Genomic DNA, 57,671 nt, shown 5'->3' on the forward strand with positions numbered 1-57,671 from the left:
GTAAACTTTGGATCTCCGCCGGCGACGGCACCTACAAGACCAACGACGGCAAGTCGCTTATTGTGAAAGGTGGCATCATCGCGGCGCAGAGCGGGAGCAGCGGCCCGCCCAGGAGCTACGTGCCATCCCGTTTCGCACTCCCCATCGATAAAGAGGGCCAGGCCGGCGTCATCGCGCCGATGAAACAGGGCCCAGGCAAACCTTTGCCCGCGGCACAGAAGCCATCCGCGTCGGGTATGGGCAGCATAGGTGGCTCCGGCATGAGTCAAATGCCGGGTGCCAGCCAAGGAATGGGTAAACCGGGTATCAATAAAGCCATCGGTAACCAAATTGGGGGCAAAATTGGCGCAGTACCCGGAAGAATTGAAATGCCCGCCCAAGGCATGGGTAGTCAGCAGGGTGGCAGAGCAAGCCCTGGTGGTTTCGGCATGCCCGGCCGGAATGGCGACAGTAACAGGCAAGGTGGTGCCAGTAGCGGTGGTATCAGCATGCCCGGTCAGGGTGGCGATAACAACAGGCGAGGCGGCAGTGGTGGCATCAGCATGCCTGGGCAGGGTGGCGATAACAGCAGGCAAGGCAGCAGCGGAAGCAGCGGTGCACCCGGTCGAAACGGGGGTGAAACCATGGAAAGCGGTGGTTCCGGAGGCTCTAGTGGCTTTGGTATCCCCGGCCGGGGTGGCGACAGCAACAGGAGAGGTGGGAGTAATCAATCGGGCGGTTTTTCTATGGGCCCACCCCAAGTTGTTACAGGCGGTACCGATAAAGGCGATAAAAAGCCGGGCGATGGAGTTCTTGGCGCACCTGTTGATAGCGGTGACAAAGATCCCAAGGGTGGAGCTACCAAACCCGGGGCTTCGGGCGGCGGCGATAACAAACCCAAACCTGAAACTACTGGCGGCGGTAAACCTGAACCCAAGGGTGAACCTACCAAACCTACTGGCGGCAATGACACCAAGCCAGAACCTAAAGATAAACCCGATAAGGAACCAGGCGGCAAACCAGACAAAAAAACGACGGGTACGCCCAATGAGAGCGGTTCGGGCAGTTCTGGTGGTGGCACACGACCCAGAGGCCGGGTTGGTGGCAGCATAGTTAACCCCGGGCGTGGTGAAAGCGGTGGCAGTAACAGCGGTGAGGATCGACGGAATATGGGCAACAACCCGGTGACCAATCCTGATGTTTCACGGGCTGGTGGCGGGCGTGCTCCCGGTGGTGGCGTAGGTCAGCTTACACAACCCGTCCCCGGTGGCACACCTGAACGTCCTTAAGTCAAACGAAATCCGGATCCAAATGGATATCGAGAAGCCTCTTGGGATCGCCGAAGGATCCTATGGGCCCTGGGGAGTCCGCTCCACCGGTATTGCCGACGAGATAGAGCCTCGACAATATTTTGGTGCGGCAAAGAAAACATCCGGTGTGGTCTGTATCGACTCTTGGGCAAAATGGCAGACCACACGGGATGACGGTTTCAAAAAGTATGAGGAGCGCATGTCCATGCCATCTGAGGCTAATGCACGGATACTGAACCATGACCGCGACGCGTAGCGAACATCCCAACGAACTCCTGCCGTGGTATGTCAACGGCACGCTCACGGGCCAGGAACAACGCGAGGTGATGAATCATCTGGAAACGTGTGAGCGCTGCCGCCAGGAAATTGCCTGGCTTCAGAAAATCAGGGCGCAGATAAAGGCAGACGAGTCCGGGGCGCCCGGCGAGTTCGGGCTCAATCGCCTCATGCGCGATATTCGCAGAGAACAAGCTGTTCCGGCACGCAAACGTTCATGGTGGCAGCCGGCGCTCGCGGCCGCGGCCGTGATCATCGTGGTTCAGGGCGCGGTGCTGATGAATCTGCTGTCGCAACCGGAACCCATCGTGCCGCTGGGCGGTCCGGCCGCGGAAGGCGTGGTGCTGCAAGTGCGCTTCCATCCGGAGGCGAGCGAGGCGCAGATACGCGCGCTGCTGCAACAGGTGCGCGGCAATATCGTCGGCGGACCCGGCGCCCTCGGTGTCTACCGCCTGCGGCTCGACGACATGGCCGGCGAGGCCGCCGTGGAGCACACGATCAACGAGCTGCGCGTGCAGCAAGAAACCATCACCCATGTGGCGCGGGAATAAGCCATGAATCGCGCCGCCATTCTTGGCGCACTGCTTGCAATAGCATCGCCGGCGCGAGCGGCCAATACCGCGATAGTGCCACTGAAGCCCTTGACCACTCTGCCGACACAGGCGCTCTCCCTCGCCAAGCCCGATCTGGCCATCACGAAACTCGCGGTGGACGGCAATTGCCGGATCGCCGTCACGGTCGTGAATCACGGGCCCGGCAAGCTGCCGGATTCCGTGTGGGCGGTGAAGACTCCCTCGAGCAGCGGCGTCTACATTACCGTCGGCGGCAAGGGCTGGGGCGGCGGCACGATCTGGTCTTTCGACTCCGCGCAAAATCTGAAGAAGGCCGGTGGCAGCGCGGCCTATGTCTCGTCCTACGTGGTTCAGGGCAGCGTCAGCGTTCAGGCCACGGTGGATCACACCGCCCAGGTCGCGGAAACCAACGAAGGCAATAACGGCGCGACCGCAACGCTCACTTGTGGTTCGGTCCCCCTGGTGCAAATCCCTACCGGCGCGATCAAGGCATTCGCTTCACCGGGATCCGCAACAGGCGGCGAAACCCCGCCGGAACCGGAATATTCCGGCGAAGAAAGTTATTACTACGACGACAGCGGCACGTCGCAAGGCCCCATGCCACCCTCGGGCGGCGGCAGTCTGCTCGGCGCGGCGCTGCCGCCGCCACCGCAGAACCTGCCGCCGGTCCCGCCGAAGGAAGCGCCGGACATCGAACCCGGTGAGCTGATCGTGGTGAGCCCCAGCATGGCCGAGGCGCAGGCGCTGGCCGCGCAACTGCAATCGTTGGGGCTTGGCGTGAAACGCCGCACGGCATTATCGAAGCTCGGGCTGGTGATCAGCGTGTTGCGCGTGCCGAAAGATGCCGCTGTCGGCACCGCGCTCGCCGGTCTGCGCGAAACCCTGCCCAAGGCCTGGGCCGATGCCAATCACCGCTATGAACTATTGGGAGATGAAACCAGGCAATACGGCACAAAACTGATCGGCTGGAGTGGCTCCGCCACCTGCGGCAAGGGTCTGCGCATCGGCCTGCTCGATTCGGCGGTGGATGCGAATCATCCCGCGCTGCGCGGGAGCGCCATCATGGCAAAAACTTTTCTCGCGGCGGGCATCCCAACCGCCGCACCGGACCACGGCACCGCCACGGCGGCGCTGCTGCTCGCCAACCCAGCCGCCACGGGCCCGGCCGGAATGTTGCCGGCGGCACAGCTCTACAGCGCGAACATTTTCCGTGACCGCGGCAGGAAACAGGTGGACACCACTGCCGAATGGATCGCGCTTGCGCTCGACTGGCTGGCCAGTCAAAACGTGAGCATCATTAATATGAGCCTGGGCGGGCCGCGCAACCTGCTGGTCGAGGCCGCGGTGCAACGGGTGCAGCAGCGCGGCATCGCCGTGGTGGCGGCCGCGGGTAACAGCGGCGAGAAAAGCCCGCCGGCCTTCCCGGCAGCGCAAGCGGGTGTGATCGCCGTGACGGCAGTGGATGCCAGCCTCGAAATATATCGTCACGCCAGCCGCGGCGACTACATCGCCTTCAGCGCGCCCGGCGTGGACATCTGGACCGCGGCGCCGGGCAAGGATGGCATTTATGTTTCCGGAACTTCTTATGCCGCTCCCTTTGTCACGGCGGCGCTGGCCAGCGCGCGGCTGGCCAACCCCAAGGCCTCATGGCCGGCGCTGCTCAAGCAGTTGCAGCAGAAATCTCGCGACTTGGGCACGCCGGGCAGGGACGCGGTTTTCGGCTGGGGACTGGTACAGTCCGGCGGCTGCATGGCTGCCAAACAACATTGAACCGGGTGTAACAGACGGACGACTTATTCGAATAATGGGAACCTCTAATAATTCAAATGTAGGGTGGGTTGAGCTACAGCGAAACCCGCCGAACAATATGATTTTGACTCGCCACATCCTTGTGGCTCGCCCTTCGGGCGCACTGTGTGCGCCCAATTTCGCTCCGGGCGAAATTGTGTTGGGTCCGCCGCTGACGCGGCTTGACCCAACCTACATGAAAAGCGATTTTTAGAGGTGCCCTAATAACTGGTTGCCAACTACTCATTGGAGGTCAACGTGAAATACACCGGACCGGCATCAAGCGCCCTGCTGATTATTGCGTGGCTCACAAGCGTCACTGCGATTGCTGCCGACACCGGCACCACGCGTAGTGTCACACCATCCACAGCCCCCGCGCGATCGGTCCCGCCACCGGCGGTGGCACCCGCAGCCGGAGCCACCGTCAATACCGGCGCCACACCCAGCGCCATGCCATCCGTAGCGGCGCCAGTCGTGACCAGCCCTGTTCCTGCATTCAAACAGGCACCACTGACAATCCCGACGATATCCGCCAAGGCTGACTATGCCATCGCATTCGGCTCGCAGCAGGAATTCGAGAACACGGCGCTCGCCTGGCGTTTTCGCATCGAGAACAAGGGCCCGGGGGATCCCGCCATCCAGAAGGGCAGCGGCCCGTACGGCATCGGCAGCAAGGTCGCCACGCTCGTCATCAGCGTTGGCTCACCCTGCCCCAACGGCACGAATAACTGGATGCAGGTCGCTTCGGCGTCCCTGCCTCCGTTGAAGCCGGGGGTTTCGACCATGTTTCCCGCCCAACCCTACCGCATGCCCGATGGCTACGCAGGCAAGGGCTGTCGCTTCAAGGCGGAGATCAAGGGCCCTACCAACGACGCCAATCTCGCGAACAATGCCATGCAGATGATCACCAAATCCGCGCTCCTGCCGGACCTTGTCATTGGCGACGCCCCATACCAGGGCGGGCCGGGCGGCGGGCTCGACGTCGTGAATGCCGGCAAGGCACCAGCGGAGCCGAGCAAGTTCCGCTTCGAGTGCACGAGCACAAAGCCGGATGTCTCCTGCGGCACGCCGCTTGAGAAATACAAATCGAATGTTGTCCTCGATGTACCGGTGCCAGCCCTGAACCCTAAGCAGAGCTTCTCGGTAAAGAAATCCACACCCGGAGGAATAGGAGGCCCGCCCGCCGGCGTCACCTGGAAGGCCTACGCCGATCACACCAACACCGTGACCGAGAGCAGCGAGGGGAACAATATCAGGATCGGTGGAAAAAAATAATCGCGCCGGATCAAGGCTGGGCCACGGAGTAAACCGGTTGCACCACAACCACCAAAGAGCATTGAACCAATCATGGGAGACAAACGACTGATCTGTACACATGCTGGTTCGCCACCAACTGCTTAACACAGGAGAATGACATGAAACTTTCCAGAATATTGTCATGCGGGTTGCTGATTGCCGCTTTGTTCGCCGGCGTCTCGGCGAACGCGGCTGAGAGCCGCAGCGCGACACCACTCAACCCCAACGCCGCACCCGGCGTGATACAACCTGGCGTGATTAAACCCGGCGCGGTTCAGGCAGTGCCGGGCGGGATGCCGGCCGCCCCGCTCAAGAACGAGATACGGCTCGGAACCGGAATGAGTAAACGCATCGTACAAATCGTGGCGCAGGTCAAATTCGACAAGCTCAACCAGCAATACACCGAGTTCTCGGGCAACGCCAAAAAGTTCGAGAGCGGTGCCGGGGTAATATCGGAAATCGCAAAAGAATGCGCCAAAAAAGCCTACAGCGTGCAGGACCAGAAGGCCGCCGGCTGCACCGGCAACGACACCCTGAATCAGTGCATGGACAAGCTGTACAAGCACTGCGTCAAGAACTTTTCTTCCAGCGGCTACAGCCTGCCTGGTGGTGGATACAACCCCGTCACCGGCCAAAAATACGGCGGCGGCGAGATTCCTGCTTTCTCGACCGCGCAATTCCTGCAATCGGCGCAGACAACCGCGGCACAGGCACGGGTATTGAGCCAGCAGCTCGGTCAGTACGCAAGCCAGGTTGAGCAGAACGCCAAGGCGCTCGTTCCCTAGGAGTCGCGGCATGCCTCGATTTGTTCCTGCTCCTTGCCGTCATCGAGAAAGATGCTCAGGCAATGTACCGAATACGTTCCGGCTACGACACAATGCCTGAGAACCGGTCGGTACTATGAATAGTTGAGCCAACTTCAATCACAAGGAGGAATACCCATGAACACGTCCCGTCGCACAATGATGAAACTGTTTTCCGGCATGGCCGCCGGTCTTGCCGTCAGCCGCAGCGTATACGCTCTTAATCCTCAACCCGAGGTTCCGTCCAAGCAAGCGCAAGACGGGCAGACAAAACCGAAGGCGCTGAACCCGCAACCGGAAGTGCCGTCCAAGTCCGGAAACTCGAGACAACAGCCACGCGCATTGAATCCGCAACCGGAAGTGCCTTCGAAATCCAAGAAGAAACAGCGGCGCGCCAGGAAAAAACCGAAGGCGCAACAATAACCAACTCGTACAGGAGGCTGGAGCGATGATTTCGAAGATATACCTGATGGCAGCGATAACCACCGCCCTCGCCTCCATGCCGGGGGCGGTGCTGGCGGCGGTTACGCATGATTTCAATCCGCCGGGGGTGAAAACAGTTTCATTCAGTTCCGGTAATTTCGGAAAGGCCGATGCCGGGAAACCAGTCAGCGTCAAGTGCACGATTGGATTCGTCGGCACCAAGAAGATCAATCACGACGGCAAAGGCGCGGACGCCTACCTGCACGCGAACAGCTGGCAGCTTCCGTTCGAGATGCGCGTCGGCGGCAAGGTCGTCCTGAGCGAAAAAATACCGGCCATCACGCCCACCGCGACCTGGAACAAGGAATACCAATGGACACCCTCCGCCACGCAGGCCGGCAAGCCGGTGTGGGCCGAATGCGTGATCGATCCGCAGAACAAGGTGTACGCCAGCGCTCAGAAGGCCTACGTCACGGTCGCCGGCGCGCCGGCGGGGCCGCTGACGCGCACTTCGACCATCGCACAGACTCACAAGGCCGGCTCAGTCCAGATGGCCAGGCCGGATTTGCTGGTGGAAAATGCCGGCGTCTCCCTGGTAAACAGCTGCCAAACGAAACAGAGCGCCCGGGTGCGGGTAAGGGTGAAGAATGCCGGCGGCAGCCCCTTTCCTGCCTCGCCCGGCAATTACGTATTGTTTGTCGACGCCGGACCAGGCCTGATGGATGCCGGCGTTGAATTGCCGGCACTCTCGTCGAACCAGTCCGTTGAAAAGGAACTCGTACTGAACGCCCTCGGCGAGCCTTCCCAGCTGGCAGGGAAGACCATTCCGCTCGAGATTCAGCTCAACAAGCTGAAATGGGTGGCCGAGGCCAATCATCTCAACAACACGCGCAAGCTGTCCGTCAGTTTCCCGGCCAACTACTGCAAGACGGCCACAAGGGCATTGCCGGGACACTTGAAGCTGCCGGGCCCGCCGCGCTGAACATCTGAAAGGTCCCATGCCATGAACCGCGGACGATCCATAACATATGCACTCTCATTGGCATGCCTCCTGGGCGGGTCGTCAATAAGCGTGTTGGCAGACACGGTCCGAAAGCTTCCGTCCCCGCCCCGGACGAGTACACCCATGGCCGCCCCGCAAGGACAGCCGAATCAGACGGCAACGATTCCCGCCTGGCGTTCAACAGCCGCAACACTGCGCTTCATTGGAATTCCCTCGCGCCAAAGCCGAAGCCCGGCGCCGGTTGCGGGTAGCATGCCCCTGCATCAGGCAACTGGCGGGACGGCGCAATCCATCCTAACCTGGCGCGTGAACAGCGGGACGCTGCGATTCATCGGAAACCCGCCGAATCAAATCGCCCCAGCCGTCCCGGGGCGGCTGTCCTCGCCGCCACAACGAATGAGGCGCTGATTAAAGGAGTGCCAACATGAAACGACTGCTACTGACTGCTCTCTTTCTCTGTCCGGCAACACTGTTCGCCGCCGCCCCGCTGGAAATCCTGGTGCCTTACCAGTTCAGCCAGTTGAGCCCGGAGGTCCAACAGGCCCGGATCAACTGCGGCGTCTACTCTACCGATAATCCTCCGACGGGCGGGTACGGTGCCATGGCTTCTGGCCTGGCAATGCTGTCGCTAATCGGAAAATCGTCGGCCAGCGGAAAGGCCACAGTGAAGATTGCAGTTCCGACGAATCAAACACCAAGATCCTATTTTTGCTCGATGGAATTTTTCAACGGTAAAACCTGGTCCATAGCCTCCACCAACTCCGGCGCGAACCAATGGGCCAAGGCCGGGCCCGGCAGTGTGTTGAGCGCCAAAGGCAAGGTGCCGCCGCGGCCAAGCCTGCCCATCCCCGGCCAGCCCACGGCCATCCCGGGGCTCAACCTTTAGCGCGCCATCGTTCAATGAAACCGCATGGGAGGAACATATGAAACCCTGGGGTCAATCAATTATTTTTTTCTGCTCTTATCCGCCATGGTAACAGCCCAGGCGCAGCAACGCGGCCTCCCCCTGTCCGCGTACTTTGACCTGACGACGGGTAACCCGCAGGATATTTCTTCCAAGGCTACGGAGGACGCTGAACAAAGCGTCGGGTGCAATATCATCGTCAACGCGACGCCTTATGCCAGCGCGAACAAGATACCACTCCCGAATTTCGTGGTCAGGATTGAAAACGAATTACAGGGGGTGAAAAAAACGCTGGCCAGCTACACCCCGATAATCCACCCAGGCCACTATCAAGGACCCAACATCCGGTGGCACAAGGTTGGGCTGAAGGGTACGGAGCAGCATGTCGTCCGCTGCGTTCTTGAGGAGATCCATCCATGACCTTCCGTTCGGTCGGCACCCTGTTTCATGGCCTGTGCCGCGCCATGGCGACAGCGTCTTGCGCGCTGCTATTCCTGTTCATCAGTCCTCCCGCGCACTCCGTTAACATTCAGTCGCTGTTCAACGATCTGTGCCAGTACCAGGTGCTTGACAGCGACACCTGCGCCGCCAAGACCCTGGTCGAGTGCCTGACTAAAACCGGCGGCAACATGAACGCAATGCTCAAATGCGCCGGGGACTACGATCCGAAGGCGAAAAAATTCATCGACATCTATTTTGCCGCCACCAAACCCGACATCGTGAAATTCATCGAGCTCGCCGGCCCCATCGTGGCGTGCCAGGCTGCGGTGCTGCCGCCCGGGCCGCCGAAAAATATTTTCTGCGGCAAACTCATGCAGCCCATCGCCAAGCTTGGTTTCAGCACGGCGGCACAACTGTATCAGGCCGTAGTGGACAAGAACTGGGCCAAGGTCGTCTATCTGGCGGGCCCGGGGCTCGGTTGCAAGGCGCTCGATCTCGTCGGCAGCATTCCCGGCAAGGATGTGCTGTGTGGGATCGTCGCCAAGGTGATCGAGGAAGGCGTCAAGCTGGCGAAGGACGCGGTCAACACCGGCAAAGATGTGCTGGAGGGCGGGCTCGAGGCCGGCGCCGATGCGGTCAACGCCGTCGGCAACGCCCTTGGACTCGGCGGCGGGTCGGGCGCAAAAAAGATTTCCCAGGAAGATTACTACCGCTACGAGATCAAATACTGGATGCACCACCGGGTCCTGCGACGGGTGATGGTCAACCAGCAGAACCTGGGTCTCGACACAAACCAGATGAAAAAGTGCCTAGCCTATTATCCGCCCATTGCCTACGGGAAAGCCTGCACGAACCTCAGCAATCGATTGCATAACGAAGCCGCGGCCGTCGCCAGCGTGGTGGCCACGGCGCCGGCCGCTCATTTCGGTGAGCGGCTCAAGCAGCTGGTGGCCGATCTCGCGGCCGAGGAATACTGGGGCGGGATTGACGCTTACCAGAATTTCATCACCGGCCTGCCGCCGCAAAACTGGAGCCCGGACAATTTTTCGAAGGGAACCAAGACAGCTTTCTCTGTCCTTTTCGGCAATTGCAAGAAGGAAATGATGGACAAGTTCCCGGTGCCCCTTTACACCGGCGAGACCGGCGCGTTCGCGCCACGCAGCTTCTGGGACTGGGCCTGTTACCAGTCCACCGGCAAGATGTTCGCGGCGGCGCTGGTCAAGGAGAAGCAGCGGATCAACAAGTATGTCGTTCCCAAAATGAAATCCGCCGGCTGCCAACCGACCCAGCCGGCGGGAGCGTCACTGTACTTCAAGTGTGCGAACTTCGCGTCGTATGACGCGTGCCAGGGAAGCTTCAATGGTTACCGTTACAAACATTGCGGCGTGGACAAGGCAGTGGCGGAACAGGGGCTGGCGAAGAAAGTTGCGAAGATCCTGGGCAGCAAACGCTGCACCTACGCCGGGAACACCGGCCTGGGTCTCTCGCCCACCGTGCGTTGCACGCGACCCTACAAGCAGGAGGCCTGCCTGTCGATCGTCGCCCAGCACAAAAGCGCAAGCGGTGGCGCCACCGGCTCGCACGTGAAATGCGACCTGAAAGAGGACGATGCCTTCCTCAACGGACTCAAGAAGGCCAAGGCGATCGTGAAAATCCTGAACGGCGTCACCACGATGCCCGTCACCAACATCGAAACCGGCGAAAAGAAAGATGTCCCGATCGCGTTCACACCCGGCTGCGGGACAACCTGGGACCCACTTGCCATCGTATGCAAACAGCCGAAGGCGTTGAAAATTCTCAAGGAGAAACTGCCGGATTGCGCCAAGGACCCCAACAAGGACGGGGCCGACGCGCCCTGCTACGACGGTCCGGTTTCGATCAAGTCTGCGATGCAGGATAAGGCCGTTGCTGGCACCAAACCGGTATTTCCTGCCGGCGGTCTGCCGCCATCCACCGGAAGACTCAATCCGGGAATTCAGCGTGGCACGCTTCCGCAGGCGGCCGCGCCCGCCAGAGGTGGATTCGTGCCAGCAGCACCGACACCATCGCCCATGACGCGCGCGACACAGACGGATTCGGCTCAGCGGATTGCTACGGCACGCGTGCCTCAAGGCCTCCCGGACATTACCAGCGCTGTTTCACTGACTGTAGGATCCACGCCGGCAAAATGGGGCGCGGCGGTTACAGTTGATGCCAGGCAAACGCATAGCGTTAACATGAACAACAGCGGGCTGTGCGAATTTGAGTTCCGACATACGGCACGCAATATCGGTACTGGTGGAAGCGCAACGTTCAGCCACATTTGGCAGAACAGCGCCGTACCCGGGAGCTGGGGCCGCACGTGGGTGCCGTTGGCCGCGGGAACGGCCAACACCCAGACTGATCTGGTCGCCCTCAAGTCGGGGCAAAATATCCTGTCTCTTGCGCTCGACAATCTCAATCAAGTGAAAGAATCGAGCGAAAGCAACAACCGTTTCCGTATTATCGTGAATCTCACCGGGAATTGCGGCGGCATCGGCACCCGACGTTTGCCTTCCTCAACCACGCCACCGGCATCGACCGAACAAGCCCCACGCGGCCGTCTTGGTCTGCCGGTGCGCTGAGTATGAATGCCTGCATCCATGATACCCGTAATGTGAACCAACAAAGGAGAAGAATATGTCTGACATGAACAGCAAAACGCGATTAATGCGCATGAACAACATGACTGCCGCATCAATGCTGCTGATTCTTGCAGCCGGTAAAGGCGCACTTCCAGCCGCCATGGCCGCGGATACCGGCACGACACGCAGCAGCTCATCAGCGACGGCGCCTGCCCGCCAGTCCGCGAGACTTCCGGCGCCACCCGTCACGGGCACTGCGCCAACTCAAAGCCCGACCGCTCCGTCTGTTGTCCCGGCTGCCCCGGCCACGCGGGTTCCGGCAATACCAAAAGCCCAGGCCGGCGGGCCCGCCCCCATCCTTATCCTTAAAACCGGGCCGATGATTCTGCCCAAACCCGATTACGCCATCGGGCTCGACTGGCAACAGGAATATGAGAATACGGCGATGGCATGGCGCTTCCGCATCGAAAACCGGGGCATGGCCACGCCCAACTCGCAGTCGAGTGGCAATCCGTTTTACCCGCAGACAAGCGCGTCGCTCGCGATCAGCGTCGCACTGCCCTGCCCCGGCACGGGCAACTGGAAAAAACTTGCCTCCATCCCGTTGCCATCCTTGAAAGCGGGAGAATCCGTCATTTCGACGCCCTACCGCATGCCTGACAGCACGGCAGGCAAGGGCTGTCGTTTCCGTGCCGCAATCGAAGGCCCCGCGAACGACGCCAATTCCACGAACAATGTCATGCACATGTTCAGCAAAACGGTCTCGCTGCCCGATCTTGCCGTGGGGTCGGCGCCCTACATGGGCGGGCCGGGCGGCGGACTCCAGGTAAAAAACATCGGAAAGGCCCCGGCGGGTCCGAGCCAGTTTCACTTTTCGTGCTTTTCTTCGATCTCGGATGTTTCCTGCGGCAAGCTTCATGCAAAATACTTGCCGAAGCTCGACCTTGATGTACCGGTACCCGCCCTGAATCCGGGTCAAGGCTTCACGGTCATGGAGTCGACACCGGGAGGGGCAAAGGGGCCACCGGCGGGCGTTTCCTGGAACGGACAGGCCGATTATAAAAAAGAGGTCGTCGAAAGCAGCGAGAACAATAACATCAAGTTTGGCCGGAAATAATACTGTCCTGATGCGACAACAGGGTGCATGCGCATAGCGCATGCACCAGACACGTGCGTCTCCAGATCAGTGAAGGCAAGGAAAGCTTCGACTGAATACCGGTTGCCTGATCGAATATTTATTCTGTGGTATACGGAATCCTTTTGCGGTCTTATAGTATCGCCTCATGGGACATAAACTGATAGACGCATTCAACCGGGAAATCGAATATGTGCGCCTGTCGGTGACGGATCGTTGCGACCTGCGCTGCACCTATTGCCTGCCGCCGGACCATCACGATTTCATCGAGCCCGAAGATTGGCTCACGTTCGATGAAATCGAACGCGTGATACGCGCCTTCACCGAGCTCGGTGTTTATCGTGTGCGTCTCACCGGCGGCGAACCGCTGACACGGCATCACCTGCCTGACCTGGCGGCGCGCCTGAGCGCGCTCCCGCATCTCGAAGATTTGTCACTGAGCACCAATGGCGTGCAGCTGCGCAAACAGGCCGGCGCGCTACGCAAGGCCGGCGTGAAGCGCATCAACGTCAGCCTCGACTCCCTGCAAGCCGCGCGCTTCGCCGCCATCACCGGCGGCGGCAAGCTGAACAAAGTGCTGGACGGACTTGCTGCCGCCAACGAAGCTGGGCTGCATCCGGTCAAGATCAACATGGTGGTGATGAATGGCGTCAACGACGATGAAATCGAAGACATGGTGCGGTACTGCATCGATCGCGATTTCACGCTGCGTTTGATCGAGACCATGCCCATGGGCGATACCGGGCGCTCGGCGAGCAGCCATTATCTCGATCTGGAGGTGGTGCGGAGTCGTCTGGAGGAACGATTCGATCTGGTTCCGGCCGTGATGCCGGGCGGTCGCTCCCGGCATCCTGCCTCCCGCGACACTGGTACATCCATGTACGGCGGTGGGCCCGCGCGCTATGTGCAAGTCGCCGGGACCAGTCTTCGCATCGGCTTCATCACGCCGATCTCGCGTCACTTCTGTGAAAGCTGTAACCGCGTGCGCCTGTCTGCCGACGGCGCGCTTTATTTATGCCTCGGTCAAGACGATAAGGTCGAGCTAAGACCGTTACTGCGGGAAGGAATCAGCGATGACGGGCTGAAGGAAGCGATTCGCGCCGCCATCGCGCGCAAACCGGAAAAACACGAGTTCCGTGAACAACCTCAGAAAATAGTCCGGTTCATGTCCCGGACTGGGGGCTGATGCGATTAGATAAAATAGACAGGATTAACAGGATTTCTCAGGATTAACAGGATTAAGGATTTAAGAAATTAAAGAATCCTGTTAATCGTGCTTTTTAATCCTGTGAATCCTGTCTAATTTTTTTGGAAGTACTTATTTAGTGGAGCTGCCGGATGAGCTTGTCTTCGAGCTCGATACGGGCCGCGAGTTTCTCTCCGAGCTGGGAAAGATCGTCGCTGAATGACGCGGCGATCTCGCAGTGGTCCCCACAATCGTACTTGTCGTTGAAATCCAGCGCGGATCCGGTGGATTCGGCGATACGCGGATAGAGATTTTCGGCCAAATCAGAAATCTGCTGGCGGCGCTCAGTCCCGTTGACAATGCGCTCGTAAAGACTGAAATGACCAGCGGCGATGTAATCGACCAGTACCTGGCAGAATTTCTGAAGCATCTCCTGCGTGTTTTTTGCGCGAGCATTCTTGCCGTTACCATTACCGTAAGGCTCCAGGCCCGCCAGCTGGCAGTACAAGGAAAGCATTTCGGTACGTTCCGTAACGAGCTTCTGCACGATCTCCTGGCTCCCGGTACGACGCTCCTTGTCCTTGTTGCCCGGTGGTGTCGTCTCTCTCTTGTGCTCCGTTGTCATGATCATCCCGCCTTCCGTTTGTTCTGACTGGGTAGAGGAACTATACGCCCTGAAAATGCTTTTGTTAACAGCACTAATACCAACAATAACCGATGATTACGTGAATATGAAAACAAATTTCAACCGGGCATTCCCGGCAGACGCCCCTTGACATCACGCAGCATCTTCTGCAGTCCGCCCTTGCCCATGCGCTTCATCACCTTCTGCATCTGATCGAATTGCTTCAGCAGGCGGTTGACGTCCTGCACCTGCGTTCCTGAACCGGCAGCGATGCGCCGCTTGCGCGATCCGCGGATGGCGTCCGGGTGATTGCGCTCCTGAGGCGTCATGGAATTAATGATAGCCACCAGACGGCTGACCTGCCGGTCGCCGAGTTGTGATTTGGCTGCTTCACTGACTTCTCCGGCGCCCGGCAGCTTTTCCATGAGACTGGCCAAACCACCCATTTTTTCCATCTGCATCAACTGATCGCGGAAATCCTCAAGATCGAAGCCCTTGCCCTTGGAAAGTTTTTGGGCAAATTCCTGGGCCTTCTCCTTGTCGGCGGCCAGGCTCGCCTGCTCCACCAGACCCAACACGTCGCCCATGCCGAGGATGCGCGCGGCCACTCGGTCCGGATAAAACGCCTCCAGTGCGGCGGGTTTTTCGCCCACGCCCATGAACTTGATCGGCTTGCCGGTGACCTGACGAATCGAAAGTGCCGCGCCGCCACGGGCATCGCCATCGGTCTTGGTCAGGATCACGCCCGTGAGCGGCAGTACCTCGTTGAACGCCTTGGCGGTGTTGACGGCATCCTGTCCGGTCATGCTGTCCACCACAAACAATGTCTCGACCGGTTCTAGCGCCGCGTGAATGGCACGGATCTCCTGCATCATCGGCCCATCCACGTGCAGGCGGCCGGCGCTATCGACAATCAGCACGTCCATCACGCGTTTGCGCGCCTCATCCACTGCCTGACGTGCGATATCCACCGGTTTCTGGTCTGGACGGCTCGGGAAAAATTCCGCGCCCACGGCAGCGGCCAGTTTCTGCAATTGTTCGATCGCCGCCGGGCGATAAACGTCGGCGCTCACTACCATGACGGATTTGGCTTCACGCTCACGCAGGAAGCGCGCGAGCTTGGCAACGGTTGTGGTTTTGCCGGAGCCTTGGAGCCCTGCCACCAGGATCACCACGGGTGGGCGTGCCGCCAAATTGAGCTTTTCGTTCGCCGCGCCCATGAGCGCAACCAGCTCGTCGTACACGACCTTGATCAGCGCCTGCCCTGGCGTCAGGCTCGCGAGCACTTCATGGCCGGTTGCCTTGACGCGTACGTGTTCAATGAAATCCTTCACCACCGCCAAGGCCACGTCGGCCTCGAGCAGTGCCATGCGCACTTCACGCAGGGCCTCACGCGTGTTTTCCTCGGTAAGCCGGCCCTGTCCGCGCAGGCGCTTGAGGGTGACTTGCAGTCGTTGGCTTAAGTTGTCAAACATAAGAATTAAATATCACCGCAAAGGCGCAAAGAGCGCAAAGTAAAAACATATATAAAGGGTTTCGAATTTTAATGGAATTTCGCTTTTCTTTGCGTCCTTTGCGTCTTTGCGGTGAGAAATATTTATAGCTCAAATACTTCGCCGAGCATGAGACGCTTGGGGGTATTGTGCGGGATATGCCGCGAGATTTCCTGCATGATCTCGTCCTCGTGTCCCGGCATCAGGTGCGTAATATAAACCTTGGCGGTGGATTTCAGTTTTTTGAGTTCGCCCGCGAGCATCGAAGGGCACAGGTGTTTTGAAATTCGGCTCAACTCCTCATCTTTATCCATAAAACTGGCCTCGATGATTACATGCCGAAGATCTTCCGTTGCATTGAGTACTTTCCAGAATTCATCCGTAATGGTGGTGTCACCGCTGAATGCGAGACTTCCTTTCGCGCCACGTGCAAGATATCCCACAGCGGGAACGACGTGATTGACCGTGATGCTGCGCAACGTCCGCCCATTCAATACGATCTCAACGCCTGATGGCATTGCATGATATGTCATGAATGGTGACTCCGGGCTCGGTATACGGCTGAAGTCGGGCCAGAGCTGGTCGTTAAAAAGATGCCGGCGCAATGTCTCCAGTGTCGCCTCCTGGGCATGCACCTTGACCGGCCGTTCACGGTCCGCTCCCACGGTGTCCAGCAGGAACGGCAGCATGGTCACATGATCGAGATGTGAGTGAGTCAGAAACACGTGATCGATGGCGCGCAGCTCATCCAGCGTGAGGTCCCCGACACCGGTGCCGGCATCGATCAGGATGTCCTGATCCACCAGCAGGGACGTCGTGCGTGCCTGCGCGCCGATGCCGCCGCTGGCGCCTAAAATCCGGATTTTCATCGGTACGGAATTTTAGTGTTCACCGCGGAGGGCACCGAGCACGCAGAGAGAAACAAAACTAAATCTCCCAAAACTCTGCGATCTCTGCGTACTCTGCGGTAAAAACTCATAAAGATATTGGAATTACGACGGTCCATCGGTTGAAATCATTTTAAGTATGCCGCCCTTCAAAGGCAGGACAACCTGTGCCATCATGCGCGCACATTATGACCAATCCCGTTATGAATTTCTTCGCCTTGGCGCTGTATTTCATCGTCGGCGGACTGCTGGGCCAGCGCTTGATGCGCGGACAAGTCGTCACGGGAGGCGTCAAAATCGGTATTTTCAGTCTCGGCCTCGGCGCAGTGGTGCTGCACGCGGCACTGCTCTACACCAGCTTGTGGACACCGTCCGGACTCAATCTGGCCCTGACACCCGCGTTCTCGCTCGTTGCCTGGGTCGTGGCCACCATGTATCTCTCCAGCTCGCTCATTCGTCCGGTGGACAATCTCGGCGTCTTGATCATGCCGATCACCGGTCTCACGCTGTTGGCTGAATGGCTCTGGCCCGGCCAGATGTCCCTGGCCCTTACATCCAGCGTGTCCGCAGCACATATTATCGTGTCGGTCCTGGCCTATAGCCTGATGTGCCTGGCGGCGGTGCAGAGCTTGATGTTGCTCATGCAGGAACGCCACTTGCGGGCCCGGCATCCGGGCGGATTCATCCGTGCCCTGCCGCCGGTGCAGACCATGGAAAGCGTGATGTTCCAGATGATTGGCTTCGGCTTCATTCTGCTCACACTCACGCTGATCAGCGGTGTATTCTTCTCCGAGGCAATTTTCGGCCAGCCACTCAAATTCACGCATCACATGGTGCTGGCGGTACTCGCGTGGATCGTTTACGCCATCCTGCTCATCGGCCGCTGGCGCCTGGGCTGGCGCGGACGCCCGGCGATCCACTGGACGCTCGGCGGGTTTGCGCTGCTCCTGCTTGCCTACTTCGGCAGCAAATTCGTGCTGGAAGTGCTGCTGCACCGCGGCTGAACACTGGCGAGGTCTGCAAGAAGCCGCTAAAATCGCGGCGTTCCGCAAATCCTGAAAGACGCTAATCAGCGCCGCTTCCACCGGGCCTTTCATGCAGCAGACTGTGACGACCGCGCCGTACTGCAACCCCTTCTGGGTCAAGATTTTCCCGTTCCTGCGCTGGTGGCCGATGGTCACACGCGCGACCGTCAAGACCGATTTCATCGCCGGCCTGACCGGCGCCGTCGTGGTCCTGCCGCAGGGCGTCGCCTTCGCCATGATCGCCGGGCTGCCGCCGGTCTACGGCCTGTACACCGCCATGGTCCCGGCCATCATTGCCGGCCTGTTCGGCTCCTCGCGCCATCTCATTTCCGGCCCCACCACCGCGATCTCGATCGTGGTGTTCGCGGCGGTTTCAAAATTCGCCGAGCCCGGCAGCGCCAAGTTTATCCAGCTGGCGCTGACGCTCACCTTTCTCGCCGGGGTGTATCAGCTGGTGCTCGGCCTGGCGCGCATGGGCGCGCTGGTCAACTTCATCTCGCACTCGGTGGTGGTCGGCTTCACCGCCGGCGCGGCGGTGCTGATCGCCACCAGCCAGCTCAAGCACTATTTCGGCATGCACATCCCCTCGGGGGAGTCGTTTCTGCACACCTGGCGCGACCTGATCGCGCAGCTGCCCGAAACCAACCTGTACGTGACCGGCATCGCGACCCTGACCCTGGCCACCCTGATCGTGCTCATGTGGTTCAAGCCGCGCTGGCCGGTGATGCTGATCGGCATGGTGCTCGGCAGCCTGGCCGCGGCCTTCGCCGGCGGCGAGAGCGAGGGCATCAAGCTGGTCGGCAAGCTGCCGTCGGAACTGCCGCCGCTCAGCATGCCGGACCTGCATCTGGCCGCGCTCAAGCAGCTCGGCAGCGCCGCGCTCGCCGTGGCCATGCTCGGTCTGGTGGAGGCGGTGTCGATCGCGCGTTCGGTGGCCTCGAAATCCGGCCAGCGCATCAATGGCAACCAGGAGTTCATCGGGCAGGGCCTGGCCAACGCCGTCGGCAGCTTTTTCTCGAGCTACGCCTCTTCCGGCTCCTTCACCCGCAGCGGCCTGAATTACACCGCCGGCGCGGTCACCCCGCTGTCGGCGGTCTTCGCCGCGATATCGCTGGCGCTGATCGTGCTGCTGGTCGCGCCCCTGGCCGCGCACCTGCCGATCGCCGCCATGGCGGCCGTGCTGGTGGTGGTGGCTTACCGGCTGATCGACTTCCATCACATCAAGACCATCATCTCGACCAGCAAGCGCGAGACCGCGGTGCTGGCGACCACGTTCTTCGCCACCCTGTTCGTCGAACTCGAGTTCGCGATCTACGTCGGCGTAATGCTGTCGCTGATCATCTACCTGATGCGCACCGCGCAACCGAGGGTCGCCGTCACGGTACCGGACCCGAATACCCAGCACCGCAATTTCGTCAGCGACGCGAAGCTCCCGGAGTGCCCGCAGCTCAAGGTCGTCCGTATCGACGGCTCGATCTATTTTGGCGCCGTCGACCATATCGGCGAGCGGATGCACAGCTTCGCCGAGGCCAACCCCGCGCAGAAGCACCTGCTGGTGGTCGGCACCGGCGTCAACTTCATCGACCTGGCCGGCGCCGAACTGCTGGCGGCAGAGTCGCGCCGGCGGCGCGGACAGGGTGGCGATTTGTACCTTGCCAAGATCAAGCCCGAAGCCTGTGAAACACTGCGGCGCGGCGGCTTCCGCGACCTGATCGGCGCTGACAACATCTTCCCCGGCAAAGCCAGCGCCATTGCCAATATCTTTCAGCGCCTCGACCACGCGATCTGTGCGCGCTGCGACAAGCGCATTTTTGGCGAATGCGCGCAGGTTCGCCCGATAGCGCCCGGCACCGAGGCACCCGCGGCCCCGGAATTCGGCACCCTGCCGCGTGTCGAACGCCTGCTCGTGGCGAGCGATGATTCCGAGTACAGCGCCGGCGCTATCCACGAGGCCCTGCGCATCGCCAGGAAGAGCGGCGCCCGGGTGCGAGTGATCCACCTGATCCCACGCGCCGATAGCGAGCTGACCACGGGTATCGGGGAGATTCCGGAACCGCTCCTGGCGCGGGCGCGCACGCATCTCGACGATGTCGAACGCGAGGCGACAGCCGCCGGCGTCGCTTGCGACACTGAAGTCATTTACACGAGCCTGCGTCTGTATCAGGAGATCGTCAATCAGGCCGACCAGATGAAGGCCGATCTCATCGTCATGGGTCGGCGCGGGCGACGCGGGCTGGCGCGCGTACGTCTCGGCCAGGCGACCGCCAAGGTGATCGGCCATGCACACTGCGCTGTGCTGGTCATGCCGCGCAACACCGAGATCACCGGACAGCGCCTGGTGCTCGCCACGGACGGTTCAGTCTATGCCGATGCCGCCACTTCCATGGCCGGCAGTCTCGCCAAGATATTCGCGGCACCGGTGTCGACATTGTCGGTGACGCTACCGAGCCAGTCGGACCGGCGCCACGAAGAAGCCCGTGTCGCGGCCAATCGCGCCGCCGCGTTCCTCAGGAGCCACGAGCTCGATGCGGAAGCGGTGGTGTACCACGGCCGTCCCGACGAGGTCATCGTCGAAACCGCGATTGCGAAAAAGGCTGACCTGATCGTGATCGGCAGCCATGGTCGCACCGGTCTCGATCGCGTCATGCTTGGCAGCGTCTCCGAACGCGTGATCGACGCCGCCTCGACCGCGGTGCTGGTCGCCAAGCTTTCCTGACGGCTGTTGCGTTCCGAGACGAGCCGGCCCGGTGCGCCGCCTGTACCGCACTTCTGGGAACAGCATGGACGCGCCGCACCAGCGAAGGAGCCGAACCGGATCCTGGAACCGCAAAGCCCACGGCACAGGCCGGCACTCCCGCCAAACAAGCCCCCATTAGAACAAGTCCGCACATCGATCCCGGCTTATCAAACCGGGCGCAACCGCTTAATATATGGCGTACCGGCACTGGTCGTTTAGGTGACGATGCTGGTCAGGCATTGGCGCATGGGCTGGCGCAGGTGCCCGGACATTCATTGGACCCACGTCGGATTTTTTCTGCTTTTGCTGGCATACTTCGGTGGCAAAGTTAGCGCTGGAAACACTGCTCAAACGTGACTGATGCAGCACGGGCAACCGGATGACAATAATCAAGGAATAACTTGCCGCACGAAATAAGGGGCTGACATGACTGATCCGACTTCGCACAGCGGCGGCAAGATGATAACGCGCGTCGCGGTCTACGGGTTCATATCGCTGGCGTTATATTTTGTGTTGTACTTTTTCGAGGACCCCATCCTCGCCTACACCTCGCAGGGCGGCTGGTACTTCATCGCCCCTGTCGTGATCGCCTTCGTGTTTTCCTATTTCCACGGATCCTTTACCTCCCACTTCTGGGACACCCTTGGCATCAAGGCCAAGAAATAAGGAAGCGGCGTGGATCTGGCAACGGCAACCAATTTCATTCCGCTCAACGCGCTCGACGTAACCTATCTTCTAGTCGTCGGTTTCATCGGCGGCCTGGTCAGCGGTTTCATCGGATCCGGCGGCGCCTTCGTGCTCACGCCGGCCATGATGAGCATGGGCGTGCCCGGCATCGTCGCGGTGGCCTCCAACATGTGCCACAAGTTCCCCAAGGCCCTGGTCGGCGCCATCAAGCGCGCCAAGTACGGTCAGGTGGACGTGAAGCTCGGGCTCGTGGTCGGCACCTCGGCCGAGGCCGGGGTGCTCTATGGAGCGCACATCCAGCAAATGATTCATGACAGCTTCGGCGATGCCGGTTCGAACCTGTATGTCAGCCTCGCCTTCGTCGTCTCTCTTGGCGTCATAGGCAGCTACGTGCTGTGGGACGCATTGAAAATGCGCCGCGACACCGGCGACGAACCGGAAAAGGTCGCGCGTCTCGCCCGCTGGGTCCAGTCGATCCATATCCCTGGCACGATGGTTTACTTCAAGAGCCTCAATGCCCGCGTCTCGGTCCTGTTTACCATCCCGCTTGGATTCGCCACCGGCATGCTCGCGGCGACCATCGCCGTAGGCGGCTTTATAGGTGTCCCGGCCATGCACTACGTGCTCGGGGCGCCCGCGCTCATGGCCTCCGCCACCGAACTGGTAACCGCCTTCGTCATGGGCGTAGGCGGCACGATGAAGTTTTCCTGGAGCGGGCTGGTGGATATACGCCTCGCCATGATCATTCTTGCCGGGTCCCTGTTCGGCATCCAGCTCGGCGCGATCGGCACCACCTATGTCAAGCCGCACATGATCAAGATGGTCATGGGCGTGATCATGATACTGGTGCTGGTCTCGCGCGCGATCGCCATCCCCGTCTATCTTTCCGAGCTGGAGCTCATCGAGCCGCTGGCGCCCCATCTGCCCGGCGCCCTGAGCAACATCAGTTTCGTGGTGCTGATTGGCGCGCTGGCGGCCGGCGCGGCGATCGTATTCGCGGCGCTGTGGAGCGGCATCAGCGCCTCACGCCGTGAGGCGGCACTGGCCACCGCAGCGGACGTGGCATTCGCGCCGGACACGGTGGCAGCTCCGGCCAGCCCGCAACTGTCACCGGTCGGCCGCTTCGAGCGATTCCTGCTTGCCTCCGACGGCTCGGAGTACAGCGACGGCGCCGTGCGCGAAGCCCTGCGCATGGCGAGCAAGTGCGGCGCCCGCGTGCGCGCGGTCAACGTGGTCGCCGGCGGCGACGCCGAACTTTACGCCATGGGTGAACAGCTGATCACCAAGGAGCTGAATTCCGCCCGCGCTTGCCTCGACGATGTGCACCTGCTGGCATCGTCCGCCGGCGTGGCCTATGAGAGCGAGGCCACCCAGGGCAACCAGGTTTACCAGGAAATCGTCAGTCAGGCGGAAAAAATGCAGGCCGATCTTATTATCATGGGCCGGCGTGGGCGCCACGGATTGGCGCGGCTGATGGTCGGTCCAACGACCGTGCGTGTCATCGGCCACGCGCGATGCAATGTGCTTGTTGTCCCGCGTCTTGCGAAAATCTCCGGACAGCACTTCGTCGTGGCTTCCGACGGTTCACGCTTCGGCGACACCGCCGCGCACACGGCGGCGCGGCTCGCAAAACTGTACGACTCACAGGTCACCGTGGTCTCGGTCACCCGGCCGGAACACAGCGAAGAGCGGCGTCACGAAGCACGCCAGATCGTGAACCGGCTCATTTCCTTCCTGAAGCAGGAAGGAGTCAAGGTGGAAGGCGTCGTCCCGCACGGCCGGCCCGACGAAATGATCGTCAAGACCGCGAACGAAAAAAACGCGGATTTGATCATTATCGGCAGTCGTGGACGCACGGGCCTGGAGCGGGTTCTGCTGGGCAACACATCGGAGCGCGTCATCGACCAAACCCAGTGCGCCGTGCTTGTCGTCAAGTAGGCACAGGGCCAAGTGAGCCGGTACCACCGCCTGCCAGCATGTCGACGGACCGCGTGCCGGTGAAAGAATTGCATGATCCATAAATTGCGACTCCCGTTCAGTTTGCAACGATTCCTGCCGTTCCTGGCCTGGATCGGCGAGATCCGCAACAGCCAAGTGCTGCGTGCCGACCTGATTGCCGGAATCACCGTAGCGCTGGTTCTTGTCCCGCAATCCATGGCGTACGCGCAGCTCGCCGGGCTGCCGGCCTATTACGGGCTCTATGCGGCGTTCTTGCCGCCCATGGTCGCCGCGCTGTTCGGTTCCTCGCGCCAGCTCGCCACCGGCCCGGTCGCCGTGGTGTCGCTGCTCACGGCCGCGGCGCTGCAACCGATCGCGGCAAGCGGCAGCCCGGGCTACGTGGCTTATGCCATCACCCTGTCGCTGTTCGTCGGCCTGTTTCAGCTCGGCCTGGGACTGCTGCGGCTCGGCGTGGTGGTGAATTTCCTTTCGCACCCCGTGATCATCGGCTTCACCAATGCCGCCGCGATCATTATCGCCACTTCGCAGCTCGACAAGATATTCGGCGTGCGCGTTGAAAGCGCCGAACATCATTACGAAACCGTGTGGAATACGATAGTAGCCGCCGGCCATCAGATGCACTGGCCGACATTCTTCATCGCTTCGGGCGCGTTCGCCATCATGATTGTTTTGCGGCGGATCGACCCGCGCATTCCCAACGTGCTCATCGCCGTCGCCGTCAGCACGACACTCTCCTGGATCATCCGCTTTGAGCACATCGAGACGGCCGATATCGCCCAGTTCGAAAACAAGTCGGTGCAGCTGGTGGTGCGCGACGAAATCGCGCTCACGCGCGAGATTCCGGAGCTCGACAAGGAGATACTCGACGCGGAGACGCAGTATCGTCAAACGCTCTCCCGGTTCGGCACCGACAACTCACGCACCCTGCTCGCCCAGCACGCCTACGACACGCTGAAGCTCAAGCGCGAGCGACGCATCAAGAGCGTCAAAACCGATATCGAAGAAATCAAGAAAATCCGTTTCGATCACGTGCCGGGTCCAGGGGACGCACTGGGCCGGTTCTACCTGCATGGACACGCGCCGCCGGGCGCCGTGGTCGACGGACGGCTGTGGCGCATCCGCAGCGTTGACGGGGAAAAGCTGGTCATGAACGGCGGCGGCAACGTGGTCGGTAGCATTCCCAGCGGCCTGCCGTCGCTGGCGCTGCCGAAGCTCGACTTCGGCGCCATGTTGCAGCTGCTCTCAGCGGCGATCACCATTTCGCTCATCGGCTTCATGGAGGCAATTTCGATCGCCAAGGCCATGGCCACCAAGACGCGCCAGAAACTGGACGCCAACCAGGAACTGATCGGTCAGGGGCTGGCCAATATGGCCGGCAGCCTTGCGCTGAGTTATCCCACTTCCGGTTCATTCTCGCGCTCCGCAGTCAACATCAACGCCGGCGCCGTAACCGGGTTTTCCTCGGTGGTTACCAGCATCATTGTCATCATCACCCTGCTGTGGCTGACACCGCTGCTGTACCATCTGCCACAGGCGACCCTGGCGGCGGTCATCATGATGGCGGTGGTTGGCCTGATTAACGTCAAGGCTATTCAACATGCCTGGAAGGCGCAACGTCAGGATGGCGTCGTTGCCGTAGTCACGTTCATGCTGACACTGGCGTTCGCACCGCACCTGGACAAAGGCATACTGATTGGCGCCGGCCTCGCCCTGATGCTCTATCTTTACCGCACCATGCAGCCGCGCGTGGCGGTGCTGGCGCGCCACCCGGATGGGACCCTGCGCGACGCGGAGATGTTCGGCCTCGACACCTGCAAGAACATCACCATGATCCGCTTCGACGGTTCGCTCTATTTCGCCAACACCGGCTATTTCGAGGACAAGATCCAGGAGCGCGTTGCCACCAAGCCCGAACTCAAATACGTGATCGTGCTGGCTGACGGCATCAATCAGGTAGATGCCACCGGCGAGGAAATGCTTTCGCATATGAGCGAGCGGCTGCAAGCCGGAGGCATCGAGATCTTGTTCGCTGGCGCGAAAAAACAGGTGCTGGACGTATTCCAGCGCACCGGTCTGTATCAACATCTCGGCGCCGAGCGCTTCTTCCGCACGGAAGAGCAGGCGCTGGATCATGTCTGGAAAAAACTCGGCAACAATCACGAAGTGGATTGTCCGCTCAATATCGTGTGTCCGGTCGCGCCAGCGAAGTAGTTGCAAATTTCCTTGCCCGACGCTGAATTGGGGAGGGCACGGCAATGATGCTAGAATCAGCATTCCGCATGTTGATGAGGCTGACAAGCTTTGGGTGACATTTCCACCGGCATTCTGATCGGTGCGCTAGTTTTCCTGGTGTTCCTCTCCGCCTTCTTCTCGGCTGCCGAGATCGCGATGGTGAGCCTCAACCGCCACCGGCTGCGGCATCTTGCCACCTCTGGCCACCGTGGCGCGCAGATCGCCCAGCGCCTGCTGTCCCGTCCCGATCGCTTGATCGGCGTGATTCTCCTTGGCAGCAATACAGTCAATGCACTGTTCTCGGCGCTCACCACCGTCACCGTCATTCATCTGTGGGGCGAGGAAGAAAGCTCGATCGCTATCGCGACCGTTATCATCACGCTGGTCATCCTGATATTCACTGACCTCGCGCCGAAAACACTCGCCGCTCTGCATCCGGAACGCATCGCCTTCCCCAGCGCCTTCGTGTTGCGGCCGATGCTGTGGCTCATCTACCCGGTGGTGTGGGTTATCAACGGCATGGCCAACGGTCTGTTGCGGCTCATCGGCGTGCGCGTGCAGGCCCGTTCCGCCGACCAAGTGAGCCCGGAGGAATTGCGCGCCATCATCATGGAAGCCGGCGTGCTGATACCGGAATCGCATCAGGACATGCTGCTGGCAATCCTCGACCTGGAAAAGATCACTGTCGACGATGTGATGGTGCCGCGTGGAAAAATCGAAGGCGTCAATCTCGACGTCGAATGGGACGATATCGTGTCCCAGCTTACCGGCAGCCGCTACACCCGGCTACCGGTTTACCGCGGCAGCCTCGACAACGTCAGCGGCATGATCCACGTGCGTCGTGTGCTGAACCTGATGCGCGAGGGCAAGCTCGACAAAGAGTCGCTGGAACAGGCCGTCGTTGAGCCCTATTTCATTCCATCGGGCACGACGCTGACGACGCAGCTGCTGAACTTCCGGCAGGTTAAACGCCGCGTCGGTCTCGTGGTGGACGAATACGGCGACATCCAGGGGCTGGTCACGCTGGATGAAATCCTCGAGGAGATCGTCGGTGATTTCACCGCCCACGCCATGGGCAGGATCGAGGACGTCCACCCCCAGAGCGACGGCAGCTACCTTATTCGCGGCACGGTGAGCCTGCGCGACCTGAACCGCCAGCTCGACTGGAAACTGCCCACCGACGACTCCCGCACCCTCAATGGGCTGATCGTGGAATACCTGGAAGATATCCCCGAGCCCGGGACCAGCCTGATGATCCACGGCTTCCAGGTGGAAATCCTGCGCACCCGCGGCACTGCCATCGAGATCGCACGCGTGCGACCGGCTGCAAATCTCACGGCCGAAACCCCCTCCGCACCTGAATGATCGAGGACGGCAACGGCTTGAATTTTCCACCCCCAGGCTCTAGCATCCCGCGCAACAAGACGCGGCAGGAAACCCCCGCGTTGTTTCGCGAAGGTTTAAATAAATCAACAAGATAACGCAAGTGGGGAACCGCCCCCTGCGCATTGCCGGTTAACCACAATCTTGTCGCCTCTAACACTCGCCTATCTGGCCCTCATCAGCGCCCTGGCCTCCGGGATCATCGCGTTGGGAGCGGACCGTTACCCCGCCCTGTTGCGCTATGGCTCATCCATTCTGCTCGGCCTGTGCGGTCTGCTGGCGGTCATCACCGGTTTGTGGGCCATGATCGACGAAGCACCCACGAAAGATTTGCTCGCGCTCGGCCTGCCGTGGCTGAAGTGGCACCTGCGACTGGATGCGCTCTCCGGATTTTTCTTTGGCGTCGTCGGGATACTCGTGTTTGCCGTCAGTCTGTTTGCCCCCGGCTACCTGCGCGAATATACCCACCGGAAAAACCAAAACGCACTTTCGGTGCTCGGCCTGTTCACGGGTCTGTTCATCCTGGGCATGCTCCTGGTGCTGCTCGCGGACGACGCTTTTGTCTTCATGATCTCGTGGGAGTTGATGTCGGTCTCGAGTTATTTTCTGGTCGTGTATCAGCATCAGCACGCCGCCAACCGGCGCGCGGCATTTCTGTACCTGCTCATGGCGCACATCGGCGGTCTGGCGATACTTCTGGGTTTCGGCGTGCTCGCCGGTTTTGGCGGCGGGTTTACTTTCGGTGCCATGCGCGCGGCGGAACTTTCCGCCACCTGGGCCTCGATCGCGTTCGCGCTGGCTTTCTTCGGCTTTGGCATGAAGGCCGGCATGGTGCCGCTGCATGCGTGGCTGCCGGAGGCGCATCCGGTGGCGCCCTCGCATATCTCGGCACTGATGAGCGGCGTCATGCTGAAGGTAGCCATCTACGGACTGATCCGTTTCACCTACGATCTGATCGGCGATATTCAGTGGCAGTGGGGCTTGGTCATGCTGGTCATCGGTTCGGCATCCACCCTGCTTGGCGTGCTGTACGCGATGCTGCGCAACAATCTCAAGCGCCTGCTGGCTTACAGCTCGATTGAGAATATCGGCATCATCCTCTCCGGTCTCGGCCTGTCCATGATTTTCATCGGCACCGGCCACAAGATTCTGGGCGTGATTGGATTGATCGCGGCGCTTTATCACGTCCTCAGCCACGCGCTGTTCAAGGGCCTGTTGTTTCTGGGCGCCGGCGCCATCGCGCATGCCACGCATGAATACGATCTCAATAACATGGGCGGCCTGATCCGGCGCATGCCGCAGACGTCGGTCTTTTTCCTGATTGGGTGCATGTCCATTGCCGGCATACCATTGCTCAATGGCTTCGTCTCGGAATGGCTGACGTTCCAGACCGCCTTGCAGGCACCGGTGCTCGAGAGCGGCGTGCTACGCAGCATCATCCCGGTGGCGGCGGCGGTGCTGGCGCTGTCGGCCGCGCTCGCGGCCGCCTGTTTCGTCAAGGTCTACGGCGTCGCCTTCCTGGGGCAGGCGCGCAGCCGCCACGCGGCGCGGGCGCGCGAGGTTGATTTCGGCATGCGCGCCGCCATGGGGTTGCTCGCTTTCTTGTGCGTGGTTTTCGGAATTTTTCCCTCGACGGTGATCAGTATTATCGATGCGGTTCCCAACCTGCTTCTGGGGGCCGGGCCTCCCAGCGCCACGGCGCAGGGCTGGTTGTGGCTCACGCCGATTTCGCCCAAGGTGGCTTCCTACTCCGCGCCGCTGGTGTTCGTGGCCATCATTATATTTGCGTTGATCAGTTATCTGGTGCTGCGCCGGCGCGCGGTGGACATCCGGCGCGGTCCCGCCTGGGACTGCGGTTTCGGCTCGCTCAACTCGCGCATGCAGTATACCGGCACCGCCTTTTCCATGCCGATCCAGCGCATCTTCGCGCCGGTCTGGGACTTGAAAGAGGAAATCGAGGAAACGAAAAATTCCGCGCAACCATTGCGCACCGAGGGCATGCGCCATCAGATGCAGGCGCTGGACCGGTCCTGGTCGCGCGTCTATGAGCCGATTGGCCGCCTCGTGCTGCTGGCGGCGCGCCGCATCGGCCGCATCCAGACCGGCAGCATTCACACCTATCTCGCGTATTCCTTCTTTACGCTGATCCTGCTGTTGTGGGTGGTGACATGATTAGCTGGCTGCTGGCACTTGCCCAAACGCTTTTGTTCATCGCCATGGCGCCGTTCCTGCTTGGCTGGATCAAGCGCGTCAAATGCCACATGCAGAACCGCGCGGCGCCGTCGCTGTGGCAGCCCTACCGCGACCTCGCCAAACTGTTCCGCAAGCACGTGGTGATGGCGGAGCAGGCCTCGTGGATCTTCCGCGCCACGCCCTACATCGTGTTCGGCGCCACCGTGCTCTGCGCCGCCGTGGTGCCGCTGGTGGCGGTGAACCTGCCAACGGCTGCCATTGCCGACGTCATTGTGCTGGTGGCTTTCTTTTCGCTGGCGCGCTTTTTCACGGCGCTGGCCGGCATGGACGTCGGCACCGCCTTTGGTGGCATGGGCTCCTCGCGTGACATGATGATTGGCGCGCTCGCCGAACCTGTCTTGCTGATGGCGGTGTTCACGATGGCGATGACGGCCTCCACCACCAACCTGTCGGAGGCCACGACGTACACGTTGAACAGCGGATTGGTCCTGCGGCCTTCGTATATCTTCGCGATGCTGGGGCTGATGATGGTGGCGGTGGCGGAAACCGGGCGCGTGCCGGTGGACAACCCGGCCACGCACCTGGAGCTGACCATGGTGCATGAGGCCATGATCCTGGAATACAGCGGCCGCCATCTGGCGCTGATCGAATGGGCCGGCCAGATCAAGCTGATGATTTACATGGTGCTCATTGCCAATATCTTTTTCCCCTGGGGCATCGCCACTGAGTTGGAGGCGAACGACCTTGCCGTGGGCCTGGTCGCCATCGCCGGGAAGCTCGTATTGCTCGGCGTCGTGCTCGTTACCTGGGAAACCGTGATGGCCAAGATGCGTTTGTTCCGCGTACCACAGTTTCTGGGCTTCGCGTTCCTGCTGAGCCTGCTCGGCATGCTGACGCACGTTGTGTTAGAGACGGGAGGCTGATATGGATTTTACGCAACTCAGTCTCTACGATCAGGCGATTCTGCTGTTCGCGGCGCTCATTCTTTTCACGTCATTTATCATGCTGGCGCAGCCGCGCATCGTGCCGTTGATTCATGCATTTGCCTGGCAGGGCGTGTTGCTCGCCGTTACGACGACGCTCGTGGCCTACGCCACGGATCACCCGCATCTCTACATTTCGGCCGGCATGACCTTCGCGCTCAAGGCCCTGTTGATTCCCTGGATGCTGCACCGGCTCGCGGTCCGGCTCAAGATTCATCGCGATATCGAGGCCGTGACGTATCCGTCCCTGACGCTGCTGGCCGGCGCCAGCCTCGTCGTCTTCAGCTATTACGTCGCGATCCCCATCGTGCAGCTCTCGGCGCTGGTGGCGCGCAATGCCATCGCCATCAGCATCGCCATCATTCTGCTCGGCATGCTGATGATGATCACGCGCAAGAAGGCGATCTCCCAGGTGGTCGGCTTCATGTCTATCGAAAACGGATTGTTCTTTGCCGCGGTGGTGTCGACCTACGGTATGCCGATGGTGGTCGAACTGGGCGTCGCCTTCGACGTGCTGGTAGCCGCGATTCTCTTTGGCGTGTTCTTCTTCCAGATGCGCGAGTCCATCGATTCGCTCGACGTGGACCGGCTTAACCGGCTGCGGGAGGGGGACGAATGACGGCGGTGTGGCTGATCCTGCTGATTCCTCTTGTCGGCATCGTCTTGATGGCGCTCATTGGCCATACCCGCGTGGCCGGCTGGTTCAACGTCACCATGTCCGCCGTGAGTTTTGTGGTTTCGGTGTGGCTGGCGCTGATCGTGTACGCGGATGGGCCGCTGCTGTCCCCGAGCCGCATGCTTTATATCGACGCTTTCAATGTTTACCTTGTCACGCTCACGGCCTTCGTGGGACTGACCACGGCGATCTTCTCGCGTCCCTACATGCAGCACGAAGTTGAAACGCGACAGATCAGCAAGGGCCGCATGCGGTTGTATCACTCCATGTACCAGGGCTTCATGTTCGCCATGCTGGCGGCGCTCACGACTAATAATGTCGGCATCCTGTGGGTGGCGATGGAGGGGGCAACGCTGGCCACCGTGTTACTCGTCTCACTTTACCGCACCCCGGAAGCAGTGGAGGCCGCCTGGAAGTATTTCATACTCTGCGGTGTCGGCATTGCCCAGGCGCTGTTCGGCACGGTGCTGCTGTTTTTCGCGGCAGAGCGTGTCGTGACCGTGCGCGATGACGCACTGCTATGGAATGTGTTGTACAGCTCCGCCGCGCAGCTGGAGCCGACGGTGCTGACACTGTCGTTTGTGTTCCTGCTCGTGGGCTACGGTACCAAGGTGGGCCTGGTGCCGCTCCACAACTGGCTGCCGGACGCGCACTCCGAGGGCCCCACGCCGATGTCGGCAATTCTTTCCGGATTGCTGCTCAATGTCGCGCTGTACGCGCTGGTGCGCGTGAAAATGATCGTTGACGGTTCGCTGCAAAACCATCTGGCGGGATACTTGATGATGGCCTTCGGCCTGCTGTCGTTCACGGTCGCGTGCCTGTTCCTGCATCGCCAGCGCGACATCAAGCGCATGTTCAGCTATTCGTCCATCGAGCACATGGGATTGATGACTTTCGCTTTTGGTATCGGCGGACCGATCGCCACGTTCGGAGCGTTGCTGCACATGACGGTGCACTCGCTTACCAAGTCCGCCATTTTCGTCACGGTTGGTCACGCGGCCCAGATTGCCGGCACCCAGTCCATTGAAAAAATCCGCGGGCTGATCCGCACTCAGCCTACCGTCGGCTGGGGGTTGTTGATCGGCACCATGGCCATCGCCGGGTTTCCGCCGTTTGGAGTGTTTACCAGCGAATTCCTCGTGCTCGTCGCCACCATGAAATCCTGGCCGTGGCTGACCGTGCCGCTGCTCGTGGGGCTGGCGGTGGCATTCGCCGGTTTGTTCCGGCACATCCATCCGATGGTGTACGGCGATCAGCCGGAAGGCCAGGTGCCGGTGAAGGCCAACATGTTGCCGGTGATGATCCAGCTCGGGCTGGTGCTCTGGCTGGGCATCGCCATTCCCGTGTTTCTGTCGAAATGGTTTGAGCAGGCCACGGTGCTGATTTCCGGGAGTTCACCGCTATGACTGCCGACTGGCTGACTGCTTTTCTCGGCAGGCTCACGACGCGGGAGATTCAGGCGCAGGAGGAGCCGGCGGCCGGTTTGGCACCGGCTCACCTGTTGACCGTCCAAGCCGATGACTGGGGACAATTTGCCCATGAGGCTAAAAACTGGGATTGCCGCTGGGTGGCGGCCTGGGGCGAGGACAGCGGGGATGACCTCATCGCCAATGCCTGTTTTGAAAAAGACGGCACCTATCTGGTGGCGCGCACGCACGTCAAGCGCGCGACTCCCATTTTGCCCTCGCACACGCCTTATTTTCTGGCGGCCGATCGCCCCGAGCGCCACATGCAGGACATGTTTGGGATTGCCTTCATGGATCATCCGGATCCGCGCCGTTGGACGCGGCACCGGGCGTGGAAGGAGTCCGAGTATCCGCTACGCAAGAATTTTCCCGCGGCAGGAAATCCGCTTGCCCAGACACCCCCGAACGACAACTACCGCTTCCTTTTCGCGCACGGCAGCGGTGTGTACGAGATTCCCGTTGGCCCGGTGCACGCGGGCATCATCGAGCCGGGACATTTCCGTTTTCAGGCCGTGGGCGAGACCGTGCTCAACCTGGAAGAGCGGCTGGGCTATGTGCACAAAGGTATCGAGAAAATCGCGGAAGGACGCGACGCCAAGGGATTGGCGCGTCTCGCGGGACGCGTTTCCGGTGACTCCACCGTGGCGCACGCCTGGGCCGCCTGCATGGCGATGGAAAAGGCGGCAGGCATCGAAGTGCCGCCGCGGGCGCTGGCGCTGCGCGCCATCATGGCCGAGCGTGAGCGCGTGGCCAATCATCTGGGCGACATCGGTGCGATTTGCAACGACGTTTCATTTGCCTTTGCCTTTTACCAGTTCGGACGCTTGCGCGAAGTCTGGCAGCGCGTATCGCGCGAGACCTTCGGTCATCGCTTCATGATGGACCGTATTGTTCCGGGAGGCGTGCTTTCGGATCTTGACGATCAGGCGTCGGGATCGATGCAAAAGCAGATGGTATCTCTGAAAAAAGAACTCGATGGCCTGTATAACATCATTGACGACTTGCCCTCGCTCGAAGACCGGCTCGATACCACCGGACACCTCAGCCCGGAAACCGCCAAGGCCTTCGGGGCGCTGGGCTACGTGGGACGCGCCAGCGGCATACCGTACGACGTGCGCAAGGATGCGCCGTATGCGCCCTACGACCGTTTGAGCGTCGAGGTGCCGGTATTTCAAGACGGTGACGTCGCCGCGCGTGTCAAGGTGCGGGCAGAGGAAATCCTGGCGTCATTCAAGCTGATTGAAACACTGATCGAATATTTGCCCCCCGGGTCTGTACGCGCTGACTGGAAACCTGCGCCGGCGGGCGCCGAAGGCCTGGGATTCACTGAGGGTTTCCGTGGTGAAATTCTTGCTTACGTGCGCTTCGGCGAAAACGGACAGATCGCGCGCTACTTCCCGCGCGATACGAGCTGGCTGACCTGGCCGACGCTCGAGAAGCTGATACGCGACAACATCGTCCCGGATTTTCCGGTATGCAACAAATCCGTGAACGGCTCTTATTCTGGACACGATTTATAGATCATGCTGCGTATACTTGGAAAAATTCAACGTATCGGCATCGTCACCGAGCCTCTGCCGAAAATTGACGAGCCCGCGCTCGAAGAGGTGGGTGCGCAGATCAAGGCAAAGATCGGCGAGATGTTCAGCGGCAGCCTGGCGATCCGTCAGGTGGACGCCGGATCGTGCAATGGCTGTGAGCTGGAGATCCACGCGTTGAACAATCCTTATTATGGTATCGAGCGTTTCGGTGTGCATTTCGTCGCCAGCCCGCGCCATGCCGACATGCTGCTCGTGACCGGGCCGGTGTCGCGCCACATGGAGGCGGCGCTGCGCCGTACTTATGATGCCACGCCGGAGCCCAAGCTCGTGATTGCCGTCGGCGAATGCGGCGCCAATGGCGGTGAATTTGGCGTGAGCTATGCTTCGTGCGGCGCGGTGTCGAACGTCATTCCGGTGGATGCGGTCATCCGTGGCTGCCCGCCGACACCACTGGATCTGATGCGCGGGATACTACAAGCCGTCGGGGAACTGCCTGCCCTCAAATGATTCTGCGATCCATAGGTTCTGCTGCGGGACGGGCCGCCCTTGCCGTTCCGGGGTGATGCCCGTATAAAGCTTTCAATGGATACCCACAATAAACCCATCGCGCAGCGCATCGAATGGCTGATGGAGCATGCGCACCGGCACGCGGAGGCCTTTACCAGTTCCGAGGCCTTTCTTGCCCGGCAACGCTATCTGGCGCAGCACACGTCGGCGGTGGCGGCGCTCAAGTGCATGGATGGGCGGATAAATCTTTCTGTTGCCACCCATACGCCGCTTGGCATCATCCAGCCTTTTCGCAATCTCGGTGGAATGTTCGATCTCGGTTGGCCCCACCTGGGCGAGGTACTCGCCAGTTATGTGCATGACAAGGTCGCCACCGGGCGCCGCGTGCTGCTGCTCATCACTTATCACTATTCGAAAAGCGACAAACAGCGGGGCTGCGCCGGTTTCAACTTCGACACCGAAGCCGCGCGTGCACATACTTATGCCATCAAGCGTCAGGTCGAGCATGTCTTCGGCGCCAATCACGACACGGTCTATCCGATCGTGTGCGGCTTCGAAACCGACGAGGACGCGCTGGTGCTGCACGGCACCAACGGCGAGCCGATGGATGTGTCACGTCTTGCCGCACGCGACCAGGAGGGTTTGCGCCCGGCGCTGGAAAAAATATTCCCGGATATGCCGAGCCAGGTGCGGTTCGATCTGGAGCCACTGGTGCTCGGCAACCAGGCGCGTATCGCCGAGGTGCGCAAGCTATCGCGCACGCTGGATGTGGAACACCGCGAGTGGATGATCTGCGTCGGGCGCGGCTTCGATTTTTTGCACATGCCCAACCTCGCGCTGATCATTGGCCCTTACAGCCCGAATCTTGCCGAGCCGATCAGCATTGCCGGCGGCATTATCGAGAACAACATGCGCGCGAGGCGGATACCCGACGACGGTTTCCTGCTGCTGGCCTCGGTGCCCTATGCCGAAATCGGCGTGGACCGCGCGCGTGCCGAACTGAAATCGCGTTTTCTTTCGAAGTTCGCCGCCGATGTCATCCGCAGCGGACATCCGTCGCTCGCGGCCAAGATGCAGGTGCGCACCGCCGTGCTTGATTGGCGTTCTCGTACTCTGGAGACTATCAACGCAGAATAGCCCTTATCCATCCGTGGAACACATCGTCTTTCTCGACCGTGACAGCATTCAGGCCAATATTCGCCGGCCCGGATTTCCGCACGAATGGCGTGATTACCCGGCAACCATTGCCACGCAGGTCACCGATCATTTGAGTAATGCGACCATTGCCATCAGCAACAAAGTTCCGCTGATGGCAGAGAACCTCTCACCGCTCCGGAATCTCAAGATGATCGCGGTATGCGCCACGGGAACCAACAACATCGATCTCGATTATTGTCGTGAGCATAAGATCACTGTCTCGAATATCCGTAACTATGCTGTGAATGCCGTTCCCGAGCATGTCTTCACCTTGATCCTGGCTCTGCGACGCAATCTTCCAGGTTATCGCGAAGATGTAAACAACGGGCTGTGGCAGAAGGCCGAACAATTCTGTTTGTTCACCCGCCCCATCCTGGATTTGCACGGCAGCACGCTGGGCGTGATTGGCCACGGGGCGCTGGGCCAGGCCACGGCCAAACTGGGTGAGGCCTTCGGCATGCGCGTACTTTTTGCCGAACATAAGGGTGCGGCACAAATCAGGTCTGGTTACACATCCTTCGAGACCGTCCTCGCTGACAGCGATGTCATCAGCCTGCACTGCCCGCTTACACCCGCGACGCACCATCTGATCGGCGCACCGGAATTCAGGGAAATGCGCCGTCACGCCTTGCTCATCAACACCGCCCGCGGCGGCTTGGTGGATGAAGCGGCGCTGGTACAGACGCTCAAGGATGGCGTGATCGGCGGAGCGGGATTCGATGTGCTGACTACAGAACCTCCGCGCGCAGGTAATCCACTGCTCGATCTTCGCCTGCCCAATTTCATCCTGACGCCGCACGTCGCCTGGGCCAGCCGCAACGCCATGCAGATCATGGCGGACCAGCTGGTCGACAATATCGAAGCCTTCGTCCGCAGTGCGCCGCAAAATCGGGTCGTCTAGGCAACGTTACAGGACTACAATTGCACAGGCATGACGCCCGCCAAACCCCAGCGTACTGTGTTTTTCGTCTCCGACCGCACCGGCATCACGGCCGAGCTGCTGGGTAAGACGTTGCTGACACAGTTTCCCGGTATTGAATTCCGCCGACGTACCTTGCCGTTTGTGGATACGGTGGAAAAAGCAAAAACTGCACTCGCGGAGATCAATGACACCGCCCAAAAGGAAATTCAGCGGCCAATCGTCTTCAGCACCTTGATCAATGAAGAGGTTCGCGCGTCAATGACATCCGACAGCGCCCTGTTCATCGATCTCTTCGCGAATTTCATTCAGCGCCTGGAAGCGGAATTGGGCCTGGAGTCTTCCCATGCCCTCGGACTCAGCCACGGCATGGGTGATGAGCTGGTCTACCAGAAACGCATGGACGCATTGAATTACACGCTGTCACATGACGACGGCATGCATACCAACAACTATGACCGGGCCGAGGTGATCCTGGTCGGTGTATCACGCACCGGCAAAACGCCCACCTGTCTTTATCTGGCGATGCAGCACGGTATCTGTGCCGCCAATTATCCGCTGACACCCGATGATTTTACCGATCATGCTCTGCCGAAACCGCTGCTGCCGCACCGCGCCAAGTTGTATGGTTTGACGATACTGGCTGAGCGGTTGGCTAAAATCCGTCACGAACGCAAGCCCGAAAGCCGTTATGCCTCCCTGGAAAATTGCCAGAGCGAAATCCGCGCCGCCGAGGCTCTGCTGCGCCAGGCGCATATCCCCATTCTCGATACCACCACCATGTCCGTGGAGGAAATCGCTATCTCGATTCTTTACGGAACGGGTCTGATCAAGCGCCTTAAAAATTAACTGACGCCGCGTTCTCTGGCTTTCGCCTGCTTCACTGCCACATCATCTCGCACATAGACCGGCAGTGCCTGTTCCGCGGGAAGCGCCTTTCCTGCTTGGCACGCCACAGCCCCAAGATGGCCAATATGCCGAGCGAGCGGATAAGCCCCTGTTTGCCATGTCATGACGTGCTTGCCCATACGCGCCAATAACGCCGCATGATACTGGTCCCAGCCATTGCCGGCGCCAACCCAATCATTTCCTTCAGGTAACCGAGCATCGGACGGTGCGACCACACTTTCAATGCCGATCAGTTCGACAATATTGTGATTATTTCTTACAAAAGCACCGAGATAGATCTGATTCATGTGCGCATCGAATGCCGCCAACACTTTGAGAGCATTCTCCCCCTGCGCCAATGCGGCAAGCGATGAAACTGGAACCACTGGGGTATCCGCTCCGAAAGCCAGGCCCTGCGCCACCCCCGCGCCGATGCGCAGCCCCGTGAACGACCCCGGGCCGCGACCGAAGGCAATCGCGTCGAACTGCGTCAGGGAAAACCCGGATTCCACCAGCAGGCCGTCCACCATGGCAAGAATGCGACCGGAATGCTGGTTGCCGGATTCAAATCGTTCCCTCACGGCACCATCCGTCCAGATCGCGACGGAACAGGCTTCGGTGGAGGTCTCCAGGGCGAGAATTTTCAAGGCAGGAAAAAACGGAAGCCTAGCTGTACATCGGTTTGTTGTCGTACAGATTCAACCAACCCTTGAGAATACGGTAGATCACCCAAAGTGCGACCACACCAATGATTATCCAGCCAATGATAAAAATATAGGTAAGCACTCCCAGCACAAACCACGGCAGACTGAACCAGAATGTGCGGATTTGCCAGCGGAAATGCGACTCAAGCCATGTTCCGCGCACATCGTCACCCTTGATGTAATTGATCATCACAGCAATGACAAAAGTAATAACAAACAGGAAGCTGACCGCCTGCAGGGCATATACCACCATGGTGATATTTTTCAGTCTCTGGAGATCGCTGGCATCGGACATGATGGGTTGATTCATTCCATTCCTCTGGGATTGTCATGGTGCTGTGTTAAGTGATTATCCGGCGGCAGGCAGGCGCGGCATCCCGGCCGGAAAACCGAATAATAACGAAAATACACGAATAGCCATACCGGCAGGAGCCCAATCCAAATCCACTCCCAGACGCCAGCTACCCGTTCACCTTTCCACCAGGCCACGGTAACCATGATCGACTGGATCAGGCTTAAAAAGAATACCATCCCCAGAATGAAGACGGCTGCTAATTTAATCCAGATGGCCTGCACAGGATGCTTCAGTCAAGCTGATCACCAAGCCGTTGTGCCAGCTCCCGGGCCAGCTCCGCACCGGTTTTCGTATGCGTGCGAGTGACGTGCTTGCGAACAACCCAAATCGGATCGGGAAAGTGAGCGTCGTCAGCAAAACGCGGGATAACATGCCAGTGTAAATGCGGAACCTGGTTACCCAGCGAGGCCAGATTGATTTTGTCCGGATGCATCGTTTCTCGCAGAATCTCCTCGGTAACGAATACCACCGCCATCAGATGCGAGCGCTCCGGTTCCGTGAGATCGGTCATTTCCTTCACGTGCGCCCCCCAGATTACCCGGCAGAAGCCGGGATAATCGGGGTCTTCCACGAAGATCACGCGGCATCTGTCGTCCTGCCAGAGGACTTTCTCATTTTCGGGATGACAGAGCAAACAAGGCTTCATAAAAAGAAAGAATTGACAGGATTTACGGGATTAAAACCGGAACGGAAGCAATTGAAAAGGCATTTTGTTTTTTGAATCCTGTAAATCCTGTCCATTCCAATTCTTATCCTTTCACTGTCTTTACCTTCGAAGCCGCGAGCTTGGCGCGGGAACGAGCCTCATCGGTCGTGGCGCCGTTTGCCAGCGCCACACCCATGCGCCGGCGCGTGAACGCCTCGGGCTTGCCGAACAACCGCAGATCGGACTGCGGCACACGCAGTGCCTCATCCAAGCCCTCAAAAGCAATGCCCTTGGCCTCCATGCTCCCGTAAATCACTGCACTCGCGCCGGGTGCACGCATGGCTACCGACACTGGCAGCCTGAGAATGGCGCGGGCGTGCAATTCGAACTCATTTTGGGCCTGACTGATCATGGTCACCATGCCGGTATCGTGCGGGCGCGGGCTGACTTCGCTGAACCAGACGTGATCGCCCTTGACGAACAGCTCCACGCCAAAAATTCCGCGGCCACCCAGATTGTCAGTGACTTTCCTGGCAATCTCGCGTGAGCGTTTCAGCGACTTTTCACTCATGGCTTGCGGTTGCCAGGATTCGACATAGTCTCCCTTGACTTGCACATGTCCGATCGGTTCACAAAAAAAGGTTTCCAATTTTCCCGAATCGCCGATAGCCCGCACTGTCAACAGCGTGATTTCATAATCGAACTTGATGATCTCTTCGACAATCACCCGAGTCTGATTAACGCGCGCGCCACTCATGGCGTATTCCCAGGCTTTGGCGACATCATCCGGCCCATTCACCACCGACTGCCCCTTCCCGGAGGAAGACATCACCGGCTTGATCACACAGGGATAACCAATGCCTCCATCAATGGCCTCTTTGAGCTCGGTCATGCTGGTGGCAAAGGCATAACGCGAAGTCGGCAGTTCCAGCGTCTCGGCCGCCAGCCGCCGGATTCCTTCACGGTTCATGGTGAGCTGTGTGGCGCGCGCCACGGGAATCACCTCAGCCAGCTTGTCGCGCTCAATTTCCGCCAGCATGTCCGTGGCGATGGCCTCAATCTCGGGGACGATGATGTGCGGGCGTTCCTTTTCCACCAATGCGCGTAGCGCGGCACCATCCGCCATGTTAATCACATGCGCACGGTGCGCGACCTGATGTCCCGGTGCATCGGGATAACGATCCACGGCGATGACTTCAACGCCAAATCGCTGCAAGGCAATAATAACTTCCTTGCCCAACTCTCCCGCGCCCAGCAACATGACCCGCGTCGCGCCGGGGCTCAGTGGTGTACCGATTTTCATTATTTTTAACCTCTACGCGAAATGATTGTGACCTGTTTCCCGTGGCTGATAGGGCTTACCGGCTTCATCGACGATACGCAGACCCGGCTCCGCTTCGATGACACCGATACGGTGAAATCCACAGGCAGGCGCAAGCTTTTCCAAGGCGGCTCTGTTTTTCTCCGGTGAGGTAAAACAGAGTTCGTAGTCATCACCGCTTGCCAGCACCATGTCCCAACCCGTCTCCCTGAGATGAGGTCGGCTGGTCGGGGAAACAGGTATTTTGTCGAGTCTGATTTGCGCGCCAACCTGGCTCATTTTCAGGATATGACCCAAATCCGCCAAGAGACCATCGGAAATATCGATGGCGCTGTGGGCAATACCCCGCAAGGCCATGCCCTCGCGCACACGTGGCGTAGGACGGTCCAGCCGCTCAGCAACAACCCCCAGTTCATGTTCTGATAAGCGAATACCGCCCAGACGGGAACGCAACGCCAGCGCCGCGTCACCCAATGTGCCCGTAATATAGATCCCGTCACCCGCCTTGGCACCCGACCGACGCAGCGCCTTGCCTGCGGGCACAAAGCCATGCGCCTCAATGGCGATGGCCAGCGGTCCGCGCGAGGTATCTCCGCCCACCAGTTGCACGTTATGTTCTTTAGCCAGCTGAAACATGCCCCGGCAAAACGGCTCAAGCCAGCGGGCATCTGCCTTGGGCAGCGTCAGGTTCAACAGGAACCAGGCCGGCTCCGTGCCCATGGCCGCGAGATCGCTCAAGTTGACCGCGAGGGCCTTGTGACCGAGGGTAAACGGGTCGACGTCCGGGAGAAAATGCACGCCGGAAACCAGCAGATCGGATGTCACCGCTAACAGTTGACCAGCGGGCGGTTGCAAGAGCGCGGCGTCATCGCCGATACCGGCGACCACATCAGGACGCGAGACGTCCTGGCGCGTAAAAAAATTGTGGATGAGCTCGAATTCCGTCATATGGAATTTTTTACCGACTCCTCCTCTCCCTCGACGGGAGAGGGCAAGGGGTGAGGGTGATGCGTCTCTGATAAGCACGCGGCATTATTATATCGCTCGGGATTTATATGATACCCCTCACCCTATCCCTCTCCCGCAAGGGGAGAGGGAAACCCTGCATTCGACTTCCCGTCAGGCCGTGGAACGCTCAGCCTTGATTTCGCGCGAACGCAGACCCGCGGCGATCTTGTCGAGAATGGCGTTGACGTATTTGTGGCCATGCTCGGCGCCAAAGGTTTTGGCCAGCTCTACGGCCTCGTTCAGGATGACCTTGTAGGGAATCTCGGGATGGAACTCGAACTCGTAGGTGCCGATGCGCAGGCACGCCAGCTCCACAGGATCAACGTCGTTGAGTTTACGGTCAAGATGCGGGGCGATGTGATCGTCCAGCTCGTGCAGATGCAGTGGAATCTCGCGCACCAGGTGATGGAAATAGTCGAGGTCGACGTCAGCCATCTCGTGATCGAGAATGAAGTGATCCTCGATATCGTGCGGCGGCTGCTCGGTAAGCTGCCATTGATAAAGGGCCTGCACGGCGGCGCGGCGAGCCTTGTGACGACTGCCCTTGACCATAGACCCTCCGTCAGACGCGCAATTTCTTGAGCAGATTTACCATTTCAATTGCGGTGAGCGCAGCATCCACGCCCTTGTTACCGCTCTTGGTGCCCGCGCGCTCAATGGCCTGCTCGATGGTGTCAACCGTCAACACGCCAAAGGCAACCGGCAGATCGAATTGCATGCTGACTTGCGAGACACCTTTGGCGCATTCGCCGGCAACGTATTCAAAATGCGGTGTCGCGCCGCGAATAACCGCGCCAAGCGCGATCAGCGCATCGTATTTACCGCTGGCAGCCATGGTTTTCAGAGTCAACGGCATCTCGAAAGCACCCGGCACGCGAACGACTTCTATGTTAACAGCTTCGGCACCATGACGCACCAGCGTGTCGATCGCGCCTTCGAGCAGGCGCTCACCAATGAAACTGTTGAAACGACCTAGAGCAATTCCAAAGCGTGCAGTGCGTGCAATCAAATCGCCATCAATGGTTTTAACATCATTCATCCGGATACCTTTTTGTTTTGTTTACGCTGAGTACCTGAGAGTTGCGCTGGGTCGTTTTCAATGTACTCCACGATCTCCAATCCGAAACCGGACAGGCCGGGTGCTTTCATGGCATGTCCCAACACGCGCATTTTGCTCACGCCGAGATCCGCCAAAATCTGGCTCCCCAAACCATAGGTGCGCATTTCCTGGTGACCGCGCTTGCCTGTGGTCGATTCTAATACTTTGCCCTGCTCCTGAAAATGCCGAACGCGCTGTACCAGATCAGCGGGCTTCTCATGCTGTTGCAGTATAACCATCACGCCCGCGCCTTCGGCAGCCACGTGTGCGAGCGCCTCGTGCAAGGTCCAGGAGCCGGCACGATGCGCCGTGGTGACGAGGTCGAGCAGGCTTTCTTGCATGTGCACGCGCACGAGCGCCGGGCGATCGCGGCGAATCTCGCCCTTGACCAGGGCAAGATGCACCGAGTCACTGATATCGTCATGGTAAGCCAGCACGCGGAAGTCACCGAATTCCGTCGGCATCGTGCACTCACCGACACGCTGGATGGTCGATTCGTGTTCCGTACGGTAGCGGATAATATCGGCGATAGTGCCAATTTTGAGACCATGCTGCTGGGCGAATTTTTCCAGTTCTGGAAGGCGCGCCATGGTGCCGTCTTCGTTCATGATCTCGCAGATGACGCTGGCTGCTTCTAGCCCGGCAAGACGCGCAAGATCAACACCCGCTTCGGTGTGTCCAGCGCGCGCCAGCACCCCGCCGCGCTGCGCCATCAGCGGGAATACATGGCCGGGTTGCACCAGATCGCTGGGCCTCGCGCCCTGCCTGACGGCAGCCTGGATAGTACGTGCGCGATCGGCGGCAGAGATACCGGTGGTCACGCCTTCCGCTGCCTCAATGGTGACAGTGAAATTGGTCGAACGCTGATGATGCGTGTCGTTCACCATGAGCGGCAGCTGCAACTGGCGACAACGATCCTGCGTCAGCGTGAGACAAATCAGGCCGCGGCCATAACGCGCCATGAAATTGATGTCCTCGGCACGCGCATGCACCCCGGCCATGACCAGATCACCTTCGTTCTCACGGTCCTCGTCGTCCATCAGAACGACCATACGGCCGCACTTAATGTCGCTGATGATCTCGTTAATCGGGCTGATTGGCATAAAACTACGGGAAAAGACTGAATTGGGCGTGCATTATCACCTATTTTCAAATCGGATGCCCTGATTCCAGAGTGAGGTGTGGTGCGCGCGCGGCGCGCCTCGGCTCGCCCCCTTCTCCCCTTGCGGGAGAAGGGATGGGGATGAGGGGTAAAACCCCCTCACCCTTTGCCCTCTCCCGCGAGGGGAGAGGGGAAGTCGGTGAACGTATTCATTTTGATTGGGCCGCCGTCTGTCGGGCTTTATCCAGCTTCTGTCCCGGCTTTTCTGGCCCAACGCAGTTCCGTGGCCATACTCCTAATATAGATGCGGGTACTGCCAGGGGGGTGGCGTCCGTGAACCCTTTATTTATGCCGGGTACACACAACTATGTCCGCCAAGACCAATAAGGCCGACAAACTGCAAAGCACGGTCATTATCGCCGGCCGCTTCACCGAACGTCGAGCACAGCTCACTACCCAACCCGTTGAAGAATCGGCAGCGGAGCCGCTTGAACCCGGCAGCATGGTCGGTCGTTACCTGACGCTGAGCCGGATCGGCGTGGGCGGCATGGGCATTGTGTATCGCGCTCACGATACCGAGCTCAACCGCACGGTCGCGCTCAAGGTGCTCCCTCCCAAGCTCAAAAAATACCCCGAATATCTGAAACGGTTTCACACCGAAGCCCAGGCCCAGGCGCGGCTGAACAGCCCCCATGTCGTCACGCTATACGAGCTGATGGACCATCCCGTAGGCCAGGTGTTGGTGCTTGAATATGTCGAGGGTGAAACGCTTGAGAGCCGTCTGCGCCATTACGGGCCCCTGTCCGTACCCGAAGCCATGCGCGTGTTCGAGCAGGCCATGCGCGGCGTGGAACACATCCATCGCATGGGCGTGGTGCATCGGGACCTCAAACCCAGCAATATTTTCATCACGCGCGACGGCGAGATCAAGCTGATGGATTTTGGCATCGCCCGGCTGATGGACAATCATGATCCGTCGCAAAATGGCGCCATGGTCGGCACGCTCCTGTACATATCACCCGAACAAATCAATGGGCGTGAGACGGATTGCCGTTCCGACGTTTACACGCTTGGCATCAGCCTGTTCGAGGCCGTTACCGGAAGGTTGCCGTTCGAGCGTCGCACCGATTACGGCCTCATGCACGCGCATGTTCAGGAAAATCCGCCCAGTCCCAAGGAATTCCAGCGCCGACTGCCACGCGAATTGGTATCCGTCATTCTCAAGGCCATCGCCAAAGACCCGAACCGGCGCTTCCAATCCGTGACGGAATTCCGCACGGCGCTGCAGGAGCTGGGACTGGTTGAGCGCCGGCAATCGGCCGACGCCGGCATTATTTCGGGGACACATCACAAACACCGTTCTACAGAGAATTCATCGCATCGCATCTGGGGTGGAGTCTGGATGGACTTTTCCATGGTGTCGGCCGTGTTTCTGCTGGCACTTATACTTGGTTTCTTTCCCGTACATCTTGGTCCGTCACGTAACCCATCGGACGAGGCGATGCATACACAAGCGGTCAAGTGGAAAAAAGCTTCGCCCGCGAATAAACCGACGGAGTCACGCGAAACAAAAGCCTACACACCCCAAAGGGTTATCGAGCGCAAGGACAAATACGAAACGCTGCGGCAAGCCTGGGGTGGCTAAGCCACAGCACAGCCAGGGACGGCCATGAAACAGGTGCTGTACTTCATTCCACTCAAGCGGATATTACCGGCCGTCCTCGCTGGTTTAGGCCTGCTGCTTTCCGGCTGCGCGTCGTTTCGTGAAACGACCTGCGCACAGTTCGAGGAGAATCGCCAGGAAGCAGACTACACCACTCAATACCATTTTCTGGAATCGGATTCAGAAACCGCCGCACGAAATTTCAAATCTTTGCCCAAAGACGCGCGCGCCGTCGTGCGACTGTACAAAATGCGGGTTGAAATACCCAAAATCGCTCCCTGCAACCATCTTATCGTCTACAAGGAATTTTATCTGCAGCGGAAAACAGGCGGGAACCTGGCGCTGGAGGAAGTGCGGGAATTTTACACCGCCGACGGTGCCTTGATTGCCACCAAGGTGGAGACCATTGGCAACCAACTGCGCACCAGCGGGTACTACATTGGCGATACGTCACTGCCTATTCCGGAGAAGGCCCCGCCGGGAAAATATCGTATCGTCAGCAAGTTGGTGTTGAAAGCGAAAAATACCTCACGCACCACACTGCTTGCCAAAACCAGCGTTAATTTCCAGGTAGTCTCCCGGAAATAATCATCTATTTGATGTAGCCGTGCCTGGCAAGAAAATCGTGTGTGATGCCTGAACTGTCTTGGGCGGCGCCTTCGCCGAGCATGAGTCGCTCGAGATACCGCGCCAGCAAATCCACCTCCAGATTTACTTTGGAACCCGGTCGCAGATTATCCAGCGTGGTTTCAGTCAATGTATGTGGCACGATGTTCACATCGAATTTTGCGCCGTTGACGGCGTTGACCGTGAGGCTCACACCATCCACACAAATCGAGCCCTTTTCCGCGATATAACGGGCCAATACATCCGGCGCCTGGAATCTGAACTGCACCGATCTCCCCTCTGGCTCGCGGCTGAGAACCGTTCCCACTCCGTCCACGTGACCACTGACCAGATGTCCCCCCAGCGGAGTACCAAGCGTCAGGGCTTTTTCCAGATTCACGGCATCGCTGGGTCGAAATGCAACCAGCGTCGTACGTGAAAGCGTCTCTCCCGAAACATCAGCGGAGAATCCCGATGTGGAATGCTCTACGACTGTCAGGCATATACCGCTGACGGCGATGCTGTCACCGGTATTAACGTTCGACATGTCAAGCCGGCCGGTATCAATGCGCACCTGCGAGTCGACACCCTTCTGCTCGATGGAGGCGATTTTTCCAACGGCTTGAATTATTCCGGTGAACATTTCAGCTCTTTTTTTCACTCACCCGGGCAATGAATCGCCAATCCTGTCCCACGGCCCTGGAATCCGTGATTTCCAGGTTGATACGATCGGACATGCGCAGTAACGGTGGAAACAGGAACATGCCGCGCTCATGGCTACCCATTACATGGGGCGCGTAATACAGCACCAGCTCATCCACCAGGCCCTGGCGCAGCAACACACCACACAGGGTGGCGCCTGCCTCGACCAGGACTTCATTCACTTCCAGCCAGGCCAGGTGCTTGAGCAACGCCGCCAGATCCACGGATTTATGAGGTGTTGAGAAATGCGCGACCTGGGCGCCGGCGGCCTTCAGTGCATTGGACGATGCCACATCGTCACTGGCCGTCACTATCAGTGTCTCGCCATCGCCACGCAACATGCGTGCCTTGGGCGGCATGCGCAAGCGGCTGTCGAGCACGATTCTCAGTGGTTGTCGCCCTGTCTTGAAATCACGCACGGTCAGCTGCGGATCGTCCGCCAGCACGGTTTGCACGCCGGTCAGAATCGCCGAGCTGCGCGCACGCCATTTTTGCACGTCAGCGCGCGCCGCTTCGCTGGTAATCCATTTGCTGTCGCCGTTTGCCATGCCAGTTCGGCCATCGAGGCTGGCGGCGAGTTTCACCCGTACATAGGGACGACCGCGCGTCATGCGGCTGATGAAGCCCGGATTAAGCGCCTCGGCCTCACGCTCCATCAGGCCGACCGCGACCTGGATTCCATGGGCCTCGAGTTCCTTGAACCCCTTACCCGACACCAATGGATTGGGATCGCGCATGGCTGCCACCACGCGCTTTACACCCGCCTTGATGAGCGCCGGCGTACAGGGCGGAGTGCGTCCTTCGTGGCAACACGGTTCCAGCGTCAGGTACACGCCGGCACTGTGGGTGTTCATCTTACCGGCTTTCTGCAAGGCATCGATTTCGGCGTGCGGTTGTCCGGCGCGTTCATGCCAGCCTTCACCGACGATCCTGCCGTCCTTGACGATGACACAACCCACGCGTGGATTGGGATCGGTGGTGTACAGGCCGCGGCGCGCCAGTTGCAGCGCACGCGCCATGAATTGCGCATCGGCGGCGGAGGTAGTCATGACTTTTTCCCGGACGGCTTGCGACCGTTACCAGCCGGTGGTTTAACTGATGGTTCCGGTTCGGGGATCAGAGACAGCTGTTTGCGTCGCAGCTCGGCGCTGGGCTCATTCTGCAGACGTTGCACCTCGTCGCGAAAAGCGTTCAGATCATCGAAGCTGCGGTAGACGGACGCGAATCGCACGTACGCGACCGGGTCGAGCTCCTTCAGCTCATCCATGACCCACTCGCCGATTTGGCGCGAAGGCACTTCGCCCTCGCCGCTCGCCATCAGTTTGTGGCGGATGCGTCCAATGATCTTTTCAACGGCATCGGTATCCACCGGGCGCTTTTCCAACGCGCGCGCAAGGCCGTTGTTCAGTTTCTTTTCATTGAAGGGTTCACGCCGCCCATCGGATTTGATCACTTGCGGGAGACGCAGTTCGGCGCGTTCAAACGTGGTGAAACGTTCACCGCAGACTTCGCACTCACGCCGCCGGCGCACGGAATCGCCATCATCGGACAGGCGCGAATCCACGACGCGGGTTTCATCGGCGGAACAGAACGGGCAGCGCATATTTCAAAATAGTAGCAAGTGGCGAGTAGCAAGTAACAAGGTAAAAATTTCCCACGTGTTTTTGATACTTGCTACTTGAAACTTGCGATGTACAGGGACGTACAAGTGTCGCGCAAGGCAGGATGCCGAGAGCGGCCTAGTTGCTACTTGATTCATAAACCGGAAATCTGCGGCAAATCTCCTGCGCCTTGGCCCGTACCGCGGCGCGCACCGAGACATCGCCCAGGCGGTCGAGGATATCGCAAATCCAGCCGGCCAAATCGCGCGACTCTTTCTCGCCAAAACCGCGCGTAGTGATCGCCGGGGTGCCGATGCGCATACCGCTGGTAATGAACGGGGATTGCGGGTCGTTCGGAACGGTGTTCTTGTTCACCGTGATGTGCGCCTCACCCAGGGCCGCCTCGACATCTTTCCCGGTCAGACCCTTGTCGATGAAACTCACCAGGAACAAGTGATTGTCGGTGCCGTTGGAAACAACCTGGTAGCCGCGATCGATCATGACTTTTGCCATGGCGCGCGAATTATTCAGCACCTGTTGCTGATAGGTCTTGAACCCCGGTTCCAGCGCTTCCTTGAAGGCCACGGCCTTGGCGGCGATGACGTGCATGAGCGGGCCGCCCTGCGTGCCGGGAAAAATCATTGAGTTCAGCTTTTTCTCGATCTCGGGATTGGCCTTGGCCAGAATGATGCCGCCGCGCGGTCCGCGCAGGGTCTTGTGCGTTGTTGACGTGGTGACATCGGCGATCGACACCGGGTTGGGATAAATGCCCGCCGCCACCAGTCCCGCCACATGCGCCATGTCCACGAACAGATAGGCGCCGACCTTGTCGGCGATTTCGCGGAATCGCTGCCAGTCCACCACGCGCGAGTAGGCGGAGAAACCGGCTACGATCATTTTTGGCTTATGTTCCTGCGCCAGACGCTCGACCTGCGCATAATCGATCTCGCCGGTTTTTTCATTCAGGCCATACTGCGCCGCGTTATAAATTTTTCCGGAGAAATTCACCTTCGCCCCATGCGTGAGATGCCCGCCGTGCGCGAGACTCATGCCAAGAATGTGATCGCCCGGATTCAAAAGCGCCATGTACACCGCGGCGTTGGCCTGCGAACCCGAGTGCGGCTGCACGTTAGCGTAGGCCGCGCCGAACAACTGCTTGGCGCGCTCGATGGCGAGGCGCTCGGCCACGTCCACGTATTCACATCCGCCGTAGTAGCGCTTGCCGGGATAACCCTCAGCGTATTTATTGGTAAGCTGCGAACCTTGGGCCTGCAACACGCGAGGGCTGGCGTAATTCTCGGAGGCGATCAGCTCGATGTGGTCTTCCTGACGGCGGTTCTCGTTTTGGATGGCGGTCCACAGCTCATCGTCAAAACCCTTGATGGTCATGTCTTTGGTGAACATTGAGGCCCTGAACTCCTGTATGTGGTGTCCCGCATCGTCCCCAACCCCCAGCGGTGGGGTTCAGGCGGGCTGAAAAGCGGCTAAGGATATACGATTCAGGCCACCGATGCATGATGGCCTCGCAAGCTTTCTCCCCGCTAATCAGCCGTCATTCCGGCAATGCCGGACAAAATCGCCGGGAGCGATTTTGGACAGCTGAAGGCTGGCCCGAAGGGCGGAATACAGGGATGTATTCCGCAATCCAGTTTATTAATGCATTTATTGCCTTAAATTATCTGGACCCCGGCTTCCGCCGGGGTGACGACAAGCTTTTCAGCGGACTCTCGTTCCTACCGCTGCACATTTCGTACGCACTCATTTACTCTGCGGACGCAGACGCACCACCGCGCTGGTGTCGAACGGCATCTGGGTATGCGCGTTCGGAAACGAAGCGTAATTGGTCCAGACGTCGCCGTTCTCAGTGAAGCTCACGGTGCGCGTGTACGCGCCCCGGCGCGGCAGGCGGTAGATCGTGAATTGCTTCGTCTTCGGGTCGAGCCGGTAAAGACTGTCGGAACCCGAGCCGGTGATCCAGAAATCGCCGGTGTAGCGGTTGCGGCGGATGCCGTAGGGAAAATCCCCGGGGATCGGCAGCGCGATCCGGTCCGTGACCTTGCGCTTGCGCGTGTCGTAGATGGTGATCTTCCCGGTCGCTAACTCCGGTATCCACAGCACGTCGTCCTTGTCGATGGCGAGGCGCTTGGGCCCGACGGATTTCTGCTCCATGTCCTGTTCCCAAGCCGTTCCGGTTTTGGGGTCGAGCATGCCGAGGCGGTTGCCGTGGGTTTCGGTGTACCAGAGATTGCCCTGGCTGTCGGCGACCGCGGCGTACAAGTGCACGCCCTTCTCCGGCAAGCTGGTCGTGCGCGGCGTCGTGAAGTTCTTCACTTCACCGGTCTTCGGTTTGAGGCGAGTCAGGAATTCGCGCGAGAAGTTGGTCATCCAGATGCCGCCATCCGCGTCCTCGTGGATGTAACGCTCGGCATCCATCACGAAATACTGGATGTTCGCGCCCTTCTGGAAATCGGAATAAACCTTGAATTCTTTCTTATTGGGATCGAAGCGGATCACCTGCTCCGACTTGGTGAAGGTCATCCAGACCATGCCGTCGCGTGTGGTGTCGATCTGGTGCGCCCCGCCCGGCTTGCCCGGCTCGACCGTCACGGGAATATCGAAACTCTCCACCGCGCCGCTCTCGATATCGGTGCCGTAGAGCTTGTTGCCGAAGTAGTCCGCGGTCCAGGCGCGGCCTGCGCTCACCGTCATGTCGTGATAGAAACCGGTCTTGGCCCCGGCCGGGTATTCGCGGATGTCTGCTTTCGCCGTCTCGAAGTAGCGCCCGTGCTTGGGCATTTTGGCGTTGGCCGTCAGCCACTGCGCCAGTTCCTCGGTATCGAGCCGGATGAGATTGAGTTCAAGGCTGTCGTCGGTCTTCTTCATGCGCGCGATGACCTCGCGCCATTCCTCCAGCGACTTGCGGTAGGCCACCGGTGGGCCCATCTGATGGCACGGCGTGCACCCGAGTATCACCTGCCGCCGGGTTTCGCCTTCGGGCAGCATGGCGATCCAGTCAGCCGAACGCACCGGCTCGGCCTGCGACCGCTCATCTTCAGGGTAAATGAATTTCTCGGAACAACCGGAGACCAGAAACAGAAACAACAGGAAAAATCCCAGCCGCACCCGCGTAAATCCGTGGATCATCGCCATCTCCTCGCTTGTAGTGGAAAGCACCTGCGCTGGGCCGCAGGTAGGGGAATTATTCCATTGTGCCATCAGGCGCACAACTCTAGGATAGGACAGAAATAACGAGAGGAAGATTATTTAAGGACGTCCGTCCTCAATCGTGTCTTTCTTGGACGGCATCAGGTCTTCGCGCGAAACACCCAGCCACATGACGATGGGGCTCGCCACCAGTACCGAGGAATATATCCCGAACAGGATGCCGATGGTCAGCGCCAAAGCAAAATAGTGGAGCGCCTCGCCGCCGAAAAACAACATCGCGAGCACGGCCATCTGGGTGCTGCCGTGTGTGATGATGGTGCGGGAGATAGTGCGTGTAATGGCGTTGTCAATGATCTGGATCGTATTACTCTTGCGCAACTTGCGAAAATTTTCCCGCACGCGATCAAACACCACCACCGACTCGTTCACCGAATAGCCCAGGATCGCGAGCACGGCCGCCAGCACCGGCAGCGAGAAATCCCACTGGAACAACGCAAAGCAACCCAGAATGATCACGATGTCATGCAGGTTGGCGATGATCGCCGCTATGCCGAATTTCCATTCGAACCGGAACCAGAGGTAGAGCACGATACCGATGGACACGAACAACAGCGCCAGCGCGCCGTTTTCCACCAGTTCGCTTCCGATCTGGGGGCCGACAAATTCCACGCGTCGCAGCTCGACAGCGGGGTCCGTCTGACGCAGGGACGTTATGACGGTCTCGGAAAGATTGGCGCTGGACGTATCTTTTTTCAACGGCAGGCGAATCAGGACATCGCGCGCGGTGCCAAAATTCTGCACGGCGGCGTCCGGAAAGCCGAGTTTGGTGAGCGCATCCCGTATCTGGGGGACATTGGCCGGCTGAGTGTAGCTAACCTCCATCACCGTGCCACCGGTGAAATCGACGCCAAAATTCAGTCCCTTGCTAATCAGGAAGAACACCGCGAGGACAAACGTGACGGCCGAAATCACGTTGAACACCAGCGCGTAGCGCATGAAGGGGATGTCTTTTTTGATCTTGAAGAATTCCATGGTGCGTCTCTATCCCTGCGCCAGACTGGTTTCTTTCCAGGCGGTGTTGCCGATGGATATTTTTTCGAGCTTGCGCCGGCCGCCGTACAGCAGATTGGCCATGGCGCGCGACACCATCACCGCGCTGAACATCGAGGTCATGATGCCGAGACACAGCACGACCGCGAATCCACGCACCGCTCCCGAGCCGAACAGGAACAGCGCCAGGCCGGCGATCAGCGTGGTGACGTTGGAATCGAAGATGGTGCCAAACGCGCGCTCGTATCCGGCATAGATACTGGCCTGCGGGGTGTTGCCGTTGCGCAATTCCTCGCGGATGCGCTCGTTGATGAGCACGTTGGCGTCAATCGCCATGCCGACGGTCAGCGCGATCGCGGCCATGCCGGGCAGCGTCAGCGTGGCCTGGAGCATGGATAACAAGGCCACCAGCAACACGACGTTGACGGCCAGCGCCGCCACCGAGATGAACCCGAAGACGACGTAGTAGACGATCATGAAAAGCGCGATCGCCGCAAAACCGACCCAGATTGACTGAAAACCCTTGGCGATATTATCAGCGCCGAGGCTCGGACCCACGGTGCGTTCTTCGATGATCTCGACCGGCGCGGCAAAGGCGCCGGCGCGCAGCAACAACGAGAGCTCATTCGCTTCTTGCACCGAATCCAGGCCTTCGATCTGGAAGCGCTTGCCCAATTGTGAGCGAATCACGGGCGCCGTAATCACCTCTTCCACGCGCCGGGTCACGCGCACCGGACGCCCGTTCGCATCCAGCACCGGCCTGCCCTGTTCGTCAAGTTTGGTGTCCGATTTGATTTCGACGTAGTTCACCGCCATGCGCTTGCCGACATTCTCGCCGGTGACACGTTGATTGATGGCCGCACCGCGGGCGTCGAGGGTGATGGAAACGATCGGGGTACTAGACTGGCTGTCAAAACCCGGGGCGGAGTCGATAATGTTGTCACCCGAGTAGATCAGCCGGTTCTTGAGCAGGATCGGACGTCCATCGCGCATCTTGTAGAGCTTCGAGCCGGCCGGTATCTGACCGGAAAGCGCACCCGCCAAGTCATGCTCCTCGTCCACCATCATGATTTCGAGGGTTGCCGTGCGCCCGAGGATTTCCTTGGCCTTCGCGGTGTCCTGCACACCGGGCAACTGCACCACGATGCGATCCTGCCCCTGCTGCTGGATGATCGGCTCAGCCACACCGAGTTCATTCACGCGGTTTTGCAGGGAGGTAATATTCTGTTCCAACGCGAAGCGGTTTTTTTCCGTGACCGAGGTTGGCTTCATTTGTGCGCTGATAACGAAGTCCCCGCTGCGCTCTATTTCGCTGAATTCAAGATCAAGCAGTTCCTTGCGCACCACTTCCAGGCCCTTTTCACGTTCAGCCTTGTCGCGGAAGCGGATCTCGATGCCGCCGCGCTCCAGCCGGTTCACCGTCAGATACTGCACTTTTTTCTCGCGCAGGATGCGGCGCATGTCGTCGGTGTAATTTTCCTCGGCTTTCTTGAGCACCGCCGCCGTGTCCACTTGCATCAGAAAATGCACGCCGCCACGCAGATCGAGGCCAAGATACATGGGCCTGGCATTGACCACCGCGAGCCAGGCCGGTGTTGCCGGCAACAGATTGAGCGCCACAACATATTTATCGCCCACCTCATTCTGGATCAGATCGCGTGCGTGTATTTGGGTCTCCGTATCGACAAAGCGGATCCGCGCGCCCTGCTCATCAAGTGCCGCTGCGGTGTATGCGATATTCGACTGTTTGAGCTTTCCCTCGACGCGCGCAAGCAGGGCCTGGTCAACCTTGGTGGTGCGTGTGGGAGAAATCTGGACCGCGGGGTACTCGCCGTAAATGTTCGGCAAGGCATAAACAAAGCCGATCACGACAATGACGAGAATCAGGAGGTATTTCCAGAGCGGATATTTATTCATTTAATTTATTTTGCACCGCAGAGGGCGCAGAGTTCGCTAGAGAAACTATATAAGTTAGCTTTTTTAAATTTCAAGCTCTCTGTGCCCTCTGCGATCTCCGCGGTTAAATTTATTACACCGACTTGATCGTGCCTTTGGGAAGAACGGTTTGTACCGCCTGGCGTTGTACCTTGATCTCCACGCCGTCGGCGATGTCCACCGTGATATAGCCATCGCTGAGATTCGTGACCTTCCCGAGCACACCGCCGCCGGTGACGATTTCGTCACCCTTGGCCAGTGCGGTGATCATGGCCTTGTGCTCCTTGGCGCGCTTGGCCTGCGGTCGAATCAGGATGAAATAAAAAGCCGCAAACAGCACACCGAGCATGATCAGCGTCATGAAAGGACTGCCCTGCGAAGCGCCCGCGGCGGCGGCCGGGGCCTCGGCCCAAGCTTCAGAGATAAAGATATTCATTGATAATTCCTCTCAACAAAAATTCACAGGATTAACAGGATTGTTCAAGATTAACAGGATTTAATTCAAATCGGGTTTAATCCTGTAAATCCTGAGAAATCCTGCCAATCCTGTCTATTCTTTCAGTTTTCAGGACTGTCCGGGGGTTCCGGGCGGCGCATACGATAAAACTTCTCGATGAAATCATCCAGCTTTTTTTCACTTATTGCGTGACGCAAACCCTTCATCAGACGCTGGTAATAGTGCAGATTGTGGATCGTGGCGAGCCGGGCACCCAGAATTTCGTTGGCTTGCTGAAGATGGCGGATATAAGCACGGCTGTAATTCCGGCAAGTATAACAGTCACACAACGCATCCACCGGCCCGGTGTCGCGGGCGTGGCGACTGTTCTTGATTTTGACCGCCCCATCATGGGTGAAAAGCCAGCCATTGCGCGCGTTGCGCGTGGGCAGCACGCAATCGAACATGTCCATGCCGCGGCGCACTGCCTCGACCAGGTCTTCCGGCGTGCCCACGCCCATGAGATAGCGCGGTTTGTCGGTCGGCATCTGCGGCGCGAGATGGTCGAGAATGCGGAACATGTCGGTCTTGGTTTCGCCCACGGACAGGCCACCGATGGCATAGCCGTCAAAACCGATTTGCTTAAGCCCGGTGAGCGAAATATCCCGCAAATGTTCATACATTCCACCCTGCACGATGCCAAAAAGCGCAGCTGAATGATTCTCATGCGCGACCTTCGACCGCTCGGCCCAGCGCAACGACAGCTCCATCGAGGCGCGTGCCTCGGGCTCGGTCGCCGGATGCTGCGTGCATTCGTCAAAGATCATGATGATGTCGGCGTCGAGCGCCTGCTGTACCGCCATGGACTCTTCCGGTCCGAGAAAAATCTTCGTGCCATCCACCGGCGACTGGAATAGCACGCCCTTCTCGCTCAACTTTCGCAATTGCCCCAGGCTCCACACCTGAAACCCGCCCGAGTCGGTGAGGATGGGGCCATCCCAGTGCATGAAGCGGTGCAGCCCACCGTGCGCCTTGATGACATCCACGCCCGGCCGCAGCATGAGATGAAAGGTATTGCCCAGAATAATCTCGGCACCGATCTCGCGCAGTTCCTCCGGCGTCATGCCCTTAACGGTGCCGTAAGTGCCGACTGGCATGAAAGCAGGCGTTTCGACCGCCCCACGCTCAAAGACCATACGACCACGACGGGCTGCACCGTCAGTGGCCAGCAATTCGAATTTCAGACTCATGGCGAGCGTCGATGGTAGCACAGCCGCTCCGCACCCCTATCGCATGCGGCGCGGTCAATGACATACAGCAATGCCAGTTCTGCGGAGACTTATCGCTGCTGCAAAAGCACACTAAAACAGCCGGTTAGTTCCGCATTTGGAGCCTTCTGCGCGTTATGTGAAAATGCGAGGAATAAATAAGCTCCTTCAATGTACAGGGAGCGGGAGGAGGGTTGTGAAAGTCTCGTCGTTAATTTCCCTGATCGTTATTTTCTTTCGTTGTCATGGGCGCGGCCGGGCGTATTGGAGAATCACGGCCTGTGCCGCCATTGCGTCGGCGCTCTCCTCGCCTCTACTTACAGCAAACACAATCGTGCGGATGGAGATCAATTTCGGCAATACTCCGGCCGGCAATATTGACATCGAGCTTTACGACGATCAGGCCCCAATAACTGTCACAAACTTTCTGCACTACGCTGGCAGTGGCCGTTACACGACCAACGGATTCATCCATCGCCACGCGACGATAAATTCCAGCAGCGTTTCGGTCATTCAGGGGGGTGGATACGAGTACTATGAGTATTCCCAGGGAATATCCGTCGTTCGCCATATTCAGGTGGACTCACCGATTAGAAATGAATTCTCTCCATTGCGGTCGAACGTCCGCGGCAAGATCGCAATGGCCAAAACAGCCAATCCCGATAGCGCCACCAGCGAATGGTTTATTAACTATGCTGATAACTCGGCAGCTCTCGACAACCCCAACAATAGCGGCGGATTCACTGTTTTCGGAGACGTAATCGCCGGGATGAATGTCGTCGATGCGATCACCAACTTGTCGGTACAGCCTTCAAATTTATGGATCTCTCCTAGTCAGACAATGCCATTCAACGAGTTGCCCGTCATCAATAGTTTCGACCCGGCATCAGACTTGGATTTAAACAACAAACTCGTGATGGTGAACCGCATCCCCAATGTCGCATCAACGCGCACGGATCTGGGAACCATGCCAACGTTTACGGCCGATGTTGATATGGCATTTGACCCTGCTTTTGTCGGGACTGCGACAAAAGACTACGCATTAAAATTGCTGTCGAGCTTCTCCTCTCCACAAAACCAATCCGTCCATTTCAACAATGGAATACATACCATGAAGGTGAGTGGTGTTATGGGCTCAGCGGGTCGTATCGTGACACTGCGTGACGGCGCCTCCGTGCGCCCGACCCACTATTACGCCTACGGCGCGACGCCGGATAATCCGACTCCACACTGGTACGACTTTGCGTTCGACGGCACAACCGGCGCCGAGATCCTGGGCGACAAGATTTTGCTGCATTTCGTGGACGGCCAACGCGGCGATGAAGACCTGACGGCTAACAGCATTACTCATACCGGCGCGCAGGCGGTGGTGACGACAACCGGCTCAAATCAGTCCGCCCAGTCGGGAGGCTGCTCCATCGCGACGACACCATCGAAAACGCCGCGCGGCGGAGATTGGGTTATGGTTTCCCTGTTTCTCGGCATGCTGGCGCTCGTCAGGAGACGCGCCCGCCGCCAATTTCAGCGCGAGCGCGTGACGAACATCGCGTCTCCGTAACTGTAGAAACGGTATTTCTGCTCTACTGCATGAGAATAGGCATTCATCACATTTCCCGTTCCGCCGAAAGCGCACACCAGCATGAGCAAAGTGGATTCCGGCAAATGAAAGTTAGTCAATAACGCATCGACAATCTGGAAGCGATAGCCGGGATAAATAAAAATATCAGTTTCATTTTCAAAGGTATTCACGCGCCCGTCCCGTGCGGCCGTTTCCAGTGCCCTTACCACCGTTGTGCCAACAGCCACCACGCGACGACCTTCATTTTTTGCGGCATTTATTTGATCGCAGACATCAGGCATAACTCGAAGATATTCCGCATGCATGCGATGCTC

Annotated in this window: 54 protein-coding genes and 1 pseudogene (1 of these 55 running past the window's edge); 32 read left to right on the plus strand and 23 right to left on the minus strand. The window is 59.2% G+C overall.

The features are described 5' to 3' along the window. Positions 1-575 (minus strand): hypothetical protein (locus NUV55_RS00005; protein ID WP_296669259.1); only part of this gene is annotated, 575 nt, incomplete at its 3' end. A gap of 19 nt (positions 576-594) precedes the next feature. Here NUV55_RS00005 and NUV55_RS00010 point away from each other — a divergent pair. The 13 genes from NUV55_RS00010 to moaA all read left to right on the plus strand — a co-directional run bounded on the left by NUV55_RS00010 (position 595) and on the right by moaA (position 13,719). Further along, entirely contained in the window at positions 595-1,092 is a 498-nt protein-coding gene (locus tag NUV55_RS00010; RefSeq protein ID WP_296669261.1) for a hypothetical protein, read from the plus strand. A gap of 198 nt (positions 1,093-1,290) precedes the next feature. Then, positions 1,291-1,545: a hypothetical protein gene (locus NUV55_RS00015; protein ID WP_296669262.1), complete on the plus strand. Its 255-nt coding sequence runs from the start codon at positions 1,291-1,293 to the stop codon at positions 1,543-1,545. Then, the gene (locus NUV55_RS00020; protein WP_296669264.1) at positions 1,529-2,116 is read left to right on the plus strand and encodes a zf-HC2 domain-containing protein; all 588 of its coding nucleotides are present in this window, start codon (positions 1,529-1,531) and stop codon (positions 2,114-2,116) included. The genes NUV55_RS00015 and NUV55_RS00020 overlap by 17 nt, the downstream gene beginning before the upstream one ends. Positions 2,117-2,119: 3 nt before the next feature. After that, complete coding sequence (locus tag NUV55_RS00025; RefSeq protein ID WP_296669265.1) at positions 2,120-3,907, plus strand: S8 family serine peptidase; 1,788 nt, start codon at positions 2,120-2,122, stop codon at positions 3,905-3,907. 276 nt (positions 3,908-4,183) lie between these two features. Continuing rightward, on the plus strand, positions 4,184-5,200 hold the full coding sequence (locus NUV55_RS00030) for a hypothetical protein (RefSeq protein WP_296669267.1): 1,017 nt from the start codon (positions 4,184-4,186) through the stop codon (positions 5,198-5,200). Between the two features lie 140 nt (positions 5,201-5,340). Then, a complete protein-coding gene (locus NUV55_RS00035) occupies positions 5,341-6,006 on the plus strand; it encodes a hypothetical protein (RefSeq protein WP_296669268.1) in 666 nt (221 codons plus the stop codon). Positions 6,007-6,162: 156 nt separating this feature from the next. Continuing rightward, positions 6,163-6,447: a hypothetical protein gene (locus NUV55_RS00040; RefSeq protein ID WP_296669270.1), complete on the plus strand. Its 285-nt coding sequence runs from the start codon at positions 6,163-6,165 to the stop codon at positions 6,445-6,447. 25 nt (positions 6,448-6,472) lie between these two features. Further along, positions 6,473-7,429, plus strand: a complete 957-nt coding sequence (locus tag NUV55_RS00045; RefSeq protein ID WP_296669271.1) for a hypothetical protein — start codon at positions 6,473-6,475, stop codon at positions 7,427-7,429. A 445-nt stretch (positions 7,430-7,874) separates the two neighbouring features. Next, positions 7,875-8,336, plus strand: coding sequence for a hypothetical protein (locus NUV55_RS00050; protein WP_296669273.1), 462 nt, complete (start codon positions 7,875-7,877; stop codon positions 8,334-8,336). 24 nt (positions 8,337-8,360) lie between these two features. Beyond that, positions 8,361-8,774, plus strand: a complete 414-nt coding sequence (locus tag NUV55_RS00055; RefSeq protein ID WP_296669274.1) for a hypothetical protein — start codon at positions 8,361-8,363, stop codon at positions 8,772-8,774. Further along, the gene (locus tag NUV55_RS00060) at positions 8,771-11,398 is read left to right on the plus strand and encodes a hypothetical protein (protein ID WP_296669276.1); all 2,628 of its coding nucleotides are present in this window, start codon (positions 8,771-8,773) and stop codon (positions 11,396-11,398) included. The genes NUV55_RS00055 and NUV55_RS00060 overlap by 4 nt, the downstream gene beginning before the upstream one ends. Before the next feature lie 55 nt (positions 11,399-11,453). Next, entirely contained in the window at positions 11,454-12,515 is a 1,062-nt protein-coding gene (locus NUV55_RS00065; RefSeq protein ID WP_296669277.1) for a hypothetical protein, read from the plus strand. Between the two features lie 166 nt (positions 12,516-12,681). After that, entirely contained in the window at positions 12,682-13,719 is a 1,038-nt protein-coding gene (gene moaA / locus NUV55_RS00070; protein WP_296669279.1) for a GTP 3',8-cyclase MoaA, read from the plus strand. A 136-nt stretch (positions 13,720-13,855) separates the two neighbouring features. Here the strand turns inward: moaA and NUV55_RS00075 are convergent, their stop codons facing one another. The 3 genes from NUV55_RS00075 to NUV55_RS00085 all read right to left on the minus strand — a co-directional run bounded on the left by NUV55_RS00075 (position 13,856) and on the right by NUV55_RS00085 (position 16,706). Further along, positions 13,856-14,344, minus strand: coding sequence for an Rsd/AlgQ family anti-sigma factor (locus NUV55_RS00075; protein ID WP_296669281.1), 489 nt, complete (start codon positions 14,342-14,344; stop codon positions 13,856-13,858). A gap of 119 nt (positions 14,345-14,463) precedes the next feature. Continuing rightward, positions 14,464-15,819, minus strand: coding sequence for a signal recognition particle protein (gene ffh / locus NUV55_RS00080; RefSeq protein WP_296669282.1), 1,356 nt, complete (start codon positions 15,817-15,819; stop codon positions 14,464-14,466). Between the two features lie 122 nt (positions 15,820-15,941). Next, positions 15,942-16,706, minus strand: coding sequence for a 3',5'-cyclic-nucleotide phosphodiesterase (locus NUV55_RS00085; RefSeq protein ID WP_296669284.1), 765 nt, complete (start codon positions 16,704-16,706; stop codon positions 15,942-15,944). Positions 16,707-16,912: 206 nt separating this feature from the next. On the opposite strand from NUV55_RS00085, the gene NUV55_RS00090 reads away from it, so the two are divergent. The 16 genes and pseudogenes from NUV55_RS00090 (at position 16,913) to NUV55_RS00160 (ending at position 37,078) form a co-directional block, all read left to right on the plus strand. Further along, entirely contained in the window at positions 16,913-17,728 is an 816-nt protein-coding gene (locus tag NUV55_RS00090; protein WP_296669285.1) for an inner membrane protein YpjD, read from the plus strand. Between the two features lie 91 nt (positions 17,729-17,819). Beyond that, on the plus strand, positions 17,820-20,465 hold the full coding sequence (gene sulP, locus NUV55_RS00095) for a sulfate permease (protein WP_296669287.1): 2,646 nt from the start codon (positions 17,820-17,822) through the stop codon (positions 20,463-20,465). 447 nt (positions 20,466-20,912) lie between these two features. Next, positions 20,913-21,152: a hypothetical protein gene (locus tag NUV55_RS00100; RefSeq protein ID WP_296669288.1), complete on the plus strand. Its 240-nt coding sequence runs from the start codon at positions 20,913-20,915 to the stop codon at positions 21,150-21,152. Between the two features lie 9 nt (positions 21,153-21,161). Continuing rightward, a pseudogene (locus NUV55_RS13715) lies at positions 21,162-22,187 on the plus strand (sulfite exporter TauE/SafE family protein); the annotation flags it as partial. Positions 22,188-22,253: 66 nt separating this feature from the next. After that, positions 22,254-23,111, plus strand: coding sequence for a universal stress protein (locus NUV55_RS13720; RefSeq protein ID WP_367280303.1), 858 nt, complete (start codon positions 22,254-22,256; stop codon positions 23,109-23,111). Between the two features lie 72 nt (positions 23,112-23,183). After that, positions 23,184-25,343, plus strand: a complete 2,160-nt coding sequence (locus NUV55_RS00110; protein ID WP_296669291.1) for a SulP family inorganic anion transporter — start codon at positions 23,184-23,186, stop codon at positions 25,341-25,343. A gap of 90 nt (positions 25,344-25,433) precedes the next feature. Continuing rightward, on the plus strand, positions 25,434-26,729 hold the full coding sequence (locus tag NUV55_RS00115) for an HlyC/CorC family transporter (RefSeq protein ID WP_296669293.1): 1,296 nt from the start codon (positions 25,434-25,436) through the stop codon (positions 26,727-26,729). A gap of 162 nt (positions 26,730-26,891) precedes the next feature. After that, positions 26,892-28,919, plus strand: coding sequence for a hydrogenase 4 subunit B (hyfB, locus tag NUV55_RS00120; protein ID WP_296669295.1), 2,028 nt, complete (start codon positions 26,892-26,894; stop codon positions 28,917-28,919). After that, complete coding sequence (locus NUV55_RS00125) at positions 28,916-29,863, plus strand: NADH-quinone oxidoreductase subunit H (RefSeq protein WP_296669296.1); 948 nt, start codon at positions 28,916-28,918, stop codon at positions 29,861-29,863. The genes hyfB and NUV55_RS00125 overlap by 4 nt, the downstream gene beginning before the upstream one ends. Position 29,864: 1 nt before the next feature. Then, positions 29,865-30,542 carry a hypothetical protein gene (locus NUV55_RS00130; protein WP_296669299.1) on the plus strand — a complete coding sequence of 226 codons (678 nt, stop codon included), beginning with the start codon at positions 29,865-29,867 and terminating at the stop codon, positions 30,540-30,542. Then, a complete protein-coding gene (locus NUV55_RS00135; RefSeq protein ID WP_296669300.1) occupies positions 30,539-32,005 on the plus strand; it encodes a hydrogenase 4 subunit F in 1,467 nt (488 codons plus the stop codon). The genes NUV55_RS00130 and NUV55_RS00135 overlap by 4 nt, the downstream gene beginning before the upstream one ends. Next, a complete protein-coding gene (locus tag NUV55_RS00140) occupies positions 32,002-33,585 on the plus strand; it encodes an NADH-quinone oxidoreductase subunit C (RefSeq protein ID WP_296669302.1) in 1,584 nt (527 codons plus the stop codon). The genes NUV55_RS00135 and NUV55_RS00140 overlap by 4 nt, the downstream gene beginning before the upstream one ends. A 3-nt stretch (positions 33,586-33,588) precedes the next feature. After that, entirely contained in the window at positions 33,589-34,113 is a 525-nt protein-coding gene (locus NUV55_RS00145; protein WP_296669304.1) for a hypothetical protein, read from the plus strand. Between the two features lie 75 nt (positions 34,114-34,188). Then, positions 34,189-35,250: a carboxysome shell carbonic anhydrase domain-containg protein gene (locus NUV55_RS00150; RefSeq protein ID WP_296669305.1), complete on the plus strand. Its 1,062-nt coding sequence runs from the start codon at positions 34,189-34,191 to the stop codon at positions 35,248-35,250. 13 nt (positions 35,251-35,263) lie between these two features. Then, entirely contained in the window at positions 35,264-36,211 is a 948-nt protein-coding gene (locus NUV55_RS00155) for a D-2-hydroxyacid dehydrogenase (protein WP_296669307.1), read from the plus strand. Between the two features lie 30 nt (positions 36,212-36,241). Beyond that, positions 36,242-37,078 (plus strand): pyruvate, water dikinase regulatory protein, encoded by an 837-nt coding sequence (locus tag NUV55_RS00160; protein ID WP_296669309.1) that lies wholly within the window; start codon positions 36,242-36,244, stop codon positions 37,076-37,078. Here the strand turns inward: NUV55_RS00160 and tsaB are convergent. From tsaB to ribBA, 9 genes are all read right to left on the minus strand, one after another. Continuing rightward, complete coding sequence (tsaB, locus tag NUV55_RS00165; protein WP_296669310.1) at positions 37,075-37,764, minus strand: tRNA (adenosine(37)-N6)-threonylcarbamoyltransferase complex dimerization subunit type 1 TsaB; 690 nt, start codon at positions 37,762-37,764, stop codon at positions 37,075-37,077. The genes NUV55_RS00160 and tsaB overlap by 4 nt on opposite strands. 19 nt (positions 37,765-37,783) lie before the next feature. Continuing rightward, positions 37,784-38,131: a hypothetical protein gene (locus NUV55_RS00170; protein ID WP_296669312.1), complete on the minus strand. Its 348-nt coding sequence runs from the start codon at positions 38,129-38,131 to the stop codon at positions 37,784-37,786. Next, positions 38,128-38,397: a hypothetical protein gene (locus NUV55_RS00175; RefSeq protein ID WP_296669313.1), complete on the minus strand. Its 270-nt coding sequence runs from the start codon at positions 38,395-38,397 to the stop codon at positions 38,128-38,130. Before NUV55_RS00175 ends, NUV55_RS00170 begins: the two co-directional genes overlap by 4 nt. An 8-nt stretch (positions 38,398-38,405) precedes the next feature. Then, positions 38,406-38,822 (minus strand): HIT family protein, encoded by a 417-nt coding sequence (locus NUV55_RS00180; RefSeq protein ID WP_296669315.1) that lies wholly within the window; start codon positions 38,820-38,822, stop codon positions 38,406-38,408. Positions 38,823-38,925: 103 nt separating this feature from the next. Beyond that, on the minus strand, positions 38,926-40,125 hold the full coding sequence (purT, locus tag NUV55_RS00185; protein ID WP_296669316.1) for a formate-dependent phosphoribosylglycinamide formyltransferase: 1,200 nt from the start codon (positions 40,123-40,125) through the stop codon (positions 38,926-38,928). Between the two features lie 12 nt (positions 40,126-40,137). Beyond that, positions 40,138-41,091 (minus strand): thiamine-phosphate kinase, encoded by a 954-nt coding sequence (gene thiL, locus NUV55_RS00190; RefSeq protein WP_296669318.1) that lies wholly within the window; start codon positions 41,089-41,091, stop codon positions 40,138-40,140. Between the two features lie 171 nt (positions 41,092-41,262). Continuing rightward, entirely contained in the window at positions 41,263-41,703 is a 441-nt protein-coding gene (gene nusB, locus NUV55_RS00195; RefSeq protein WP_296669320.1) for a transcription antitermination factor NusB, read from the minus strand. 10 nt (positions 41,704-41,713) lie between these two features. After that, on the minus strand, positions 41,714-42,190 hold the full coding sequence (gene ribE / locus NUV55_RS00200) for a 6,7-dimethyl-8-ribityllumazine synthase (protein ID WP_296669321.1): 477 nt from the start codon (positions 42,188-42,190) through the stop codon (positions 41,714-41,716). Beyond that, the gene (gene ribBA, locus NUV55_RS00205) at positions 42,187-43,353 is read right to left on the minus strand and encodes a bifunctional 3,4-dihydroxy-2-butanone-4-phosphate synthase/GTP cyclohydrolase II (protein ID WP_296669323.1); all 1,167 of its coding nucleotides are present in this window, start codon (positions 43,351-43,353) and stop codon (positions 42,187-42,189) included. The genes ribE and ribBA overlap by 4 nt, the downstream gene beginning before the upstream one ends. A gap of 366 nt (positions 43,354-43,719) precedes the next feature. On the opposite strand from ribBA, the gene NUV55_RS00210 reads away from it, so the two are divergent. After that, positions 43,720-44,997, plus strand: coding sequence for a serine/threonine-protein kinase (locus NUV55_RS00210; RefSeq protein ID WP_296669324.1), 1,278 nt, complete (start codon positions 43,720-43,722; stop codon positions 44,995-44,997). Between the two features lie 24 nt (positions 44,998-45,021). After that, positions 45,022-45,603: a hypothetical protein gene (locus tag NUV55_RS00215; RefSeq protein ID WP_296669326.1), complete on the plus strand. Its 582-nt coding sequence runs from the start codon at positions 45,022-45,024 to the stop codon at positions 45,601-45,603. A 4-nt stretch (positions 45,604-45,607) separates the two neighbouring features. On the opposite strand, the gene NUV55_RS00220 is transcribed toward NUV55_RS00215, so the two are convergent. From NUV55_RS00220 to tgt, 9 genes are all read right to left on the minus strand, one after another. Next, positions 45,608-46,264, minus strand: coding sequence for a riboflavin synthase (locus tag NUV55_RS00220; protein WP_296669327.1), 657 nt, complete (start codon positions 46,262-46,264; stop codon positions 45,608-45,610). A gap of 1 nt (position 46,265) precedes the next feature. Continuing rightward, positions 46,266-47,372 (minus strand): bifunctional diaminohydroxyphosphoribosylaminopyrimidine deaminase/5-amino-6-(5-phosphoribosylamino)uracil reductase RibD, encoded by a 1,107-nt coding sequence (gene ribD, locus NUV55_RS00225; protein ID WP_296669330.1) that lies wholly within the window; start codon positions 47,370-47,372, stop codon positions 46,266-46,268. Then, positions 47,369-47,926: a transcriptional regulator NrdR gene (gene nrdR, locus NUV55_RS00230; RefSeq protein WP_367280300.1), complete on the minus strand. Its 558-nt coding sequence runs from the start codon at positions 47,924-47,926 to the stop codon at positions 47,369-47,371. The genes ribD and nrdR overlap by 4 nt, the downstream gene beginning before the upstream one ends. Before the next feature lie 136 nt (positions 47,927-48,062). Further along, complete coding sequence (glyA, locus tag NUV55_RS00235; RefSeq protein ID WP_296669331.1) at positions 48,063-49,328, minus strand: serine hydroxymethyltransferase; 1,266 nt, start codon at positions 49,326-49,328, stop codon at positions 48,063-48,065. Between the two features lie 354 nt (positions 49,329-49,682). Then, complete coding sequence (locus NUV55_RS00240) at positions 49,683-51,068, minus strand: hypothetical protein (protein WP_296669333.1); 1,386 nt, start codon at positions 51,066-51,068, stop codon at positions 49,683-49,685. Positions 51,069-51,188: 120 nt separating this feature from the next. Further along, positions 51,189-52,121 (minus strand): protein translocase subunit SecF, encoded by a 933-nt coding sequence (gene secF, locus NUV55_RS00245; RefSeq protein ID WP_296669335.1) that lies wholly within the window; start codon positions 52,119-52,121, stop codon positions 51,189-51,191. A 9-nt stretch (positions 52,122-52,130) separates the two neighbouring features. After that, complete coding sequence (gene secD / locus NUV55_RS00250) at positions 52,131-54,056, minus strand: protein translocase subunit SecD (protein WP_296669336.1); 1,926 nt, start codon at positions 54,054-54,056, stop codon at positions 52,131-52,133. Between the two features lie 112 nt (positions 54,057-54,168). After that, on the minus strand, positions 54,169-54,504 hold the full coding sequence (yajC, locus tag NUV55_RS00255) for a preprotein translocase subunit YajC (protein ID WP_367280304.1): 336 nt from the start codon (positions 54,502-54,504) through the stop codon (positions 54,169-54,171). A 128-nt stretch (positions 54,505-54,632) separates the two neighbouring features. After that, positions 54,633-55,754 (minus strand): tRNA guanosine(34) transglycosylase Tgt, encoded by a 1,122-nt coding sequence (gene tgt / locus NUV55_RS00260; RefSeq protein ID WP_367280305.1) that lies wholly within the window; start codon positions 55,752-55,754, stop codon positions 54,633-54,635. A gap of 220 nt (positions 55,755-55,974) precedes the next feature. Between tgt and NUV55_RS00265 the strand changes: the two genes are divergently transcribed. Next, positions 55,975-57,336 carry a peptidylprolyl isomerase gene (locus NUV55_RS00265; protein ID WP_296669341.1) on the plus strand — a complete coding sequence of 454 codons (1,362 nt, stop codon included), beginning with the start codon at positions 55,975-55,977 and terminating at the stop codon, positions 57,334-57,336. Here the strand turns inward: NUV55_RS00265 and queA are convergent. Then, positions 57,300-57,671: the end of a tRNA preQ1(34) S-adenosylmethionine ribosyltransferase-isomerase QueA gene (gene queA, locus NUV55_RS00270; RefSeq protein WP_296669342.1), read on the minus strand. 657 nt of this gene lie beyond the right edge of the window; only the last 372 of its 1,029 coding nucleotides appear in the window; the start codon falls outside the window, past its right edge; it ends in the stop codon at positions 57,300-57,302. The genes NUV55_RS00265 and queA overlap by 37 nt on opposite strands.

Origin of the sequence: Sulfuricaulis sp. (genome assembly GCF_024653915.1) — a bacterium.
In the GTDB taxonomy this organism is placed as follows: Bacteria; Pseudomonadota; Gammaproteobacteria; order Acidiferrobacterales; family Sulfurifustaceae; genus Sulfuricaulis.

Excerpts from the sequence above, each read along its gene's own strand:
- NUV55_RS00100 (WP_296669288.1), top strand. The coding sequence starts at position 20,913 with ATGACTGATCCGACTTCGCACAGCGGCGGCAAGATGATAACGCGCGTC.
- NUV55_RS00110 (WP_296669291.1), top strand. The coding sequence starts at position 23,184 with ATGATCCATAAATTGCGACTCCCGTTCAGTTTGCAACGATTCCTGCCG.
- sulP (WP_296669287.1), top strand. The coding sequence starts at position 17,820 with ATGCAGCAGACTGTGACGACCGCGCCGTACTGCAACCCCTTCTGGGTC.
- ribD (WP_296669330.1), bottom strand. The coding sequence starts at position 47,372 with ATGACTACCTCCGCCGCCGATGCGCAATTCATGGCGCGTGCGCTGCAA.
- NUV55_RS00065 (WP_296669277.1), top strand. The coding sequence starts at position 11,454 with ATGTCTGACATGAACAGCAAAACGCGATTAATGCGCATGAACAACATG.
- nusB (WP_296669320.1), bottom strand. The coding sequence starts at position 41,703 with ATGGTCAAGGGCAGTCGTCACAAGGCTCGCCGCGCCGCCGTGCAGGCC.
- NUV55_RS00160 (WP_296669309.1), top strand. The coding sequence starts at position 36,242 with ATGACGCCCGCCAAACCCCAGCGTACTGTGTTTTTCGTCTCCGACCGC.
- ribE (WP_296669321.1), bottom strand. The coding sequence starts at position 42,190 with ATGAATGATGTTAAAACCATTGATGGCGATTTGATTGCACGCACTGCA.
- NUV55_RS00125 (WP_296669296.1), top strand. The coding sequence starts at position 28,916 with ATGATTAGCTGGCTGCTGGCACTTGCCCAAACGCTTTTGTTCATCGCC.
- NUV55_RS00050 (WP_296669273.1), top strand. The coding sequence starts at position 7,875 with ATGAAACGACTGCTACTGACTGCTCTCTTTCTCTGTCCGGCAACACTG.
- secF (WP_296669335.1), bottom strand. The coding sequence starts at position 52,121 with ATGGAATTCTTCAAGATCAAAAAAGACATCCCCTTCATGCGCTACGCG.
- NUV55_RS00220 (WP_296669327.1), bottom strand. The coding sequence starts at position 46,264 with ATGTTCACCGGAATAATTCAAGCCGTTGGAAAAATCGCCTCCATCGAG.
- NUV55_RS00020 (WP_296669264.1), top strand. The coding sequence starts at position 1,529 with ATGACCGCGACGCGTAGCGAACATCCCAACGAACTCCTGCCGTGGTAT.
- NUV55_RS00140 (WP_296669302.1), top strand. The coding sequence starts at position 32,002 with ATGACTGCCGACTGGCTGACTGCTTTTCTCGGCAGGCTCACGACGCGG.
- purT (WP_296669316.1), bottom strand. The coding sequence starts at position 40,125 with ATGAAAATCGGTACACCACTGAGCCCCGGCGCGACGCGGGTCATGTTG.
- NUV55_RS00150 (WP_296669305.1), top strand. The coding sequence starts at position 34,189 with ATGGATACCCACAATAAACCCATCGCGCAGCGCATCGAATGGCTGATG.
- NUV55_RS00135 (WP_296669300.1), top strand. The coding sequence starts at position 30,539 with ATGACGGCGGTGTGGCTGATCCTGCTGATTCCTCTTGTCGGCATCGTC.
- secD (WP_296669336.1), bottom strand. The coding sequence starts at position 54,056 with ATGAATAAATATCCGCTCTGGAAATACCTCCTGATTCTCGTCATTGTC.
- NUV55_RS00015 (WP_296669262.1), top strand. The coding sequence starts at position 1,291 with ATGGATATCGAGAAGCCTCTTGGGATCGCCGAAGGATCCTATGGGCCC.
- NUV55_RS00040 (WP_296669270.1), top strand. The coding sequence starts at position 6,163 with ATGAACACGTCCCGTCGCACAATGATGAAACTGTTTTCCGGCATGGCC.
- ribBA (WP_296669323.1), bottom strand. The coding sequence starts at position 43,353 with ATGCCAATCAGCCCGATTAACGAGATCATCAGCGACATTAAGTGCGGC.
- moaA (WP_296669279.1), top strand. The coding sequence starts at position 12,682 with ATGGGACATAAACTGATAGACGCATTCAACCGGGAAATCGAATATGTG.
- NUV55_RS00240 (WP_296669333.1), bottom strand. The coding sequence starts at position 51,068 with ATGATCCACGGATTTACGCGGGTGCGGCTGGGATTTTTCCTGTTGTTT.
- NUV55_RS00025 (WP_296669265.1), top strand. The coding sequence starts at position 2,120 with ATGAATCGCGCCGCCATTCTTGGCGCACTGCTTGCAATAGCATCGCCG.
- nrdR (WP_367280300.1), bottom strand. The coding sequence starts at position 47,926 with ATGCGCTGCCCGTTCTGTTCCGCCGATGAAACCCGCGTCGTGGATTCG.
- NUV55_RS00055 (WP_296669274.1), top strand. The coding sequence starts at position 8,361 with ATGGGAGGAACATATGAAACCCTGGGGTCAATCAATTATTTTTTTCTG.
- NUV55_RS00170 (WP_296669312.1), bottom strand. The coding sequence starts at position 38,131 with ATGAATCAACCCATCATGTCCGATGCCAGCGATCTCCAGAGACTGAAA.
- ffh (WP_296669282.1), bottom strand. The coding sequence starts at position 15,819 with ATGTTTGACAACTTAAGCCAACGACTGCAAGTCACCCTCAAGCGCCTG.
- NUV55_RS00090 (WP_296669285.1), top strand. The coding sequence starts at position 16,913 with ATGACCAATCCCGTTATGAATTTCTTCGCCTTGGCGCTGTATTTCATC.
- glyA (WP_296669331.1), bottom strand. The coding sequence starts at position 49,328 with ATGTTCACCAAAGACATGACCATCAAGGGTTTTGACGATGAGCTGTGG.
- NUV55_RS00060 (WP_296669276.1), top strand. The coding sequence starts at position 8,771 with ATGACCTTCCGTTCGGTCGGCACCCTGTTTCATGGCCTGTGCCGCGCC.
- NUV55_RS00075 (WP_296669281.1), bottom strand. The coding sequence starts at position 14,344 with ATGACAACGGAGCACAAGAGAGAGACGACACCACCGGGCAACAAGGAC.
- thiL (WP_296669318.1), bottom strand. The coding sequence starts at position 41,091 with ATGACGGAATTCGAGCTCATCCACAATTTTTTTACGCGCCAGGACGTC.
- NUV55_RS00045 (WP_296669271.1), top strand. The coding sequence starts at position 6,473 with ATGATTTCGAAGATATACCTGATGGCAGCGATAACCACCGCCCTCGCC.
- NUV55_RS00210 (WP_296669324.1), top strand. The coding sequence starts at position 43,720 with ATGTCCGCCAAGACCAATAAGGCCGACAAACTGCAAAGCACGGTCATT.
- NUV55_RS00145 (WP_296669304.1), top strand. The coding sequence starts at position 33,589 with ATGCTGCGTATACTTGGAAAAATTCAACGTATCGGCATCGTCACCGAG.
- NUV55_RS00085 (WP_296669284.1), bottom strand. The coding sequence starts at position 16,706 with ATGAAAATCCGGATTTTAGGCGCCAGCGGCGGCATCGGCGCGCAGGCA.
- NUV55_RS00130 (WP_296669299.1), top strand. The coding sequence starts at position 29,865 with ATGGATTTTACGCAACTCAGTCTCTACGATCAGGCGATTCTGCTGTTC.
- NUV55_RS00035 (WP_296669268.1), top strand. The coding sequence starts at position 5,341 with ATGAAACTTTCCAGAATATTGTCATGCGGGTTGCTGATTGCCGCTTTG.
- NUV55_RS00180 (WP_296669315.1), bottom strand. The coding sequence starts at position 38,822 with ATGAAGCCTTGTTTGCTCTGTCATCCCGAAAATGAGAAAGTCCTCTGG.
- NUV55_RS00215 (WP_296669326.1), top strand. The coding sequence starts at position 45,022 with ATGAAACAGGTGCTGTACTTCATTCCACTCAAGCGGATATTACCGGCC.